The following is a 57,671-nucleotide window of genomic DNA, read 5'->3' on the forward strand; positions in this document are numbered from 1 at the left end:
ATTTGCCGATGCCTGCCGCAAAGAGGGGCTGATGATCGAAGGCCTGCCAAGCATGGACGGAAAATGGCACCGCGTTGCCGTTGCTGGCGATGCGAAGGGTCAAACCAGCGGCAGTTATCGCGGCTTTATTGAGGGTATTCCGGCCGGCCAGATCATGAATTTCAAAAAAGCATCCGAGCCGGTTAAGTGGGTGGCGACGGGCACCAGGATCGATCCGGAAGAACTGGAACGCATCAAAGCCCAATCGGCGGCAAGAAAAGCCGAACAGGCCCAGGAACTGAAGTTCCAGTATCAGCAGGTTGCCAAACGTGCCTACGGAACCTTCATGAACGCCATCGAGGCGACCAGCGATCATCCTTATCTCAGGAAAAAACAGGTATCCGGGGAAACTCTTCGTGTTGACCGATCTGGCAATCTGATCGTGCCTATGACCAACGAGAAGGGTTTCATCGAGAACATTCAGACCATTGCTCCGGACGGAACAAAACGTTACCTGAAGGATGGCCGTAAATCTGGCCTGATGCATATCATTCCGGGCAAAAAAGACACTCCGCTGATTATCGCAGAAGGCTATGCGACGGCAAAAAGCCTGCATACAGCAACCGGGTTTACCACTGTTGTCGCCTTTGATGGCGGCAATCTTCCGGTCATCGCCGAAACCATGCGCAATCAAAATCCTGACCGGTCAATCGTTATTGCAGCCGATGACGACCCCCTGAAAGTTGAGAAAGTCGGCCACAATCCGGGACTGGAAGCGGCCAAACGGGCTGCCGAGCGATCAAACGCGCAGATCCTCAAACCTTCCCTTACTGCAGATGAACAACTGCAGGGATTAACCGACCATAACGATGTGCATGTTGCCCGCGGCTTCGATTTGTTCCGTCGCGAGATCCGGCAACAGCTTTCCGATCTGGGTATTTCAACCAGTCGTAGTCGATCAATGCAGATCTCGCCAAAAAAGCAAAAGAACCAGTCAAACCAGATGTCTGTTTGATAATCCTTGTGTCGGCGGCCTTCCGGTCGCCGACAGTATTCTTCTGTCATTCATGTTTGCGGATACTGGATTTTGGCTACCGACCGGATCAAGGTGGAAACCTATTTAAACGAAACGGAATTCTCCCGTTTGAAGGAACTCTCGGCACAACTTAAATTGAGCCGATCGGAACTGTTTCGACGGCTTCTTATGAATTCACCTCTCCCCAATGCCCGGGATTTTGAAGCCGCCCAAGCGATCCTTGATATGCTTCAGATCAATGCTGACCTCGCCCGTCTCGGGAACCTTCTGAAGCTGGCACTTGATGAACCGTTAAGCGCCGATCTCTTGCGCAAATACGATGACTTGGCCGCCACCATCAAATCCACCCAGGACGAGTTGAAGGATGTGGTGCGCAAGATCGATCGCACGATCGCACGCGGTGCGAAATGATCGCCAAGAAAATCCCTAAAAGACCCGATATTCCCGATAACTACAAAGAACTGGCCGAATACATCGCGGCAGCCAAGGAACCCGGGGAAAAACTGGACAAGTTCTGGATTGAGAACTGTGGCGCCGGCGAGACGCTGGACGATCTTGAACTGGCCTTGCGCGAAGTCTATGCCGTCCGCTTGATGAAACCCGAAGTCACGGACAAATCGTATCACATGATGGTTTCTTTCCGGCCGGGCGAGAAAGATCGGCTTTCCGAACAGTATCTGAAGGATATTGCTTCTGCTTATGCCGATGGCCTCGGCTTTGCTGAACATCAATATGTGGCCGGTACGCATATCAATACCGACAATTTCCACATGCATATTGCCTTTAACAAGATCCATCCCCGCACGCTTCAGGTCATCAATCCGTTTCGGGATTTCAAAATCCTTGATCGGGTCTCCCGAAAACTGGAAAAGCAATATGGCCTCTTTATCGACCGGGGCATGGCCCAGAGAGAAAAACAGGGTCCAAAACTGTCGCCTTCAGCTCGCGATTACGAGGCGCAAACATGGCAGGAAAGCTTCCAGAACCATGTTCTTCAACATCGCGAGGATCTGCTTGAAAAAATCAACGGCGCTGAAGCCTGGCAGGATCTGCACAGAATTCTTGCCGAACACGACATCGAGCTAAAAAAGCGCGGTAACGGTTTCGTTCTGGTCGGTCCAGATGGTCAGGGCATGAAGGCCTCGGCGCTCGATCGTGACATGAGCAAATCCGCCTTGGAAAAGAAGCTCGGCGATTTTGTTCCCCCGGTCAAAGAAACAGATAATAAACCCGCCCTCCCTACGCACCCAAAACGACGCTACAAGCGTCGGCCGACAATGCGGCATCCGCGCATGTCGCCTCTTTGGCGGCGATATCTGAATATTCAGCAACCTCTTCATCGTCGCAGTACGCTTCTGTCTCGCACGATTTCAAACTGGAAGCTGTTTCTGCTCAGTGAAGCCTATCGCGATCCGCTCGCGATGGTGTTCCTCATCGCCCAACAGGAATTCATACATTTGGTATTTGGCGATGATCGACCGATACCGGTTTCCAAACTCGCAGCCCCTGCCCTTGCCGCGTGGCGTGAAGCTGGAAAGTGGGCCGATGCAAAATCCTTAAACTGGCTGGCAGATACTCGCTCAACTGGTCGGGGATGCCGACTGGATGATGCCGGCAACCTTCTTGTACCCTTCAAGGACGAGAACGGTTTTATGCTGGCTGTCCGCATATATGCCCCGGGCCAGAAAAGGATGTCGATCGGCAATATCAAGGCACGCGGGCTGACACACATCATCGACACCAGAAAACAGATCAATTCCGGGCCGGTGATCTTCACGGCCGATTATGCCGATGCGGTAAAGATTCATGATGCAACCCGACGCCCCGTCGTGATTGTCGCAGATCCTCGCGAGCTGCAGTCGGTGATAAAACGCTATCGCAAATCCAGTCCATTGATCAAACCGGTTGTCGCAGGAAAGTCCGAAGCAAAGTTACCTGGTACCGGTTATGTGCAGATGCCGAGCCAGGACGATCAAACGGAAATTCGCCGTGCCTTTTCCCGTGCCACAGGGGACGAGGCATTTCTCGTCTGGGATGCCTGCCCGGAATGGGCGACCCCCGGCAATTCATCCTGGCTTAAATCTGCCGGCATTCGAGGCTACGGCGTTAAAGTTACGCCTGATGGTGAGGTCGCCGTCCCCCTCAAAGACCGTTCCGGCCGTTTGGAAAACGTCATTCTGATCGATCAAAAAGGAAAGCAAAGAACCCTCATTGATCCGGTTGACAATATTGCGCTCTCTCATGTGATCGATCCTGCATGGCGAGATGAAAAGGATACCGTCATCATTCCACGGGACTATGCCGATGCAGCGGCCATCCATCGAGCAACACGTTGCCCTGTTGTCGTGCCTGAAACACCTGACGACTGGCATGCTGCCCTTGAACAGGTCCGCATACGGTACAGTGAAGCAAATATCGTTCTTGCCCTGGGTAAAGAGGAATTGCCCGGGGAGATGGTAGCGGCCGACAAATTTACCGCTCAGATCGTTCGGCCGGCACGTGCGGAAACGTTCAAGGAATATGCGTTGCATGAACCGTCCCGATCTGCTGCCCGTCTGATGGATACGGGTCGTGCACATTTCAACTTTGACCCTGACAAATCGGAATCCGAATTTGTAAAGCTGCAGGATCAGGACGGAACTGAACGTTACGTTTGGGGCGTTGATATTGCCGTTGCTGTCAATAGCTCCGGTGCAAGAACGGGCGACTGGATCACGCTTGATATCGCCGAAAAGAAGAAAGTCGAGGTCGTTGAAAAATATCGCGATGATCAGGGCAACCTTCAGAGCCGCACGGTTACAACTCACCGGAATATCTGGAAAGCGGAAGTTCGACCAGATCCTGAAACAGTGCCATCAATGACCGCTTTGCGTAATGAAATGGCCGTCCTGGTTGGCGATGATGGGTGGCTTGCATGGCAGCAAGCGTCCCGCCCAGACAAGAGGGTTGTTTCTGCCCGGAGCGATATGGGCACAGAGAAGGCGTGGGCTGGTTTTCGAGTGGATGATGCAGGAAATGTCCTTATCCCTCTCAGAGACGGCGGAAACCGCCTTGCAGCCGTTTATCGCGTCAATGAAAGCGGATCCGTTGAAACTTTGGTCGGCACGGGTAGCGATAAAGGTCTGCATCATGTTATCGGGGAACGGATATCAAAAGATCCTGACGACCCCATTCTGATAGCAGATGACCTGATCAGCGCCATTGAGCTAAACCGTCTGACGAACAAGCCAGTTGTCTGGTCAGTGAAATCGGAAAATCTTGCAGCCGTCGGAAAAACTCTACGCAGATTTAATCCCGATCGGAAGATTGTCATTGCCGCTATGGATGCGCACATGGCCGTCGAAAACAAGCCAATGGTACATGCGAAGAAAGCAGCAATCGCCATCGACGCCGATTTGCTCTCCCCTCCTCTGTCTGATCAGGACAAAAAACGCAATAAGATGTCCTTCGGGGATATATTGAAAACCGGAAAGATAGACGCAGTTAAAAACGCTCTTAAGACTGCTGGAGTTGATGGTGATGACACAACTCGGAAGCGGCAAAAAGATCATACGAGAGGGATCTAATGAAACCGCATGTTCGCCTATACATCCTTCAAACTGGACAATCTTTCACTCACCATCAAAAGCTGCTGCTCAGATAATCGAGCAATGTCTTCAATGAAGGCTGATTCAATTACTTCTGTATTTTTTATTTCTGATTTTTGGACCGCGGTTGAATTGAGTTTGTCACGTTCCGAACGCGACATTTTTTCTATGTCTTCGGGAATGCCTTCAAAAAAGAAGTCAATTTCAACACCAAACATTTGCGACAACATCTGAAGATGTCCGGCTTTGTAACGGTCCCGCCCAGCTTCAAATTTCTGGATTTGCTGGGGAGAAATTCCAAACAGGCCCGCCAATTGTTGCTGTTTGACACCCAAAATCTTGCGCAGCATCTTGATGCGTTCTGCAACATGGACATCGATTACGTGCGGGCCGTCAAACCTTCCAAGCCTTCGTTTCATGGTTTCATTGATATGGAGGTTACAAACCGAGAGTGAATTTTGCTGCACTCATATTTGGCACATATTTAAGGTTGATATTGCTAAACTCCGCTGCGATCCCAGTCCTTAAAATATTATTTTCTGTCAGATACTCTTTGGTGTTCGAAGATAGGAACACTATTGGCTTAACCACTCCAGCGTTTCGCAGAGATGTTACGGCTTCAAGGTAAGTCTCGTAGACTAAACAATCTTTTGAGGAATCTTTACCGCGCCTTGCTGGAGCGATACACGCATTCATCCGTGCGAATGCTTTGGTCGGGATTCCGTTTCCAGGCGTTATCTTTTGGAGCTCGGTGAGCCATCTTTCTACAACACCACGCGTGCGCCCAACATGACCGTCGAGATGGGCAAGATCAATGGTCCCCGGAGCACCAAAGACGGTGGAGAGCTTGTTGATACGATCTATCTGTTCCTGCAGTTTTTTTAGGTTACGTTCCGCCTCCTCTTGGACGGGTTGATCGTGAACGGCGAACTCGATCGCAACCTGTTCTGCCATAAGGCATATGAGATTTCCAGCTTCCGCCGCAACCACAAGGTCTATGGCGGCTTGCCGATCATGGGGCTTAACTGTTTCACGCGTTGGGTCACGCATGATATCTAGAATAGAGCATGTGTCGATGCACAACACTGGTACATCCTTAGATGCAATCGCATGCGCGTCCATCACCTTTCAATGCTCTTCGTAATATGCAAGAAGAGCGACAGCGGTCTCGAAGTCGGCCGCTAGAGTATGCGCGGAATCCTGATCCCAACCATCCACCTCATGGAGCCAACGAGCCAGTTTATCTGCATCAGGTTTGTCATCAGCACGATGAACGGCGACAAGAAAGTCGAACCAGCGACGTTGATCTGATGGGTGACTTGCTCTTGTCGACTTGTTGGCTGCACCCGAAAAATGTTTCAACTTTATAGCCGCTTCCAGAGACAACCAATCTTCAAGCGTTTGCTGGTCTTGGGTTGTCGAGATAGTGAAGCCGAATTGGGTAGCAACTGGCTCAGCAATTTGTGCGATAAAATCCTTAAGCAAAGCGTTGTATTGGGCGAAGCTGAGGCTGCCCTTCTCCAAGGGAACGATGTTAGGCACATAATAGCCGTCTTCGGTTCCCCATAGAGTCAATCCGACAGCGGGATGGTCGTTGTCGGCATCTCGTTGAAAAAGGACTACATCCTCGAGAGGGACGGTGTTGTGCGCCACCTCTTCCGTCCGTTTCAAATCCACTCGCCAAGAACCGACTGCCGCTGCTATCAACCCTTCGCGTAGTTCGGGCCGTTTGTCTATTGGCCCGTGAATGGCCATGTCTTGAAAGACTTCAAGTTTTTCTGCCACATCTACCTCTTCGAAATATCTCAGTTGCCTACAGATCACAGCGGAAAGCGGTTCAGAACCCTCGCTCAAGATGGCAAGATACCGCTGGCAACAAAACAAACGGCCACATTTGCTCCGAATGATTTCCTCGACGATCCCAGATCGCTCCAGATCAACATATTACTCATACAATATTTAATCGGTAGGTATGTCATATACAGCAAAATATGACATTCAGACTGTCACATCTTCCGAGCCTACGTTTCATGTATTTCGGTGCATCTAGCCATATTTATTATAAACTCTCTTATCTGGAATTGATCCTTTCGGTGGTTAAACTCGCCGCCGTTTTATCGATACCCTGTTTTCTCTCCATTTTATAGCGGATGAAGAGTACGGCTGAAAAGATCAGGCTAAAAGCCACGAACGGTAACATTGCCATTTCGTTTAGTAGAGAATATCCCGATGCGGCTAAACACATCCCTGCAACAGTCCAGAGCTTTCTCTCTGGTGCCAGTTGCAATGTTAGCCAAATCCCCAGTGCTGCATTGACTAAGATCCAAACCGGTGAAGCTGGCCCCAGTGACATCTTAAATGGCCACGGTGTCCAGATCATCCCGAATCCAACAGTCGCGGACAAACAATCCGCCGCCAAGTGAATAGAAATACCTACATACAATCCAGCAATGCCATAAAGAGGTACTCGGTTCTTAAAAAATAAAAAAAGCAGCCACGGGATGAGAACTGAATGGGTGATAATTGATCGATGATGCAGAATTGGCAGTAACAACAAATCTATATCTGGAAGCCATAAGCCCCCCCAAATTCCCAAAGCATAGGGAACGGGTTTAGCTAACATGTGTTTAATTGGATCCATTTTTCGGCTTAATCCAGTATTTCTTAATTGGAAATCTTTCAGTCAATTGCACTCAGGACAGTTTCCTCATTCTAAGCACCGGACCAACTCCAATAGGTTTCAATTCCTGCTCCCCATCCGCCGATTGCATATCGCTAGGGTGTGGCCCCAGACCGCACTTCAGTTATACCCTAGGGACAGAAGACGTTGTATGCTTCTGTTTGTCTGGGATAGATGGTAAGCAATTAAGTAATGGTAACAAAGAAAAATAGAGCGCAGTCGACCGGCGAAACTACAGCTATTACCGGGTATTGGAAACAGTACGAATATTCTGCATGCGTCCTCTACAAACTTATGCAGGACGGTTTGCTCAATGCCATATCGATCGCAGAACCAGCTGCCTGTATTTTCGACGATTTGGTGCTCCACACCAATGGGGGCATCCTTGCCACTCAGGTTAAGAGTGAAAAGAGCGCGACATATGTTTCCCTCCGCACAGAGCTAAAAGACTCACTCATTGCAGAAATGGCCACTTCTTGGCTGAGCCTCAAGGAGCGTGTTGAAACAGGGGAAGTAAACTTACGCTACATATTTGCTGGTCTCTTTAGTACTTCTGACACTGCTCTTGCGAACTCCAACGCTCAGGGAGCTCGTCACAGTGCAGCGTTTGCAGATTTCATCTCCCGTACAGAACTTTGCGACGATGTTATCGCGAGTTCAGTCTGGAGCGACACGCTCACGGATCTCCGAATTAGATCTGGCCTAGATCAGTTGGATTTTTTAGAGTTTTTGAACCATCTTGATCTGAAGGATGAAAGAGAACTACAGGCAAATGCCCTATCCAATTTTGGTCCTATAGACCGTTCCAAAGCTGCAGAGGTATTAAGCCTGATTCCGAGACTTGTTCGAGCCTCAACCCCAGGTCAAAGATATACTGAGCAAGATCTGATAAACAAGTTGGGGTGGCGCTCGAGGCTCAGCCAGCATAACCTTCACGTCTTTCCAGTTCCACCGGACTACCAAGAAAATGAAGCTACAGAGAGAAAACTCATTGATCTCATTGAGCGGACGACGCAGGGGTATATCGCGCTTATTGGGCCTCCGGGAACCGGCAAGTCCACACTTTTGCAACGTGGTTTATTTTCTAACCAGAGCTACAGTATATCGAGGTATTTAGCTTTTCTTCCCGGCCAGCGGCAAGGCCTTGGCCGAGCAGAAGCAAGCGAATTCTTAAACGATATAATTGCCGAGCTTCGTAGCCAGGGGTTCTACGCCTCAAAGTTTACCAACGACAACCTATCCGGGTTGAGGAACGAATTCGTAGGACAGCTCGAAGCGGCAGGTTCCAGGTATAGCACCTCAGGTAGAAAAACACTCATTGTAATCGACGGGCTCGACCATGTACCTCGTGAGGAAAACCCAGTAGCAAGTTTTCTAGCTGAGTTGCCGGCTGCTGCTGCTGTTCCTGAAGGCGTCATTTTTATCCTCGGCACTCAGCGTATCGAACTCCCGGGGTTACAAACAACGATTATTCAACAAACCAAAGAGGCTGGCAGAAGTGTCGCGATTGAGCCACTGAGCAAAGCATCTATATTTGCATTAGCAGATGCCGCCAACCTTCCTTCTTTCGTTGACAGGGAGGTTCTCTTTGAAATTACTAGTGGTCATCCTTTGACTGCACGCTATTTCATTGAAGCACTTCGTTCAGTCACTGAAGCGGAAGTTGCACTGAAGATTCTGTCCGATATCGATGGTTTGGGACGGTCTCTACAACAAATATATGAGCGTGTTTGGCAAAAACTCGACACAGCACCATCATCTCGCTCCGCTCTAGCTCTTCTCGCGCGTGCGGAAGGAACGCTCTCATGCGAACAACTTGCTGATGTATGTAGCGAAGAGGTGGTCGATGACGTCATTACGACCGCTGGTTTTTTGCTTTTGACGGATCAGCAAGATCGTCTTTCCATTTTTCACAACAGCTTCCGGCTATTTATAGTACAGGAAACCGGACGGAAGTTTGGCAAGCCCAGTATTAACACAGAGAAAGATATTCACTCAAAGCTTGCATTGATAGCCGGCAAAGCGCAGCCCAGCGACCCACAATATTGGTATCAGCTTCGATATCTTTCACGCGCTGGAAATTTAGATGGAGTCCTCGCGCTTGGAACAGCTGACTACTTCCGAAGATCACTTCGATCATTCCGGCCTTCCGGCGAAGTCTACACAGATTTACGACTTACCTATGCTGCGGTGAATCCTACGCGTGACCCTGTCCTTCTTTTAAATCGACTGCTACTTGAGAAAGAAATTGATTATCGGCTTGATGCAGTCAGCAGCCTAGATTTTATTGAGCTTCTTTTGAAACTTGGCGATGTTGAACTTGCGACCCGTCACGCTCTTGAAGACAGAGAAAATGGCGAAGGATGGCTCAAACTCGTCGACCACTTCTGGTTAATGGGAGACATTGAGCGCGCTCGGCAAGTGTTTCTCGCAAATGAGCCCCTTGAAGTTCTTTTCTCTGGAGAAGGTTTCGATCCACATAGCGCAATGAACCTTGCGCGCGGATGGATCGAGAGAGCGCAGCGGTTCCGCCCACTTGCCAAGCTCGGTGAATTGATAGACTCCCTTGTCATTCAAACTCATAGCATAGACGACGACAAAGGCTCTCAGACGCGCCGCGAACTCAAGTTCAGCTTAGCCTTAGGAACTGTGTGCGATCAACGCATTACCGACTTTTCAGAAATCAAGACACTTCTGAAGCTAACTGATCACGAAATAGCCTGCTTGGCTGTACAAGCGGCAGAATTCGCATTTCAAGAAAAGAGACAAGAGGACGCCCGTGAATGCCTCGTACTCGCCTCCAGTAAGCTTGGCACTACCCACCAATTTTGGAGACGCGCTGCAGCCTTGATTGCTTGGAAACTCGGCGATCTAACCCTCGCAGTAAAACTGGCCTCTGCGCTAACGGTTCCCCGGCTCACTCGTCATAACGCAATACAAAATAACTTAGGAGACTTCTCACAAGCGATAATTGAGACTGCCTTCCTTAGTAAAATTCTTGACGTTGCACTTCCGGAAGAGTCTAGAACACGTGACTCAGAAGACAGTACGCTTCTGGCAAACGCCCACACAAAATTATGTGAGATAGGAACTCTGAAGGCACTTGCCTCCCAGCAAGAAACCAGCCTGACGAAACGAGCGCTGAATTCCATTGTCATCTTTTTTGCTCAAGCCCAGCCAGATATCCACGATTACACCGCCTATCAGTTTTATGGCTCTCTTAAAGGCATTGCTCAGCATCTGGTGGACATAGCCGAAACTTGCGAGCAAACAGCGTTCAATGAATTTATTGCGAAAGTCGATGAAAAGCTCATGCTCGGCAACAATAACCTTGCGAACTCAGAGGGTTTTCAGGTCGAGTTTGCAAAAGCTGTTTTCGACGTCAATGGAGATGCTGATGCGGCGAAAACGCGTATTGATCGTGCACGGGCTAAGGTACGGGTCGACCGCACTCCCCATGAGGCAGTAGATACCCATGTATCACTCACTAACGCATACTGTCACATTGGCCTCATTGACGAAGCCCGTGCCACACTTGATGTTATGCACGAAGATACGTTCGGCTATTGGTTACGGGCTAAGAAGGAGCCACAGTACGTTTTTTGGGCTTGGTCGTTCCTGAAAGCCTGTGCGAGTTCTCCAGGCAATATGGAAGGCTCTTCCCTTGCCTTCGCGCAGTTAATTCTTGGTATGGACGAAACTGCGGGGGCTGATACGGCAGCCCGGTTGGTTCCTGATGTCTTGGAAGGTGCAGGGGTGAGTCCTTGCGTTCTTGCAGGTGTCACTAATAGGTTACTCCAGAGTGATCTGGCCTCTTGGGAGCGCATTGTGGAAGCTGCGCTTGCCTCGATCGCTAAGCATGACCGAACTCTGTCCGGTTTAACCATAATCGCGTGTGCTTACCTGATCGTGCCGTTCGCAGCAGGTGGGATTGAGCGATGCCTGAAGATAGCTCTTCCTGCGCTGACACCTGATGAAAGGGCGGGGCCAATCTCAATTCTTCTATCCTCGATCCAGCGCTGGTGTCCTCCCTCACAACGCGAGAGCATTCTTAAAATGATTCTGGAGTTCGCTCCAGAAGCCAAACCCTTGATCGAACCGATGATAGAGTGTGCTGCTGAAGTCGCAGAAACGCTTCGCACAGTTACACACGGCGAACCGAGAAGCCATAGCTCTGAAAGCAGCGTCTATGGTGAGATAAAGGCGGATTCCTTAGAAGCACTTCTTGCGGTCGGCGACGGAGAATCAACCTACGGTGATAAGATTGATTATTCATATGCCCGCGCTGCTGAAGCTCTCATCCAGAGTTCAAACAAGAAAGAAATTGAGGATTTCCTCTCCAAGCGCCCCCACATCATTGCAGACGCCAAAACCGCTTGTGCAATTTCACGCCGATACCTACAGTTCGGTCTCCGTAAGCAGGCAGAGAAATACTTTGAGATTGCCGAAAATGCTGCTTTGTCCGGGTACTGGTCATCATTCATGGGCGGTCAGAAACTTGCGGTGCAGCAGCTTCGGCTGGAACTAGAAGGAAAAGCCGCGATAGACAAAGGCTTTGATTCCTTAGTCAATGAGCTCTCTGCAGGCCAGACATACGGCAGTTCGCTTTTCTTAAATCTCAATGAAGTACTTGAACTGATTGCAGATCCCATTCCTTATCGGGAGCTATGGAATGAGACGGAAGAGCACCTAAAGGCATATCGCGAGTTTCGGTTCGCCAGACCGGTCGAGATAATCGAAAGCGTTCATACATACTCCGACGTCCTCGCCTTCATAGTTGCCTATGCTTTCAAGCTGTGCTGTCCAGAAGTCACCATTCATGCGCGACGAGCTGCACGCCTGATTTCAGATAGAAGTTCAGGCGAAGACTTCGTTTCTAAGCTGGCACTTTATTTGAGAGACTGCCCTGATGGATTGCGCGAGTATGCGGCCATACTGGACAGTCTGCGAGCGACGCCATCTTTGCGTTCATTCGTCGTCAAAGAGGCACAAATGCTCACTGGGGATGACGACTTTATCGTCTCGACAATAGGGAGAAAGGTGCTGAATGATTTAGAGGAGGAAATAGAAGAACTCCCGGCAACTGAATTACCTGCCTTCTATACCCTTTTTCCGTCTAACTCCGACCAGGCAGACAATTTCGATCCCCCCCCTGGACTACTCTCTGGAAACCGACCTATTTGGTCAGATGACCCGTGGACTTGGACATCGATGCTAAGAGGTCCACTTCGTCTCCTTACGAATGCTAGTGATGTACCTTTAGAGATGCTGCGCAGGCGATGCGCAAGCTTTATGAGCAAAGAAGGCGGGAAAGCCGCCTTCGGGCCAGAAATTGAGGACAAGATTTTAGAACAACTCCGCAGATTGAATCTGCAATTTGCTTATCGGAGACCGATGGCATCGTCATGTCTCCGCGCATTTGGAAAAGTTGTACGAGAACTGGAACGTGCCGATGCCGTAGATCAGAGAGTTTTTCGAGCTCTTTGGGATGAAATTGGTGGACCGTCTCTTTTTAGCTTCCCTCCTGAGAATACTCCTAGGCCAGACTGGCTGGAATGGCCAACTGTACCCACGCAGAAGTATGGCGGAATCGACGACAATCAATGGCTCGAGCTGTGCGATTATATGCTTCAGTCAACGTTATTGTCGGATGAATTTATTCTGGCTGAAGATTCCTATTTCGAGGTATATGCCGCTCGTGCATCAGCCGACATTCATCGAACGATCTTGCCTAGCAATGTTAATGTGACAGAAGGTATCATAGGATTACCACGGCTTTTCTCATACGACTACCTTCGGCCAATGTACAAGCGAGAGGAAAGTCCCCTCGTTTGCCGCCTTCCTGGAAATCTCTTTGAAGACTTCGGCAACGACACCATCACGGTTTGCCCCTTTGTTGCGCAAAAACTCGGTTGGCAACGAAGTGATACCAATCCGCTTGAGTTGCATGACTCTTTGGGAAACCTTGCTGCTAGAACCATCCGATGGGTGGAAGGTACCAAGCTTAAAACTCTATATGACGCAGAGAGATATGGCACGGGACAGCTACTAATTCTGTCGTCTGCCGGAAGGACTCAACTTGAGGCAACAGTGGGTCCGTTAAACTTAGCAGCAAGGGTCATCGCAACTTTTTCAGGAGAACAGGAGAAAAACTTCCGTCGTGAGGTCGTTGCGGCTGATTAGCGCTCGGAAAAAAAGCTGCCCTGATGTGACTTTTCTGTCATGATGAGCAAACTATGTGACCATCTTTCTGATGATGGGCCTTATGCTCCGTCCAGCTGGTTTAGGTGGGGGTTTATTGAGTAGCGATCGCGAGCACCATTACATGTCGAGCTTTGGTCCGGTTTGCTTTTTGATTACATTATCTATTCTTTGTTTTGGCTTACTCAACGGCGAGACAGCGCTTTCGTGACCAGATTGCGCCATGAGTAATAGCGCCTCTTCGTGAGCCTGTTCTCTGATTTCAGCAGAGTGCGCCCCTGGTACATCAAGCCTTCCACTATTATAAAACTCTTCGGCTATAGCGAGCTTGCACTGAGCAACAAGCACTTCATGCCTAGGCGCAGAAATAATCTCAAGCTTTTTTAATGCCTGATGATAGGAGGCCAATGGTCGGGGAATTTCGGGTGTTACGCGCTCTGTCTGCTCGGGGTCGAGCTGGCTTCTTTCTGCACTGCTCTTTCTTGCATGCGCTTGAGAGAAGACTGCATATCTTGCTTCAATGATTCGAGTTCGGATGGCGTCAACCGAAGGGGATTTTCGGAGGTGGCCGGCTTCGCCTTGAGTGAGCTGGTCGATGCCATATCCAAATGTCTCCTTCCAAAAATCATTCATGGCAGAGCCATGTTTCTGATCAATAGCCTCTAACATACTTGGTTTCACGGCGATGTTCAATGCACCTAGATGCGCCGTCATTACAGCCGCAGCAATCACATTGCCGCCCCTGTTCTCCAGAAAGCCACGTAATGATGCAATAGTACCGCCCATTGTCAGCGTATCGTCGAAAACCAGATATTTGCCTCCCTTCTTAACGGGACCATCGAATGACGGATTGAATGCAAGGCGGTAATCGGCACCTTCGCCGGTTCTGGCGACACGCTCCGTTTGGAATATAGAAACATCAACGTCCAGCCCCAACCTCTTGCCGACTTCAAACGCCATTGCCAACGGTATTTTATTATGTCCGGAAGCCTCCTCAGCAAGCACAGGTACTATTCGCGGCTGATCGTTTCCTATTATGTTTCGGATCTGATCAATCGTTCCGTTGCGCAGGAGACGTTCCGCCAAGTCATGGGCAGCATCCGTATCACCAGCTTTGGCGAGTGTATATTCCGGCTGCTGTTGCAGCTCTCCCAGATCGCCATTTCGGATAACAGCTGGGAAATTGCCCCATGGTGAACGTTCGGCCATTTGTCTATTTAACCCCAGAGTCTAAATGCCTTCAAAACCTACTCTGTAACATCCGGCTCAGGATAAGCGATCTCCCAACACTTATTGAAAGACATGTTGTCGATGTGTTGTTGTGGATCAAAAAAAGTTCCAGCAAGACTGCTTTCTAGGTCTTCACGTGATAATTCTGTGTAACTTAGTCGAGTTAGTCCAGCTAAGTTCGGCGACACCACGCAAAGCGATATAGAACCTCGGTCTTCAACATTGTTCGGATATAGGAAGGCTTTAATGCCTTTAGCCAAAAAGGCATCCCTAACGCCATCCAGATTGAAGTGGAGTTCGTGATCGATCTCATTTTTTTCCTTGCCCTTCATAATTTGATGATGGTGTTCATAAAACTGAATGAAGTAACCATTGTTGCGCGAGTATCCGCAAATATCGTCAAGCGCTTTGGCAAGAGCCAATTTCGTCGTACTGCCGAAATCCTTTGAGGCTTTCGGCCATTTTTTTTCAGTAAATTCAACAGCATGCAGCCTAGGTGCAGTAACGGTTAGGTTGGAATGGCGAAACCCACCATTCCGATCTCGTGGATGACGTCGCAATTGTTTACCAATCGCGTCCATCCCTGCCTTCTCCGTACCGAAATGTGTAAAGATTGGAAACGTATCGAACTTATAGATGCTGCCGTGATACCAAACGTCCATACCAGCCACCTTCTTTATCAAAATGCACCAACGGCTGATGTTATCGACAGTAACATCTTGTGTCAGTTTCCTTTTTACCCGTTGAGCACGACTTGTCGTGCGAATAAGGCAGGATGAGTATGAAATGCTCGTTCAGTACCGGTACTGAACCTATCCTGCCTAAGAAACGACAGGGTAAAGTTGTGCGAAGTTCTGCAAACATCTGCAATCTCTTGCAAACTCCTGCAATGTGGCCGAAACCCTCCAAACTGTTGCAGTCCGCGAGATTTTGGGCGAAAACCCTGCGCTTACATATCGCTTGCACACCTGTTTCTGCGCCGTGTAATCAAAAAAGAGAAACGCAGGGGACCTCACGTGAGAGTTGCGATTTACGCACGCCATTCGACAGACCGCCAGACCACCAGCAGCCAAGACCAGATACTGAGGTGTGAGGGCTATTGTGAAGCCAAACAATATACGATCGAAGACGTGTATTATGATGAAGCGTTCTCGGGTGCCCATATGGAAAATCGTTCAGGTATAAACAACCTTCTCATGGGAGCCTTTGACGGTCGTTTCGACAGAGTGGTTACAGAAGATCTGTCACGCATTAGCCGCGATCAGGCCGATACAGCGAACTTCTTTAAAAAGATGGTCTTCCTTGGCATTGATGTCGAAACGATTTCTGAAGGTGTCATTGGCGAGCTGCATATCGGCCTGAAAAGCACGATGAATGCTCTTTACCTGAAGGATCTCTCAGACAAGACGCATCGAGGCATGATTGCTTCAGTATTAAGAGGTGGTGTTCCCGGTGGACGAACCTTTGGATATGAAATTGTTCGAGCACTCGACAGCAACGGAGAACTGATCCGAGGTAAGCGTCGCATTGTCGAGGAAGAAGCCGAAGTTATCCGGGAAATTTTCAGACTGTATTCAACCGGCAGCAAGCTTCAGCATATCTGCACTATTCTCGACCGGAAAGGGATCGCGGCACCTTCTGGTGGCAAGTGGGCACCAACGACATTGGTAGGATCGCGCATTCGCAAAACCGGCCTGCTCCGCAACACGCTTTACAAGGGCGTGGTGACGTTTAACAGGATGCAATATCGCAAGCACCCCGAGACGGGCAAGAAGCTCGCGGTTCTCCGTCCGGAAAGCGAATGGATACAAGTCCCCGTCCCCGAGCTGAAAATCATCGAAGAACAGGAATTTGATGCGATTCAGGCGCAACTGGATGAAAGGTCATCCAAGGTGGCGGAATATCGAAAAACCGCCAGCATGCGATCACCTGAAGAAACAGACCAGATATCAAAAACACGGATCAGGCACTGGCGACAAAGACAGATCAAGTCGACAGGAAAGGTTGTTGCGGTTTTTGCCGGGCGTCTCAGATGTGCCGAACATGACACCACAATCACAGCGGCTTGGGCGGATCGTTATTCCTGCAAGAAAAAAGGCTGCCCGAACCGTGCGATCCGTTACGAAGAGCTGTGCGATGTTATCATTCGTGAGGCCCTGCGCCTGACTTGTGCGGACATCGAGGCACATTATAGTCATGAAGCCATAGCGGAAAGACGGAACAGGCTGGAAAAGCAAATCAGCGAAGCCGAACAAAAATTGCAAGGAATGCGAGATCGCGCCGCCCATGCACTGAACACGTTCAAGGTGAATAGCGACAGTGCCGAGTTAAAAGCTTGGTTTGACGACAACACCGAACAGATGCGCCTCGCAAAGCTTGAAATTGCGCGATTAAAGCGGTCTCTTGAAGAGATAAAGGCACCGGCAAATATCGCCGATATCCATAAACGATTTAACGCTTTGATATCCAGACTGCAGGTCTGGTCGCGTGAACCCGAGACAGTTTCGCAGCTCCGGCACATGATGAAGAGATACACCATAACAGCAAAATGGGATCATGCGGGCCTCCGCTGGTATAGAACCTGTGAAATTGAATATGACTTTGAGGCCATGGCGCGGGTACTTGGCAAAAAGAAATGAAACCGGCAAAATTCTGCCGGTTTCCGTCTATGTCGTTTGGATCATAATATCCCTTCCCGCCCTAACCGGGCTGTTCATCGTCACCAAACTCTCCACTCGGATCAGCCCGATCCAATAGCATCGGACATTCCTGCCCCGGCCGGTTTGGCATATAGCCGATATCAGTCATGTCACCTTCATGTTCGATCCGACCATTCCAGCGAATGTCATAATGAACGGCTATTTGTTCAGCCAATTGCTCTTGCAACCGGTTTATAGCGTCCAGCGTAGAACCGATTGCCGGGCTTTCAATATGCTGTCGATTGGCGGTGATAAATGCGATGGATATGTATTTGGTCATGTCTTTTTCCTGTCGTCTTTATCCGGCAGATCAAAACTGAAAACCGATTTGGCCTTTGTTGTCGGTCTGCGTTGGGATGCCCTGAAATGCTGTCCATGAGGGCTTTGCGAAATCAGGCAGCGAATTGCTTCGTCCCTGCCGGTATTCGATTTCAATATTTGCCATCTTCTCGGCTTCTGCGTATTCGCAAAAGATTGCGGCAGCTGCTTCCTTAACGCTGAGTGGCGGCCATTCCATATAGAAATGCGAGCGATATCCTGTCTCGGAAATAAAGGGCAGGCCAAGATCGATGGCCGTAAACCCAAAGCTGCTGCATATATCCAGCGGACAGGTGAAATCGACCAATGCCCGACCATGTCTGGTTTCCAGAACAAACAACCCGTTCTGCCCCCAATGCGGCTCTTGACCGGCTTTGGCCGCAAGTGCTGCTGTGATGGCTGTTCCTGCCCCATCGTCGGCAAAACTGCCAAAGCTGCCATTTTCCCCATTGGTCTTCGTAATAAGAGCGCGGAAAGACCTCGAAGCCTCATTTGCGGCATCACCATCATTCGCCCTGACTGCAGCATGAAATTCAAGGGCGATACGCTTGGCGGTATCAATATCTCTGTCCGTTACCTTATGCATTGTTCTGATCCCCATAGAGACAACTGGCTGGCCGATCTGGCCGGTTCAACTTCTTCCCGTCGTCTCAAAAGGGTGAATGCCGTCAAGCTGAATATGGGATGTTCGCGACCGTTAAGGCGCGAACAGGGACCCTGATTCTGCTTTACGGCAGAGGGCGAAGCCCTTCCTTCGACCGATCCTGAAGATCAATGCCTCAAGGGTACCTGGTACGTGCCTGAAAGGATGTTGTCCGCGATGCTATCGGCAGGGCCAACCGTTACCCGTAAGGGCCGTATTCCGGTATACATGCTTGCGAGTGAGGTTGGCCGGTGTCGCGCCTGGCGCGGCACCGGTCTATCGAACCAAAGTGCAGCCGAAAGAAAGAGCGTGCTTGATCTGGCCTGCTTCAATCCATAGAGCCGTGACCTGTTCCGGTCCTATGATGCTTGAGACACCTGCCAAAATTCAAGCCGTCAATCTGGATTGCACAATCCATAGTCGATTAGGTTATGGAAAATGCTGGGAACATTTGTTGCGCAAAGCATTCTTCAGAACAATTTGTAGATCACGGTAAGAAACGCAGCACACAAAAAACCAAATTCAAGCAATCTTCCCATGTATCCTCCTTTTCAACACGGGGTGTATCCATCGGCATCACCGATGCCAAATTCAGAATACCCTTGTTGAAACGGTTGATTTTCACGTCTAGAGGCGAATTTCGCATGCTAACTGGGCAGACCTCGCCCTTACGAAAGCAAAAAATGAACAAAGTATATTTAATCAGTACCAAATATATATTGAATGAATACTAGTTTGAGTTTTACAACTTGTGGATTGCGCAATCCACTTAATGCAAACAACCGCGTTTGGCTGCTGTATGAAATAATCCGCGCAAGATATGGACCAACAACGAAAAATCCATTCATCATTGCACATTAGGATTGCTGGGTCCGACCCGGGGAGAAGGTCGACATACTTTCTTGGGGATAGTTTCAATCACATCCTTGGAGGCAAACATGGTTGTAAATCACAACGACCTGACCCAGCGCATTGATACCCTTCTGTCGGATCTCCGCAAGGCAGAATCCAGTAACGCGGTATATCGCGAGCCAGCGCTTTATCTGCACACGGCACGTAAAGCACTCGGCTCGATTGCCGATGAACAATCAAATAGCAAAAATCTGACTTCATTCTAAAAAATGAAATTATGTTGGGCCATGAGATACTTACCAATGAGGGGGAACCCGGCAAGTTCCCCCTCTTCTGATCGATAATCAAATCTGTCAGTAGATCGATATTGACAACAGGAACATCTAGGACAATGTTCCTGATATGTTCTCATTCATCGCCAGATTTGCCCCCATAAGATTTTTACCCAGACCGCTCGCCCTGGCGCGTGTACCGGCAGGTTTTCCGTCGCCGGCAGAGGACTATATTGATCGCCAACTGGATCTGAACGAGTTCATAGAGCATCCGGCCGCAACCTTCTTCTTCAGGCTCGAAGGCGACAGCATGGAACCCCTTATGCGCGACGGCGATCTTCTGGTGGTTGATCGCGCAAAGACTGCTCGCAGCGGCCATGTGGTTGTTGCCGTACATAATGGCGAGCTGACGGTAAAGCGATTACGTCAATCCGGTAAAGACGCTTGGCTAGAACCCGAAAATCCAAACTATCCCCACCTGCCCTGCTCAGGCGACACAGAGATATGGGGTGTCGTTCTGATAAATCTGCACTGGCCGTCCCAATGATTGGTTTGGTCGACTGCAATAATTTTTATTGCTCATGCGAGCGTCTTTTTGATCCAAGTCTGCGCGGTCGACCAATGATCGTTCTGAGCAATAATGTTATATGACATTACTAACATTGTTCACATACACAAACTTCCTTGCTAACATGGCTGTTTAGCTGCCACTGTGCCTACAGACCTTACCTGCACCGCCAGCATGCTGGCGGTGCAGGTAAGGTCTGATATCACAGCCTCAAGATGACAAACAAAACCCGGTGCCCGACATTTGGAATGAGGGAAGCATGCTGACAGTTCCCTACTACACGGTTGCCAAAACAGCGGATGTCGTTCGACCTGCAACGATCATCCGCGATACCGAGTGGGATCAAGTGAAGAGCCACAGTCTCCCTACCGGTTTCCACTATCTTGTCTATGACGGATGCAGAATTGTTGAGCCGGTCTTATTCTATCTCCATGACAAATGCGTCCGGTCCTCGAGAATTCCCTCGGTAGGAAACACACAAACAGCTTTAACCTATGACCTGTATGAGTGGTTCACATATCTAGGCTTGATTCATAGGGATTGGGACGCTGCTTGTTTCGATGACATCGAACTATATCGCGACAAGCTTTTATGCAGCAAATCACCTAAAACCGGTAAACGATATGCTGTTGCAACAGTACGCCGCAGGCTTGGCACCATCGTTGACTTCTATGAATGGGCGTCCAGACAAGGCTTGATTGAATTTGATGCGAAAGAGTTTTACGAAGAACGTATCAAACCCCGAAATTATGCAATTACCCGGATGGCGCATGTTCAATCCGGCGACAATACGGTCAAAACGAGTAAACTGCTTCCGAGAACCTATAACAGTGAAACGGCTGAGGCATTTTCTCCCGAAGCTCTTCAACGAGTGCTCGCCGAACTTGGTTCGATCCCCGGAGACAAAGCTGATCGTCGTCCATGCAGAGACCGGCTCATTGCCAGCCTTGCTGTCGCCACAGGAATGCGACTTGACGAATGCGCCAACCTCACTCTGTCGCAATACAAGAATCTCAAGAAAGATGGTAGCTACAGCAACGTCGCATTGCCTCTTTACAAAACCAAAGGCCTGAAGCCGCGCACAGTTGTCGTACCGGGCATAATCCATGATGATCTGCGACATTACGTAAAAACAGAACGGGCCCGTGCGGTTCGACGCGCGAAAACATCTGTCGAGGCTCTTTTTGTCAATCACGCCCATGCCAAAAGAAATCCGGGTGAAGCAATGACAGCTCATTCCATCTGGCGCCACTTTCAGCGCGCGGTTCTGAAAGCCGGTCTTGTATGCCCTTCCCATAAAAACGGCACAACCAGCCCCTTAGACAGACCTGAAGCCCTGCACAGCTTTCATCACCTCCGTCATACCTTTGCGGTTACCATGTATTTTGAACTGGTTCGCGCGGGCAAAGCAGAACCCTGGCTCAGCCTGCGAACATTGCTTGGCCATAGTCACATAACGACAACAATCAATACATATTTGCGGAGTGTACAAATTCGGGAAGCACTCATGACAGATACCCTGAATACGTATCTCAAGGCCCTACGCGATGGCTAGAAAGCGCATGGACAGATCTTTTCTCACGTATCGCCCGGGTGCGGCACCTGCCTTCGACAGGAACAACCTGGCCCGTCCGGAAAAGGAAGAGAGAGAATACGGGGTTATCCAAAAGCTGTCACCTGACGGAAAACTGTGTCAACTCACGCTAAACTGTCCCCGTACCGCAAAATCCAACCGCGGCAGTGCCCAGATCAATGTCAGCGACGATTGGCTGAAAGCCGAACATCTGTCTGTTCCGTTTGCTACGGCCATTTTCTCGCATATTCGCAAGTTTGGTCCCTCTACCCAGGTCAACAAGGTTCAAGCTCTCAATCGCTTCTTTGCTTTTATGTGCGAACAGGGAAAAGCACATTTTAAACTGTCGGATCTGACCACAACTCTTTTTAATGAGTACATTTTCTGGCTCGACACCCAACAGCTTACAAGCAAAACGAAAGCCGGGTTAATCTCCCCACTCCGTGTTGTATTGCACTATCTTAAACAAAATCCACAATATACAAGCGAAGTCCCTGGGGATGCTTATATCCAGCCAAATCCCTGGCCTGGAATAAACGAGCAAATTGCTCATCGACCAATTTTGGCTATCACCGATCTTGTAACGATTGAGCGCGCCTGCATCAAAGAAATGCAGACATGGATGCGCAAATGGGAAGAAGGAAACGACTTTATTAAATCAGGTAGAGAACGCCTGCAGGCGGGTGCTTCACCCACCGAGCATAGACTTGAAACATTGCTGGCAATCATTGAAGACCGCTATGGTGGCTATGTGACGAACAGCAAACAATTCTTTGCTGACGGCGATGGCCGGCGACGACAAATCGAGTTTTTCGGAGGGATCAAGGGTATTGCTCCGTGGCTGTATGCAACAAAGCGCTCTCTGGTCCCGTTTGTCGTGATGATGGCAATCAGGACGGCCTTCAATCCGGAAACCATACTGGCTTTACGAAAATCCGCCCTTCGGGAGAGCTCGTTACTTAAAGGAAGTGCCGAACTGGCGCCGAGATATCGGGTGGTCGGCGGGAAGAAACGCGCGCGAGGCGATCAGGTTCGAACCTATCCTCAGGATAGCACAGAGATTGATAGCCCGATTTCCATTTTCAACAATGTCGGAAAGCTGACCCGTCGCCTCCCAAATGCCGAGCACGATCCCGACCATGATATGCTCTTCATATTTCAGGGCAGAAATTACGGAAGGGCTCATCATTATCTCAATGCAACCTGCACCTTCCCTAACGCACTTTCTGCTTTCAGAAAAGATAATCAACTCCCTGATTTCAGCTTGTCGAACATTCGCCCCACCATCTCGGAGATTGTCAATCAACTGAGTAACGGGGATATCAAGGCACAACAGGCAATTCTCAATCATTGGCACACAGAGACAACGGAAACGCATTATGTGTCGGAAGCGGCCCGGCACCGCAGACGGGAAACATTGGGCAATCTTTTGAACCGACGGGAACGATATATCCGGACATCTGGAAAGTCCGATGACCGTATCAATCTTCCAAACAATACAGGTCGCGCCGCAACGCCGGGGTTTGAATGCACCGACCCCTATGATTCTCCTCTCGCATCCCAGTCCACAGGACAACTCTGCACCGCCTGGGGAGAGTGTCCGCTATGTCCTCGCGCCGCCGTGATCCCCGACAATTCACACGCTTTGGCACAACTGCTTCATCTCCACAATGCCATTGAGAAAGCACGTCACGATTTACCGCCAGGTCGCTGGCTATATTGGTCAACGGTACAAAAGGGCCTGGACAATTGGCTCAGCAAGTTCCCGGCCAGGAGTGTTTGGCATGAGGCCAAAAACATTCAAAGAACCCACGCCATTCTGATCGAATGACATGAACCCTATACAAACCGCTACAGCATATCATCTCATGGCAGCGGAAGATCTGCGGGAAACGAGGATCAACCGCCATTCCCGCTGGTATGATGACAGATGGTTCTTCGATAATCTGACGCCAGGTCACGACGCTGCAGCCAGCACCATACGCTGGGATTTCATCATGCCGGACGGCAGTAAATTCGTAGACCCGAAATGGGCGATATTGCTCGACGCACATCGTCGACTGGTCTGGTCACTGATTGTCGACCCAAGACAGCGGCATAGATACAAGCCGGGCTCAATGGGCAAACTCTCCCGACGGGTTCTTTATCTTGCTCGCTGGATGGGCAAATCCGGCTACGCTCATTTCGGCGCGCTTGATACCTGTGCTTTTGACCAGTATCTCGACAACCTGCTCATCGACAAGCAGAATAAAGCCAATCTCAACGCCGTGTATCTTATGGAACATCTCGCATTGCCTGTTTCTCTGGGATATCAGGCCCCTGTTCTGGCAAAGGCGGGAATTCCTGTACCGGGCAGCGCCCCCTGGCATGGCATGACAGCGTTCGAGGTCGCGAAACAGCTGGCAGGCAGGGAACAGGGATACGTCCCGCCAGTCCCCGACCCCATATTTTTGCACATAATGACCAGCGCCTTGTGCATGCTTGACGCGGCAGAGGATATTATTTTACAGGCTCGGCATTTCGCGGACACCAAAGACCTGCAGGTTGCCGAAAAACATGCACCAGACAGGAAGCATTTACGCGATCGCATGAACTCTCTGACTGACGCGTGCCTGATCCTCATCCAGGGATTGTCGGGTATCAGAGTGAGTGAATTGCTGGGACTGCAAGCCTCTGATACGCCACTGGCACAAAATGCCTTGCCCGATTGCATAAAAATTGAACCGTCGGCCAGCGGTCTTCATGAGATATTTTATCTTTCCGGTCATATCTACAAGACGACGAAAACGCCTCGCCCGGCCACCTGGGTCACCGGACTGCGCCCGGTCGGGAGTGATCACCTTCCTGTTCCGGTCAAGGCAATATCTGTCATCGAAAGGTTGTACGCCCCCTGGCGCACTCGAAGAAACATCAACGAACTGATTGTCGGTTTTAGCCGAACAAAAAGCCTGACCAAAGATGTGAAAGCCCATACTTTAAGTTGGGTCAATCGCTGCCAGAGAAGGTTCTTTGTCAGAAGCGGTGTTAAGGATTGGACTGTTACTTCTCATCAATGGCGCAAATCCTTCGCCCAATATGTCATCCGAAGCGACAGCTGCATGCTCCCGGTGCTTCGGGAGCATTTCAAACACATCAGTATGGCGATGACGGAACAGGGATATATAAATGCGGATCCAGAACTGAAACAGATCCTTGATGATGCTGCGGTTCAGTCAACGGTCTCTCTCATTGGCGAAATGATTGCCGGCAGAAAAAACGTCTCGGGGGCCCTCAGTGGAAAACTGAAAGAGACTGCGAATCAACTCGGAAAATCTCTGGACAACCGTCCCGAAGATGACCGCCCACGCGATATTGAAGAACTGGTTCGTACCTCGGGTATACGGGCACATGATATTCGCTGGGGAAAGACATCCCTCGGAACCTGCCTGTTTCGACAGGGAACCGGGAATTGTACCATCGGTTGCTCTGCCCGATGGGTGATCAGTGCGCCGCTATGGTCGGCCGCACGCCCGGATTTATGTTGGGAATGTCAAAACCTTGTCCTTGACGAGACTCATTTGCCCTTCTGGAAAGACCGCCGGGCCAAATTGCAAGATGATCTGAAAACGGCAACAACCAATGATGACTTTGCTCTCGCACAACTCTGCAAACAACGCCTCGAACAATGTATTATGGTGCTAAACAAGCTTGAAACCACCGAAGCTGCAGCTGCAGAAAACAACAATCCCGGGTAATGAAACCATGTCACCCACATCTGTTGAAGCCGCATTCATGATGGCGATTGATCGGCTCCTCGCGCGTCATGCTCTGAAAGCCAATTCCAGCAATACACCCAAAATCAACAAAAGTATGGTTGCGCGCGAAGCCGGGCATAGCCGGACAACACTGTACAAATATCCCAAAGTGCTTGAGAGACTGAAATCATTTGAGGCAACAGCAAAATCATCAAAACAAAATGAGATCATGAGTCTGCGTCAGGAAATCGCCAAATTAAAACAGGAAACCGGGACGGCGAGAGACCTGATGGCAGCAATGCTGCTTCAAATGCGCGAGATGGAACGACAAACGGCTTCAAGAATTCGCCAGGCAGTACGTATGACACAAGCAGAAGGTTCTGATACGTAATGGGCCTTCCACGACACAGGAAGACTCTTAACAAGCCTTTTACATCAATCGTGGTGTCTACGCCAAGCCTCTCCTAATGCACATGTCTCCCATCTTCCATAAATCATCCCACTTACGACAGATCACTTCCGCAGATCAGCAGAGAGGCGCCTCCCCAAGTTCATGCCTTTGCCCAGTCTGCCAGATTGACAAATAGCCCGAACCAGATTGACCATAGGCCAAGGGCGACGAAAACAAAGCCGGTCAACCAGCGGCGCGGACGCATCCAGTCTGCAAGTCCGACAAGAAGCGAAGTAAGTTGCGGCACGACCGAAAACGGTACCAATGGAAGTGACAACGACAGCGCAAAGACCGCCATCAGAATGAAACCCTTTGCGGCGGAGCCTGTTGCGGTTGCGGCCCCCATCAGGCCGAAAAGGATCGGCGCGGCGCAGGCGGGAATATTCAGGCCAAACGCAACGCCCTGAACCCATGGGTTTTTCGTGATCCGCCATCCGACTGGCGCAATCCGGATACGCCGCCGAAACCGTCCCCCTGCACCGAACAGGAAGACAATTCCGATGACCATATAGAGTGCCCCAAAGATCAGCCATGCCCCGGTCTGAACCCCGATCATGCGTTGTCCCAGCATGACGATCACGCCGCCGAAACCGCCCATGACCAGAAGGCGTGCGAGCATGAATGCAGCTAGAGCCCCAACCCGCATGCGCAGTGAACGGTCACACTGGCTGTTGAGAAACAGCATATGCGCGCCAATCGTGCAGGGCTCGATAAATCCCAAAAATCCCAAGCCCAGCGCAAGAAAGATCAGGTTGAACAGGTCCGGTGTCACGTTTGTAAATTCCTTATCATCGTCGCATGGTGTTACCCGGCACAACAGGACAGTCTGGCGACATCTCTCGCAAAGCCCTGAGCGGCAAGTTTCAGGCCCTCGACTGTGGTCAGATAGGGAAAAATCGTGTCGCCAAGTTCTTGGGCGGTCATCCCAAACCGTATGGCCAGCGCCATTGTCTGAATGCTGTCACAGCCCTCGGGTGCCAGTATCTGAGCGCCCAGCAAGCGGTCAGTTGCTTCATCTGCAATGAGTTTTATCAAACCGCGTGTATCACGGGCGGCAAGTGATCTGGGCACCAGATCAAGCGGCACGACAGATGTCTTGACCACAAAGCCCCGTTTCTGTGCCTGAACCTCGGAGAGACCTACGCCAGCAACTTGTGGATCAGTGAAGACAACCCAGGGCATCGTTGTGTTGTCATATGTCTGTTCGTCACGGTTATAGGCATTTATTGCCGCAAGTTTGGCGCCATAAGCTGCCATATAAACGAACTGGTCGCGCCCGGTCACATCGCCCGCAGCATATACATCAGGACGCGTCGTCCGCATGTACGCGTCCACAACAATTCCGCCATTCGAATTTACTTCAATTCCGGCCGTTTCGAGGCCTAATCCGTTTGTATTCGGCTTACGGCCTGTCGTTACCAGGATATGTTCAGCAAAAAGAACCTCGGCCTGGCCATCAACGTTAATGGTCAGTTCCGTTTTATCATTCTTCCGTTCAACCCTCTCGTAGGTGAGGCCCGTGCGAACGGATACCCCTTCATTCCTTAACTCCTGAGTGAGCGATGCAGCAATTTCCGGTTCTGCTTCGGGAAGAAGCCGTGACCGTGTCACCAGCGTAACCGAGCTGCCGAGCCGTGCAAACATCTGAGCCAGTTCACAACCGATATATCCGCCGCCAATCACGAGAAGTGATCGTGGCTGCTGATCAAGTTCAAGTGCCGTTGTACTGGTCAGACAGGGGACATTCTCAATGCCTGGAATATCGGGAAATGACGGGGATGTGCCGGTTGCAATGATTGTCTTTCTTGCAACAAGCTTTTTGCCGTCAAGCAGAAGACCGGTGTCATTAAATATAACGTCCCCTTCGAGATAATCGATACCATCATATTCGGGCAGCAGATCGATATATTTCTTCTGACGCAAACCGGAAACCAGATCCTCTTTAGCCTTGATCAGGGACTGCCAGTCAGCGACATGAGCGTTTCCGGAGAGGCCGGGAAAACGCGCAGCGGCCCCCGCACCATGCACGGCCTCTGCGGCACGGATCATGGTTTTGGAGGGAACACACCCGACATTGACGCATGTGCCGCCAATCATTCCCTTGCCGATAAGTGCGACCCTTGCGCCCTGTTCAGCGGCCGTAATCGCCGCCGAAAAACCGGCCGAACCCGCGCCGATGACAGCAAGGTCATATTCCTGTTTGTCGGTCGAACAACAATTGTTCATATTATTTTCCTTTCCGGGTGGTTGGTTGTGTATCGGTCTCGCAGCAAGCGCGCGCACGGGCTCGTTGTCGGTAGCCGTACAGTGCCAGGGCAATGAACAGGAGTAATCCGGGTATGAGGACATAGTCTATCCAGCCCAGCCATGCCGAGAGTCCAAGGGCCCCGAACGAGACAACAAGGATTGGTGTGAAACAGCAGATCACAGCAAAAATTGTTCCGACGATCCCGGTTTTGAAAATGGTGTTGCCACGCATTATTTAATCCCGCGCCTTGGCCGGATAACCGGCATTTGTCGAAGCGATCCCGATGGTTTCCACATTGGCGACTGACGGGTCGAAGGTGACAGTTGCGTTTTTTTTATCGAAGTTGACGTCTACGGCCTCTACGCCGGTGACGGCTTCCATCGCGGTTTTGACCGTCACCGGACACAGGGCGCAGGTCATGTTTTCGATGTCGAAAACGGTTGTTTGTTCATCCTGCGCTGTGGCGCTGGCAGCAAGCGCCGCAGTTGGGAGGTAGCCTCCCGGATATATGACAGCCAGTCCCAGGGCAAATGCCCCGGCCAGAATAATGCCTGTTCGTTTCATCTCGATTTCTCCTAATAGAACAGCGGTGCCCACCAGTTGATTGTCAGGGCCAATCCCACCAGCACGGTTGAGAACCACAGGGCGGCTTTGGTGATCAGTGCGGATTCCGGACGGGCGCAGTAAGACCCGTCGTCACAAGCTGGCTTGGTCTTGAAATAGACCTGCCAGAACCCCAGCCCGATAAATATCAGAGCCACCGTCGCGAAGAGTGGTTTGTAAGGTTCAAGAGCCGTCAGATTGCCGATCCAGGCCCCCGACACCCCCAGCATCAGAAGCAGGAGTGGTGCGACACAGCAGGCGGATGCAAGAATGGCTCCGACCACTCCACCAGTTGCAAGCAGACCTCTTTTTGTCTGCTTCCCGTCATCCGACAACAGGTCGTCCGATTTGATATCGTTCATGTGATTTACCTCGAATTCGATTCGCAGTTAAGATACAGTCTGTAGCTGCTACAGATTAAAGAAGGTTTTGATCACATGGACGATCACAATTCCGGGAGGCGACTAAAGCGAGCAGAATTGTCGAAGGTGACAGGCTGTCATCTTGAAACGATCCGCTATTATGAAAAGACCGGCATGATGCCCGATCCGCGGCGCAGCAAAACGGGTTACAGGCTGTATGACGAAACACATGTTTCCCGGTTGCGGTTTATCCTGCGCGCCCGTGATCTGGGTTTTTCGATTGAAGATATCCGGGGGTTGCTGACTCTTATAGATGGTCAGTTGCAAACATGTTCGGAGGTCAAACAGCGTACGGAAAGCCATCTTGCTGACGTGCGCACAAAAATTGATGACCTGAAACGGATCGAACAGGTTTTGGCGGAAACGGCAGCTCAATGTTCAGGAAAAGATGTGCCTGAGTGCCCTGTTCTGGAAGCCTTGTTCCACGTTTGAAGTAGTAGCTTGTGAGTTCGGCTTCATCAAAAGGACAAAGAGGCCAGTTATCAATTTTTACAACATTGTCAGCATGCCAACAAATGAAGTAAATTTCAATTATTCCCAAATCCTTGAGCTAAATATCAACAAAAACTTATGATGGAATGCCAGATTACAAAAAAGGATACGCCCCAAGTAATATATAAAATATGAAGTATTTAGCAAGATAAACCAAAAAAGTTTCTGTTTATATAATTAAATCGGCAAGAGTAAAATATTGGTTTTTCGGTTTGTTCCACAGTAAAACCCCTCTACCTCTTATGCGTCTCTTTATCATTGATCCCAGAAAGAACGCCACATTCCTCTACATCCCGTCCATCTTTGCAACTTTCTCTTAGTGAAACGAGTTGTATTTCTAGCGCTTGTAGAGTGGCAATCTGTGATTGCACATGAGATATGTGATCATCAAGTAAAACGTTGACCGCATTACAAGGCTGATGAGGCTCATCCTGATGCTGCTGTAGTTCGGAAATCTCCGCCAGAGATAGACCCAGAATTCTGCAGCGACGGATAAATCTCAACCGTTGACCATGCTTTTTGGTATAGACGCGGTAGCCGTTTTCTCTCCGCCCTACCGACGGCAATAGGCCCTGCTGTTCATAGAAGCGGATTGTTTGTGTGTCGATCTCTACTAACCGTGCCAACTGACCAATGCGCATTTGTCCTCTCCACCCTATTGACCTTATAGTTACTATATAGTTTTGAATGGTAACACTGTAATTTAAAGTGGAACCATGTCATGAGTATATTCTGTGATAGCCTTTCTGGTAGTGATGCACCTCCGCCATCGAATACCGATGAACCGAACGCCTTCGAAGCATCAGAGCAATGGATCAGTATTTATGCAGTGCCAAAAATGGACTGCCCGTCAGAAGAACGAATAATCCGCCTCGCCCTGAATGGCCTTAAGGAGATTCAGACCTTGTCCTTCGACTTGTCGAACCACCAGTTGGAGGTCGTACACAATGGCGAAGTTGCCGCTATCACTACAAAGTTGGAGACCTTGGGGCTAGGCGCTACGCTTCAGGAAAGCACCGCAGCCGATCCAGAGACCATCAAGACCGCCGAAGCCTCAACTACCTCTATCAAACAAGAAGCAGGCACCCTGCGCTGGTTGCTTGGCATCAATGCACTCCTATTTCTAATAGAAATGATTTCCGGCCTGGCAGCCCAGTCCACTGGCCTAATTAGTGAGTCTCTTGATAATTTCGCAGATGCGGCGGTATACGGGCTCGCCCTTTATGCTGTTGGGCATAGCATAAGAATGCAGGTGCGTGCCGCGCATCTTGCTGGTGTTCTGCAGCTAATTCTGGCTGTTGGAGCACTAGCGGAGGTGGTGAGACGCTTTGTATTTGGCAGTGAGCCTGAATCGTTGGTGATGATGGCTATCGCATTCGTCGCATTGATTGCCAATGCCAGTTGTCTGCTGCTCATATCCAAACATCGGGAGGGCGGGGCGCACATGAAGGCAAGCTGGATATTCTCGGCCAATGACGTGGTGATCAATCTGGGGGTCATCACCGCCGGCGTTTTGGTCGCGTGGACCGGGTCCAATTATCCGGACCTGATCATCGGCACCATCGCCGGGGTCATTGTACTGAACGGCGCCAAACGCATTCTGGCTATCAAGGGTTAAGAGCAGTGTCCGTTGCGGGCAAAAATCGCTCACGGCATGACCTATTGCCCATTTCTGGCGTACTTCCTGCGTCGGATCAGGCGATAAAATGTCTGGGGCAACAATCAATGGCCTATGGCGAGTCTGTTTCTGTACCCCGTTCTTTAATTGGGTGCAGACATGGAACACCTGTGCTGCATTCAGTTGCCAATTGAGAAAACCACCAACTCTTCTTCACACGAATCAAGCCGTGCCATGTGAAACTCGGTTTGCTGAAAGATGAAGGATACTTTGAAATGTTAATTCAAGTGTTCCAATTGACCTTACCACCCCAGCTATCAATTATTGTGATGCTGTGAGCTTGCCGTCAAATCACGATACGCATCCATCAATGGACGATCCACGGTGTCATGTTCCGTTCGCTCCTGATCAAGCTTTTCAAGGGCTCTTAGCATAAATTCGGCAATATCAAGCCTTTCGCAGCTGCAGGCATGTTTGAAAGCATGCAAAACTACATACTCCAATTGTTCATCACTTGAGGTCGTCATTTAATCGCTCCTTAATCCGGTATTGGGTAAGAGAGGTTCTTGCCGAGAAGAACTTCTCCTACCGGTACTTTGACGCACTCACGATCTAATAGAACTTTTCAGTTCTTTCTCAATCCAATCACGCGATCACAACATACGCATTACCGGCACAATTTTACGGAGCCGCAATGCATTTGTTAAAACAAAGACCGAAGACAACGCCATTGCGCCTGCTGCGAGAACAGGAGTGAGCAGAATTCCAGAGAAAGGATAAAGCAGACCTGCAGCAACAGGGATAAGTGCGGTGTTATAGCCAAAAGCCCAAAACAGATTTTGCTGAATGTTTCGCATCGTCCGGTTGGATACTTCAAAGGCATTGATGACGCCGCCAAGATCGCCAGACATCAGAACAATATCTGCCGACTCAATTGCCACGTCAGTGCCTGTGCCTATCGCGATCCCAACATCGGCATGAGCGAGAGCAGGTGCGTCATTAATACCGTCACCAACAAATGCAATCTTCCGCCCCTCTCCACGAAGATCATTCAAGGCCGCAACCTTGCCGTCTGGCAACACTCCAGCAACTACATGATCAATTCCAGTTTCCTCTGCAATTACCTGTGCAGTCTCAAGACTGTCACCTGTTATCATTGCGACTTTCAGGTCAAGGCTGTGAAGCGCTTTTATCACGTCCCTGCTTGAAGGCTTTACAGGATCTGACACTCCGATAACAGCAGCAACCTGTCCGTCAATTGCTGCGTACAATGCTGTTCGCCCGTTTCGTGAGAGCTTTTGAACAACTGCAGGAAAATCTTTGAGATCAATCTGTTCTCGTCGCATCAGGCGTTCAGTTCCAACTAGGACAGTTGCATCATCAACCTTTGCTCGGACGCCGTAACCAGTGAATGAGGTGAAATCTGTAACTGGTTGGTCTGCGTCAATATTCTCACGGCGCGCCGTAGATACGATTGCGTTGGCAATCGGGTGTTCCGATCTGGCTTCAACAGCAGCTACATACCTTAAAACTTCAAGTTTTGTGAAGCCTTGAGCAACCACAAAATCGGTTACCTCTGGCCGCCCTTCCGTCAAAGTACCAGTCTTGTCGAGCGCAACGATCTGAACGGAACGAAGTTCCTGAAGTGCGTCTCCCTTGCGAAACAAAATACCCATTTCAGCTGCACGACCTGTTCCAACCATGATGGAGGTTGGTGTGGCTAACCCCATTGCGCAAGGACAGGCTATTATTAGAACAGAAACACCTGCCACCAACGCCATTGTAACGGCTGGCTCAGGACCGAACAAAAACCATGCCAAGACACTTAGTGCAGAAAAAAACATGACTGCAGGTACAAACCATTGAGTTACGCGATCAACCAGACTCTGAATGGGAAGTTTGGTGGATTGGGCTTCTTCAACCATCCGAATTATTTGCGATAATGTTGTGTCTTCACCAACACGAGTTGCGCGAAAACTGAAGCCTCCTGCACCATTCACGGTTCCTCCTGTGACTTTTGAATCAGCTTGTTTGGCAACAGGAATTGGCTCGCCCGTTATCATGCTCTCGTCAATATGACTGTTTCCCTCAACAATTACACCATCAACCGGGATTCGTTCACCCGGGCGCACTATAATAACATCGCCAACTTGAAGGTCATCAACAGGAACAATGACGCTTTCGCCATCGCGTTGTACTCGTGCTTCTATAACTTGAAGTCCCAGAAGTTTTTGGATCGCCGCTCCAGTCCTCCCCTTTGCACGGGCTTCCAGAAAACGGCCAAGCAGGATGAGAACAATGATGACTGCTGCGGCTTCGAAATATACTGCGCGAACTTCCACAGGTATAAGTTCAGGAAGAAATGTGGAAACGGTAGAGAATATATAAGCCGCTCCCGTTCCGAGTGCGACCAGACTGTTCATATCTGGAGAACCTTTCAGAAGAGAAGGGACACCTCTGATGAAGAAGTATCTGCCCGGCCCGGCAAGAATTGCTGTTGTTAAGATAAATTGCAGCGTCCAGTAAGTTTGCTGCCCGATCGTGCTTTCGATAACATTAGCAAGTTCCGGGATGATATGACCGCCCATTTCGGTCAGAAAAATAGGCAGAGTTAGCAAAGCAGCCCAAAGCGTACGGTAGGCTATTTCACGCGCAACCTGTTTATTCTTGATAGAACTGTCCGTTGTTTCTTTGATCTCAGATGGATAACCGGAAGCAGTCAGTTGGGAGGACAATTCAGTCGGAGAGACAACATTCTGTAGGAATTTCACCGCTACAGTCTCAGCTGGAAGGTTGACGGCTACGTCTATTACGCCGGTGACTTGGCCAAGCGACTTTGAGATGCGATTAACACAAGAGGCGCATGACATTGAATTCACACTTAGAGTTACGTTGCCATATTGGGGGGCATAACCAAGTTTCTGAAGCGCTTGAGCAATCTCGACAAGCCTTTGCGCCTTGTCGACCTTCATTCGGGCTGTCTCATTCGCCTGATTGACCGATACTTCTCCGACACCTTTCATCGCGGATAGAGTTTGCTCGATTCTTGCTACGCAAGAGGAGCAGGTTATGCCATCAAGTTTTATTTGCACGTGATTATGGTTTTGCATCTGAACCTCTGATTGTCTGCTGTTTAAGCAAGTATCAAGGCTCCAGTCACTGGAAGGTCAAGTATTTTGTTCGAAGTGTCTCACACGACGTGTACTTTGCTGTTTTCTTCCAATTTTTCGGCAAAAAATAGCGCGCACAAGTCACTGCTAAGAAAGCCATTAAGTGTTGGAAGGTTCTTCCTGGCCCGTCAACCAATGCGCCCCAAAAGCGGGAATGTTTCCAGCAGCCAGAACGCAAAGGCGGACATATAACCGGTCATCATCGCCGTCCCCATAGCAATCATGATCAAGGCCGCCGCTGCACGGAGATAACGCCCAAAGCGTCCTATGGATTTCAATCTGACAGACAGACTCTCGGTAAGCAGTGCTGCCAAGAGAAACGGCACACCAAGCCCCACGGAATATACGATCAGCAAAGCAATACCATCGCTGACAGTTGCCGACGCGGCGCTGACAGTCAGAATGGCACCGAGAATAGGGCCAATGCAGGGCGTCCACCCGAACGCAAAAGCAAGCCCAAGCACATATGCCGAAGTCACACGCCCACCAGGCAGATCAAGATGAAAGCGTGCTTCTCGCATCATCCACGCCGGACGGAGCGTTCCCAGCATGAACAGCCCGAACAGAATGACAATGCCGCCACCAATCAGATTCATCTCGAACCGGTACCCGAGCAGGACCTGACCAAGTGCTGTTGCACTGGCCCCCAGAAGGACGAAAACCGTGGTGAAGCCCAAAACGAAACACAGGCTGAAACCAAGAGATGACAATCGACCAACTCGGATTGCCTCCGTTCTGGTCGAAAGAGAGGCACCACCCGCGATATAGGAGATATATCCGGGAACCAGAGGCAGCACGCATGGCGAGAGAAACGATATGAGGCCTGCGGCGAACGCGCTTATTATGCCGATATTGGAAAGTTCAGGCATTAATCTGTATTCCGTAAAATCAGGAACCAAGTATTCAGAGAACAGGAAGGTCAGCTAACCAAACAGTGCTAAGCCTATCTTTGTTCAGGGCTCTTTTCCTACTTTTGAGAACCAGTCTGTTAACTGATCGAGCCACCCCTTTTCAACAGGCGGCTTTGGGGGGTGGACAGCGTTTGTCAATCCGTTCACGTAAAGGATCAGATTCATCTGATTGAAACTCGTGCCGTGAAAAATACCGGCATGGCGGGTATTCCGATCGATAATATGAATCATCGGCGCAGACCCGTCACGCTGGCTCAATTTGGCGAATTTATCGGCAACAGTTACAGCACTGATATCCGAAGACGGCATAACAGGCCGCCAGTTCACCAGATCCCAAGAAGGAGTATCTGAAAAATCTTCGGAATGAACGGTAATGAACGTGACCATTTCCCGCATCGGGCTAATATTCAGCCTCGCCTGAGAGGACGCCAGTAGGGTTTGCTGTTCTGCACAGGCTGCACCACAATCCCTTGGCACAAAACTTAAAATAAGTATCTGATCATCAAGGTCGCTCAAATTAAAGCGACCTTGATTTTGGTTAAAAAGTTCTATCTCTGGAACCTTTCCGGTGTTTGTCACCTCAAAATATGGCTCTTTATCCGCCATCACCTCGTCAAGGTGTTCACCGGGATGATTCGCAAAAGCTGGTGAGGCCGTCAACGCCAGGATCAAAAACAACCACCGGATCATTCTGTTTCCCCCTGCGGCCCGGCGGCAGCTATGCCAAGAATGGCGACGTCAATGCTAATCTCGCCTGCGTTTTCAAAGCGCAATGTCATGGGAAACTTCTCACCTTCACGGAGTTTTTCATGCAATCCCGTCAACATGAGATGCATTGCCCCCGGCGCCAGAGTGACCGGGCGGTTGGCCGGAACATCCAGAGCCATGACATGTCGCATCCGGCGAACATCATCGACCGTGACGACATCATGTATCATCACATGGTCGGCCACAGCTGTGGTGATTTCCAGAAGGCGGTCGGTCGCAGCGCTTGTGATCGTAAGATATGCCACACCCGGACGGGATGTCAGAATCGTGGCACGTGCCCAGGCGTCAGATATTTCGACAAGGTTTCCGGCAGAAACCGGTAGTGCTGATAGCAAGGTCATGACGAGGGCGATGGCTGTTCTTTTCATATTGTACTCCCATTCATGATCGCGAGAATCCGGATTGCCATGTCTTCTGCCGGCTGATCTCCTTCACGAAAGACAGTCAGGTAACGCCCATCCGGTGCCATCAGATAAAGATGCCCGGAATGGGCCATCAAATAGCCGTCCGGTGCTGTATCGTCGTCCAACTTTTCGTAATAGACCCGAAAAGCCTCGGCGGCTGCAGCGACATCCTCCTTACTACCGGTCAATCCGATCAGCGCCGGATGAAAGGCCTCGACATATTCAGCCATGACATCAGGTGTATCGCGTACCGGATCAATTGTAATGAATATCGGTGCCACACGGTCGGCTTCGGATTCCATTCGGTCAAGCGCATCCGCCATATAGGCAAGTGTGGTCGGACAAACATCAGGGCAGTGTGTGAAACCAAAAAAGACAAGTTGCCAACGCCCCGGAAAGCTTGCTTCGGTCACACGGTTTCCCTGATGATCGGTCAAGGAAAAATCAGAGTGAATGGCGGCTTCTCCCGTCCCTTCGGCCCCCGACGACATTTGCTTGCGGTCGGAAGCCTGGAAGATATATGCGCCGCCAAAGAGCAGGGCAGCAAGAACAACCATCCCCCATAATATAGAACGGATGAAACGTAACCGGTTGAAATTATGCGATGTCATGAAACGATCCCGTAGAAAATCCCGCCCGGGTATTTGTCCCGGGCGGGTGTCATGTCACGATGTTATTTGTCGGAAGGCTTCGGCATTTGATCGGTCATTGCAGCCATCATTTCAGTACACTGCTCCATCATCGGACCCATCTGGCTCATCATCTTCATCATACCCATCATGCCCTGCATATCCCCCATGCCGGAATTGCCGTCATGCTCCATCATCGGGGATTGCATGTCCGGAGTTTGGGCTTCCTGGGCATAAAGGGCTGTTGTCGCCAGTCCCGCGACCATCATTGTGGCAATAGCGGTGAGTTTGATTGACTTACGCATCTTTAACATTCCTTTCGGTTGTGGACTCATGTCCCGACTGCGGAGTTAAAGACGCTATATTTGCGCCTGATGCAGCCGGGGACCTTCCGGCCTCATTGCCGGGAAGACTGTTTTTCGGGATTTCATCGGAGGAAGGGGCGATATCGCTGGCGCTCTTTTTCGACGAACAGGCCTTTTTGTTCATGCATAAACCCAGCGCACACATCGCTACGCACGGCAGAACGGAGAGGAGCAAAGGCGCGATGCCGGCGGCAACCAGCCAGCTCCAGTTAAATGCAAGTCCGGCGACAAGTGCGGTTCCTGCCAGCACGAGCAAACCGCGACGTCCCTTCAGGTAGTATCGAACGGCATGAACCACGTCATGTCCAAGCGAGGTATTGCCGGATTTGGTCCGTTGTATTTCAGTCATAGGGGATCCTTCCTCAATCGGTGTAGATGTGGGTTTCAAGAAATTTTATCATCTCTGCTGTCGCCCATTCGGTCGGTCCGACAAGTCGACCAAGCTCGCGGCCGTTCCTGTCAATCAGAAGCGTCGTCGGTAAACCGGGGATACCCAGAGCCGTCGTGGTTTTCATGGTTGGATCGATGAAGAAGTCCAGATTCCGGATACCGATTTCGGTATAGAAATCCTGCACGACATCCACTCCGGCCCGGTCGATCGACAAGGCAACGACTTTGAACTCCGAACTGCCGAGTTCGGCCTGCAGGGCATCCAGAGTCGGCATTTCCTCCCGGCATGGAACACACCAAGTAGCCCAGACATTCAGCAAGACGACCGTTCCCTCGAAATCACTCAATGTCATGGGTTGACCTTCGACGTTTTCGAACCCGAACTCGGGAAGAGGCCGGGGAGCATCATGCATGACAAACGAGCGCTGTTGACTCTGCCTTACATTGTCCGCTGCCTGATCGGTGACATTCTTCTCGTTGCGTAACGAAACTATGGTCAATGTGGTAACAACCACCAGTATGATGCCAGCGGCAAACCCCACTTTCAGGTTCATATGCACTAAGAGGCTCTTCATCGAGGTGCCTCCGCAGTTCCGGCACCTGAGGCCTCATTACGCAATTTTTCGACCCTTGGCAGAATGGTCTCGGCCATCACTTTTTCCGTCACCGGCCCGACATGCTTGTATGCAATGTTCCCTTTCGCATCGACAACGAAGGTCTCGGGGACGCCATAGACGCCCCAGTCGATCGCCACACGTCCATTAATATCCGCGCCGGTTCTCGTATAGGGATCACCAAGACTATCGAGCCATTCTGCAGCGTCGTCAGGTTGATCCTTATAGTTCAGGCCATGCAGTGGGACGGTGCCGTCGCGAGCCAGTTTCATAAACACGGGATGCTCTTCGCGACACGCAACACACCAGGAGGCAAAAACATTGACCAGCGACACCTCACCTCTGATATCTGTACTCGACAAACCTTGTGTTCGACCTTTTACCGGTGGAAGGTCAAATTCCGGGACCTGTCTACCCAACAGGGCAGAGGGGAGTGTGTTGGGATCAAGAGTTAATCCCTTCGCTAGGGCCACACCCAATATCAATGCTATGCCAAGCGGTAAGAAATAGATCAGCCGGTTGAACCGTTTCTGCGGGCGATGTTCTTTGGGGACTGCAATCATCTCGCCCTCCCGTCTTTAAGATTGAGATTGTGCTGGAATTCGCGTTCTTCGTCCGACCAGACACTCTTGATATAACCGAGTACCGCGATGATCTCCTCATCACTCAGCACATCCTCAAATGCAGGCATATCGCTCTCATACCCCGGCACGACAGCGCCAACCCCGAACTTGGTGATCGCAAACAGTTCCTGATCGCTATGGCGCCATGTGTGGCCACTGGCATCGTGTGGCGGCGCGGGCATCCGCCCGGTGTCAAGGCGGCGCTTCCAGTTTTTCTGCCCCTCAAGATTTGAGCCATGACACGATGCGCAAAATTCAACATAGTCATCCTTGCCCAGTGCTATCTGTTCCGGAGTGAGCGGCTTTTCGAGAAAAGTCAGATTCTCGGGCTTCGCGCTGGCATCCATCACGCCGAACAACAAAGCCATGCCGACGCCAGCCATTAATCCGGTGACCATTGATCCGGGCGATACCGCACTCATTTCCCGCCCCGAAGATATTTAAACAACGCGAGAACGCTCATGATCAGGATCGCAAGGATCAGAAGAAACACAAGACCGCCTCCTGCCATCATCAGCATCATCATCGGGCCACCCATCATCGAACCATCCATCATCTGTCCAAAACACTCATTCATTGGCGTAAACGGCAATGCCGTCCTCTCCGAACGCATAGGTTTTCAGCGTCCCGGTTTTTTCACGTGCCATGCCCGGCGCATTTGGTGGCATGCCGGGCAGCGTGATACCCGTTATATCCGGGCGTTCATCAAGCATCCGTTCAATGATCTCGGCGGGAACCAGCCCGCTTACGACATATCCGTCAATCTCGGCCAAATGGCAGCCCAGCCCTTGCTCCGGGACACCGGCGGCAACGGATCGCTTGTCGAAATCGCGATCATCGACACGGGTAACCTGATATCCATTGGTCTCAAGATATTCGCCATAGGCATCACAGCATCCGCAGTTCGGGTCCCGATAGATTGTGATCGATTTGCTTCTCTCACCAGCTACTGTCACGTTCGTTTGCGCCTCTCCTTTTCCCGGAGCAAACATTGTAAATGCAGCACTTCCGGCAACAGCCAGAATCGCAACACCTGTCACAATCACTAATTTTCTCATCTGTTTCTCCATCATCATATGTTCGCAATGGCGGTCCACGTCCTGCCACCGTCTGGGCTTTGTAAAACCCCGTCGTTATTCACAATTACGAGATCATCAGCGCGTAGCGGATGAACCGCGAGTGCTGTTGCGATAACTTCTGAACGCTTTAACCAGGTGACACCCGCATCCTGCGATTGCCAAATTCCGGATGGCAATCCGGCATAAAGTGTGGCCGGTCGCGATACCGCACTGACCAGCGCACTCACAGGTTCACCCTCAGGTAAGGGTACTTTGGGAGTTGCCTGCTTTCCGGACGCAAGAGCATCCATGGCATCGCCCGGCTGAACATCCTGCCAACGGCAGAAACAATCCGGCACACGCGTTACACCGGTATCGGTTCCGGCATATAGCCAGATCCCACCCATTCCGGTTGCCAGATCGACTGAAGACAGTGCTGTCAGATCTCGCTCGGCATTCGCTAACCATGGCCGGTCCATGACAAACACCCATGACTGACCAGCATCATCGCTCTGCCATAAGCCGTCACCGCGAATGGCGGCATATATGGTATCTGGGTTTGTCGCCGCAGTTGTGATGGCAGTGACTGCCGCTTTTGGCAGTCCTTGCCCACGTACGTCCCAACTTTTCCCGCCATCTACAGACAGAACAATCCTGCCGGTATCCAGACCACCAATAACTCGGCCCGGCCGTTCCGGATGTGTTGCAAGTGTGAGAATGGAACCTGCCGACATCTCCGGCAATGTTATCCAGTTTCGATCCCTATCGCGATACAGAAGCAATGACCCGCGTGCAATAATCAGCGCATTGCTATCAAAAGCAATTGCACTGTTTGAGCTTTCACTAACCGCGGCAAGGGTTGTTGCTGGCAACAGGTAGAGGCCAGCACATGTCACGAGACCGCGAAGCAGCGCACGTCTGGAAACAGAGCCCGCGACTATGGTATTTCTTTTCATATGCAAGTTTCTCAAGGAGTTGGAGCATCAGAACGTAATCCGAATCCCGCTCACAATGATCCTATAAGGTTTGATCTTCAGAGGCCGGGCACCAGTAAAAGCGGGACGCTCAAGGCCGGGGCGGATTGCCGCCTGCTCGTTGAGTGAAGCTGAAGCTATGCTTTGGTGCATGTCGCGACTGCGCCAAGAAATACCGACCAAAGCCGACATTTTGGCACCCGTAGATCGGAAAACATGATTTCCAACCTTGTCTGAAGAAGCTGTAAGGCCCACAACAAAAATTGCGGGCACGAAGCATGTCATGAGAAATCGCGGTGATGCCCCATGACACTGATATCCTCAAACCAAAACGGATTAAGGAGATATCAGTTCAGAGTGTTGGTTCTGGGAGGGAATGGATCGGGAGAGTTTGAGCGGCCGGTAAGGCTGCCTGTCGGCCCGAAATGCTCGACTGAGGCGAGTGCAGGTATTGCAACTTGTACAGGCGAAATTGCGATAGTTGATACCTGAGGGCACGCAATATCGCAGTCCGGCATGATGTCGCCGCTGCCAGAACAATCCTGACAATTGTCCATTGCCAATTCCGCCATCGGCATCCCGACCTCCATAACAGCAGCATTGACCGTCTGGAAACTTGTCCCGACGGCAAAAGCAGCTATCAAAAGTATGGTCAAAAACCTGATGCGATTGAGCATGGTTTACTTCTATCCCAAGGATGCGATGCTGTCTATATCGAACTACAGTAAATCCTATTGCTGCACCTCTGTGCCCATATCCAGAGACTAGGAGAATTGTTGGGTTACGCAGCATTTAATAGGATTTGATTGTGCTTCATCTATAAATTGATTGTTAGCAAGTCATACCCGCAGATTAGTGAATAACTCAGCACAACAGGTTGTTCATCTGTAGCGCATAACGTGATTTCATGGCGACGAATGCAGTAATCTATTGTTTTCACCTTGCTGATGGCTCAAGCAGCAGATGTAAATTCGTGAAATAGTCTGTCTTTGCCACAATATTGCCACTTGACGAAACCGGGGGAGCCCGATATTGCGTATGTTGCAATGCATCACTAAGGAACGTTCCGTGCGCATTCTTTCCTGCTTTCTTGCAATCGCGATAGCCATGACAGTTCTGCTGTCGGGGGTTGAGGGTGTGCAAGCAGGTTCGGGACATGGCCATGACAATCATCACGGCGTCATGATCGATGTTTCTGATAGCTCGCAACATGATCGACGTGACATGCATGCGGATCTTTGCGGTATGGCGGTTTGCGGCCCGTTCGTTAAAGAAGTAGAAGGTGTTCTGTCTTCCAGCCCAACGGTGCTTGCGGTAACATACTGGTATCAGGACCTGACTTTGACTTCCGCAGGTTTGGACGTTAGAGCCAAGCCTCCGCGTTCCTGAGATATTTCAGATTTTCCGAACATCCCTTTGCCTGGTTCAATCACTGTTCCTCGAATGAAACAGCGTTTTGCCTGAATTACAGCAGCGCAGACTGTTGTCGTGATTGAACATGGGACGAGGGCCTTCTTACTGAATATCTATTAGGAGCATATACATGCCCAACTTCAAGAATTCCCTTATGCGTCGCGTTAGCGTTTCAACCTTTATTCTTGGCGCGCTTGTCGGTCTTCAGTCACCTGCCTTTGCGGGTGCGGGTCATAGTGGCGGTCATAATGACGGTGCATCGGAAATCGGGGCACCAGGCGAGATATCTGATGTGCGGCGCACCATCAGAATCACGATGGAAGACAATTTTTACGACAAAGAGAAAATTATCGTCCGAGGTGGCGAAACAGTTCGTTTTCTGATCGAAAACAAGGGTGAATTCGTTCATGAATTCAACATTGGAACTGCAGCAATGCATGCAGATCATCAGGAAGAAATGATGATGATGATGGAACACGGAGCCCTTGAAGTAGACAAAATCAACATGGACATGATGGAAATGGACATGGGGAACGGTAAAACCATGAAGCACAACGACCCGAATAGTGTGCTTTTGGAGCCGGGTGATTCTGCAGAGGTGATCTGGACTTTCCCCAAAGATGCGGAACTTGAGTACGCATGCAACGTGCCAGGCCATTATGAAAGTGGCATGGTTGGGAAAGTACGCCTGCAGTAATCACTGCTTTTGGGGCTTGTGCCAGAGGGAAACCCTACCTATCCCCTCGGGCGCACCCGGCTCAAAGGATATCAAAAAATGAACAAGTTTCTTGGTAGTGCCCTTCTCGGTGCGCTAAGCGTTATTGCTGTGTCATCAGTAGCGAACGCAGCAACATATGACCTGTCAGTCGACTACGTAACAATCGACACAGGGGAAATGAAAACAAAAGCAATTGGCTATAACGGATCTTCGCCCGGCCCGACCTTGCGCCTGAGAGAAGGTGAAGAGGCCGTTATCAATGTGACTAATAATCTTGATGAAAGCACGTCCATTCACTGGCATGGTTTGATCCTCCCCTATCAGATGGATGGCGTACCTGAGATCAGTTTTCCGGGAATTGCTCCTGGTGAAACATTCACATATCGCATTCCAGTCTCGCAAAGCGGTACCTACTGGTTCCACAGCCATTCCGGTTTTCAGGAGCCGGACGGAGCGTATGGTTCGATCATTATCGAACCCAAAAAGCGAGAACCGTTCAAGTTCGACCGGGAGTATGTGGTTGTCCTGAAAGACAAGCACCCGCATTCCGGCGCACGTATTTTGCGCAACCTCAAAATGATGCCCGATTATTATAATCGCAACCAACGCACCCTTGGCGATTTCATCAGTGATGTCTCTGAAAATGGCTTCGGTGCGACGTTGTCGGAACGTGGTGACTGGGGCAGCATGCGCATGATGCCGACCGACATCGAAGATGTTCAGGGATTTGTCGGTCTGATCAACGGAAAGTCACCAGAGCAGAACTGGACAGGCCTGTTCAAGGCCAATGAACGTGTGCGCCTGCGCTTCATCAATGCATCTGCCATGACTTACTTCGACGTCCGCATTCCGGGACTTGAAATGACTGTTGTGCAGGCCGACGGCAACAACGTTCAACCGGTCAAGGTTGATGAATTCCGCATTTCGGTTGCAGAAACATACGACGTGATTGTTCAGCCGACAGCTGAAAAGCCGTATGCAATCATGGCCGAATCAATGGGACGCTCGGGTTATGCATTCGGATCGTTGTCGCCGCAAGAAGGGTTGAAAGCTGAAATGCCAGCCAGACGCATGGACGCTCCGTTGCTGACAATGGCGGACATGGGAATGGATCACGGTAGCATGGCCGGAATGGATCATTCTTCGATGGGCAGTGGTAACGAGAACGGTATGGCTGGAATGGACCATTCGAATATGGCCGGAATGGATCATTCTCAGATGGGAATGTCCAAAGATGATCCCTTCTATGCCGCTGGAAGTGGTTTGACACCAAAAGCAGCCAATGGCGGAAAGTTCCTCTCCTATGCCGACCTGAAGGCACAGAAGCCTTTGTACCCTGAACGGCCTGCAACGCGTGAAATTGAACTGCGCCTTACCGGAAACATGGAACGCTATACGTGGTCAATCAATGGCGTCAAATATGAAGATGCAGAACCTATCCGCTTGAAATATGGCGAACGGGTGCGCTTCAAGTTCGTCAATGAGACCATGATGTCACACCCGATGCATTTGCACGGGATGTGGTCAATCCTCGATACTGGCAACGGTAAATGGGATCCGGTTAAACACACCATCAATATCAACCCTGGCATGACCGTTTATTCGGAAACCGAAGTTGATGCACCTGGGCAATGGGCTTTCCACTGTCACCTTAGCTATCACATGGCTTCTGGCATGTTCCGAAAAGTGGTTGTAGAGGGCGGTCCAGCCGTCGCGGCACTTGAGAATGGAGTTCAATAACAATGAAAACACTAACTTTGGCCGCGATTGGTGGTGGTGTTCTTTCCACGATCCTGTCCTTCTCGTTCACTGCCAAAGCAGACAATCACATCTTTTATGGCATTCAAATGGAGCAGTTTGAATACCGCTCTGGTGACGAAGGGGAAAATCTTTTCGTTTGGGATGGTGATGCATTTGTTGGCACCGATGAACTGAAGTTACGTTGGCAAGGCGAAGGCGAGCGTGATCTCAAAAACGACCTTTACGAAAACTTCGAGAACAGACTGGTCCTGCAAACACCAATCAGCGACTTTTTCGATGCCAAAGCCGGTATTCGTCTGGATACGCCAAGCACAACAGATCGTTGGTATGGAACCGTTGGAATCATGGGGCTTGCTCCTCAATGGTTTGAAGTCGACGCTGATCTGTTTGTCAGCGAGACCGGAGACGGCAGTGCGCGGCTTGATGTTGAGTATGAAGGCTTGCTGACCAATCGTTTAATCCTCACACCTTCGCTTGAGCTGAATGCTGCGTTCTCTGACGATCGCGAGATTGAGGTCGGACGCGGGTTTTCAAGCGCAGAGATCGGACTGCGGCTTAGCTATGACCTCATCGACCGTGCCGTTGCACCGTATATCGGGGTTGCCTATGAGCGGAAACTCGGCAAAACCGCAGACTTTGCAAAAGATGACGGCGAAGATTACGAGGCAACTTACCTCGTAACCGGTCTCCGCCTTCTTTTCTAAGCATCACACGACAGGGAGGACTTTCCTCCCTGTCTGTTTTGCCGAACCTTCTCAAGGAACCTAACTACAATGATGGAAATCGTCCACGATATGGGGCATCGCTTGACGCACTACATATCAAGCGATGCACACTGGTGGGTTCATCTTGTATTCCATTTGGTGGTGTTTGGGGTGCCGGTTGCGCTAATTATTATTCTCAGCGCGACGGGATACAGGGCTTTAAGACGCCGCAGATCTGTTCTTGCGCAACAGGCTCAAAAGCCCTCGGCAAAGAGCGGAACAGCGCTCCTGCAGTACATATTCAGAGCTTCATGGAAGCGGCAGATAAAACTGGGGCTACTGGCGACGGCCTCTTTGCCGGCTCTTTACATGAGCCTCGAGCTTCCGAAGTTGATCATCAACAACGCCATTGAGTCAGGACATTTTCCAGTTACCTATTTAGGAATGGAGTTCTCTCAAACGATGGCTTTACTTACTCTCTGTCTGCTTTTTTTATTGGCGATTGGCGTGCATGGCTGGCTGAAATATCAGGTTAATTTGCAATCCGGTGCGCTGGCAGAACACATGTCACGCCGCCTACGGCTTGATATTTCAAAATTCAGCTTTCGAAAGCCATCCCCCAAAGGAGGGGAATTGATTCCGGTTATTGTGCAGGAGGTAGAGCCCGTAGCTGGATATGCTGCAGAGTCGATTGTGCTGCCTTTGTTACAAGGCGGTACATTCCTGACGATTCTGACTTTCATGCTCGTGCAAGATTTGGTTTTGGGCATCGCCGCAACCGCACTGTTGCCGCTTCAGATTTTTGTCATCCCCAGATTCCAGAAGAAAATTAATGCTTTGTCTCGAACGCGGCTGAAGGAAGTCAGAGTTCTCGGCGAGAAGATAGGGAACATCTCAAACGATAACCAGCCAGGTGCCCGGGATATTTACGGGTCATACAAGCGACTTCACGACCTTCGTCTCTCTATCCACAAGAACAAGTTCGTCATGAAGTCTTTAAACAATTTCATATCACAGATGACGCCCTTCTTCTTTTACACAATTGGAGGGTATCTGGTGATAAAAGGCGATCTCACGCTCGGGGCTCTAATCGCAGTATTAACTGCATACAAAGACATGGGCGCTCCGCTAAAAGAGCTCTTTCGCTACTATCAGGCGCAAGCCGATGCTCACGTCAGATACTCCGAAATCAAACCTTACATCTCAAAGGAAATCAACAGTACGGACAACCGGCTTGCAGATGTAACGGTTCTGTCTGAAGTCGGTTAAAAAAAACGTCCCCTTAATTGAGGTAGGTCAACGTAACTCGATATTTAAGGGCATAAGTGTTACGTTACTGCCCAAAGGAAGTTTGATCAATGAATGCACAGCAAGCACTAATACGCGCCGTACTGATCCTGCTCGTCGGGATTAGCGCTATAATGCTTGCTCCCCATATTGCAGTCGCGTCGACTGGATCTTTTCCTGCGCATTCTGCAGAACTCAATGGTTTTGACGTTGAACACCAGCATGACCTGGCTTCGTGCTGCCCTCAGGTTTCTTGTCACTCCACATCAGCGGTCCTTACCGAGATTATCCTACCGGTTTCCGAGTTTTCTCCTGTACAGAACGGGATAGAAGAAGTGTCCCTTCAGCCGGTATCTCGGTCATGGATTTTCCAGCCTCCCATATCCTGATCCTCCCGAACAAATAGCGAATAACTGTTCTGGGTTCTGCACCTGCCGATGGCATGCGTACAGATCGAGCCTTGGTGTTCTGCACCATGCTGCTTTCAGACGGAACAGTCATACCTAAAGGTATTTATGGGATGGCGAAGAGAAATGGAAAATATTCTCAGTTGGTTGCTTTGGGGAGCCTTCATCATATTGATGATGCGCTTTGGTTGCGGTGCTCACATGTTTGGGCACAAAAAGCACACCCACAATAAGAAACAAGCGGACGGTCAGGCTGAGGCAATCCGATGGGAGCACCCTCAGTCCGCCGTTGACCCGGTTTGTCATAAAACTGTCGATCCGCGCATCGCCAAAACAGCCATTTATGGCGGTGAAGTATTCTACTTCTGTTCAGACACCTGTCGTTCGAAATTTGAAGTGTCGCCAGATACCTATGTCGATGGCAGCGCAATTAGCCGACAAACTCACGTATCGCCAAGCTAGTTCAGCGAAATCAATAGGCGGCAGCAACAGGACCAGGGTTGACTAGTTCCCTTGGTCTCACGTGTCTTCGAATATTTGATACATACGCATAAAACAAAGGCCCGAAGAAAATGAAAAAACAAATCAATTGGCCAAAGTATTTGGTTATCGGTTTTTTCGCAGTAGGGATCATCGCCATGACCCTGAATTCGTTTCTGCCCGGGAAAGATGACATCAAAGATCTTGAACTGACCGATAGCGGAATTGCGCTCCCCAGTTTCAGCAAGGAAGCCATGGTAGGAAACCAGCTTTTCGATATGAACTGTGTTGCTTGTCACGGAGGCAATGCAACAGGCACAGAGCAAGGCCCGCCGCTGATGCACAGAATCTACAATCCGGGACATCATTCAGATCGCGCATTCTATCTAGCTGTTCAAAACGGGGCAAAACAACATCACTGGCCCTTTGGCGATATGCCAGCCCAACCTCAGGTAAGTTCGGAACAGGTATCGCGGATCATTCGTTATATACGCGAGCTGCAGGAAGCAAACGGCATTATGTACCAACAACATCAAATGTGAGGCAGGGATGGATCATCAATCAGAATACAAGAAAAACAGTATCTCGCTCGTTGGCGCGATATCCATGGGCACCGGTGTTATGATCGGGGCAGGAATTTTTGCTTTAACGGGACAAATTGCCGAACTTGCAGGAAAGTGGTTCCCGTTGTCGTTCCTATTTGGCGCACTTGTCACTGCTTTTAGCGCATATACATATATAAAGATGTCAAATGCTTTCCCGTCCGCGGGTGGGATCGGAATGATCCTTCAAAAAGCATACGGGTCAGGAGCCATAGCAGGTGGCGCAGCATTACTGATGGCCTTTTCGATGGTTATCAACGAGAGTTTGGTGGCAAGAACATTCGGAACCTATGTCTTGCGCGCATTTGACTTGACAGAGCTTGAAGTTCTTATACCGGTCTTGGGTGTCTGCCTGATCATTTTTGCATACGCTGTCAACAGAGCTGGGAACAAATCGGTTGGTGTGTTTTCAATGGTCATGGCCACACTGAAGATCGGTGGAATTGCTTTGTTTGCAATTGCAGCTCTGTGGGCTGGTGGATATTCGTTCGAGCCGTCATCAACTGACGGCGCGAGTTTTCCTCTAGCCGGTTTTGTAGCATCAATTGCTCTTTCAATTCTAGCCTTCAAAGGATTCACTACGATCACGAATAGCGGCGCTGAAATCGTGAACCCTCACAAGAATGTTGGCCGTGCGATCACGTTCTCAATCCTGATTTGCGTTGTCGTATATATTCTCGTGGCGCTCGCTGTTGGCTCAAGTCTTGGCTTGGATGAACTGATAAAAGCCAAAGACTATGCCCTTGCCGAAGCCGCAGCGCCTGCATTGGGCCCTACCGGATTTTATCTGACTGTGCTGCTCGCAGTCGTTGCGACGGCCTCCGGTTTACTTGCAAGCGTGTTTGCTGTCTCAAGAATGCTCGCGATGCTGACTGATATGGAGATGATCCCACACAGTCATTTTGGAATGTCCGGTTCAATCAAAGACCACACGCTTGTTTACACGGTTGTCGTGGCAGCGCTGTTGACAATCTTTTTTGATTTAAGCCGGATCGCTTCACTTGGAGTGTTTTTCTATCTCGTCATGGATGTGCTCATCCACTGGGGATGTTTTAAGTATCTACGGCAGGAAATAGGTGCACGCGGCTTTGTTATGATTACAGCGATTGTCTTTGACATCATCGTATTGCTCGTTTTCGCCGGCATGAAATTGCAAAGCGACCCATCCATTGTTCTCATTGCAACCTTGATGATTGTTGCTGTGTTCATTTTTGAACGTTGGTTCCTGTCAAACCGGATAAACCAATCGGCCAAGGCGCACAGTCACGATCACTCAGGACATTGATAAACCGCAGTGACATTGAGGCATAACAGCAGGAAGCAGACCATGTCTGAGCATCATCATAAAAAGCACCAGCATAATCACAGAACGTCGGATCAAGCAGAACATGCAACCGATCCTGTTTGCAGCATGTCGGTCACGCTGGATTCCGATACACCACGCTCACCGTACGGCGATGAGACATATTACTTCTGTTCCCAGAAATGTAAGAGCAAGTTCGATAGCTCTCCTGAAAGCGTATTATCCGCAAAGGAAGAGACATCTGCTGCAAACAGCGCTTCGTCATCCGCTTCTCGCCGCTACACCTGCCCGATGCATCCGGAGATCATACGATCCGAACCTGGTTCCTGTCCGATCTGCGGAATGGCACTGGAACCGATGGATATACCAACAGAAAATGAGGAACCAAACCCCGAGATTCAAGACTTCAAAAAGAGATTCTGGTTAGGCGCAGCTCTTACGGTGCCGCTGATTGTCCTAACGATGGGGCCCTTTGTTGGTTTGGGTTTCATCCGAGAAATGATTGGAGAACGCGTTACTCTTTGGGTTGAGTTAATTCTTGGAACGCCTGTCGTCCTGTGGTCTGGCTTCCCATTCATGGTTCGTGGATGGAATTCTGTGGTGAACCGTTCTCTCAACATGTTCACATTGATCGGGATGGGTGTTAGCGCAGCTTATATATTTAGCGTCGTCGCAGTGATTTCTCCTGACATTTTTCCTGATGGATTCAGAGATGCACAGGGACATGTCGGTGTGTACTTCGAAGCTGCAGCTGTCATCGTTGTACTTGTGCTTCTTGGCCAACTGTTGGAATTGGGGGCTCGGGAACGAACCGGTTCGGCAATCAAGGCGTTATTGGGTCTTGCTGCAAAAACAGCCCGCATTATTGAAGATGATGGTTCTGAACGGGAAGTTCCTCTTGAAGATGTGACCGTCGGAATGAGCTTGAGAGTTCGTCCAGGTGACAAGATACCTGTCGATGGCGTTGTCGTTGAAGGACGATCGTCAGTTGATGAATCCATGATCTCGGGTGAACCCGTTCCAATTGAAAAGAATCCAGATGATGATGTAACCGGAGCAACAATCAACGGGAATGGCAGCCTGATTATCCAAGCCAAACGGGTTGGCAAAGATACTGTCTTGAGCCAAATCGTTGATATGGTCTCTAATGCTCAGCGAAGCAAAGCGCCAATCCAAAAGGTTGCAGACACGGTTGCAGGCAAGTTTGTGCCTGCTGTTATCCTGGTTGCTTTAGTTGCCTTCGTCGCTTGGGCCATCTGGGGACCAGATCCGTCATTGTCATACGGGCTTGTCGCAGCAGTCGCTGTTCTGATCATTGCGTGTCCTTGCGCTCTTGGTTTGGCAACACCAATGTCAATCATGACCGCTACCGGTCGTGGTGCGCAAATTGGTGTGCTCATTAAAAATGCAGAGGCCCTGGAGCGATTAGCGAAGGTCGATGTGCTCATCGTCGATAAAACCGGGACTTTGACAGAGGGTAAACCGAAACTAGCAGGTGTAATCGCTCAATCAGACTATCAGGAGGAGGAAGTTCTCTCTGTCGCTGCGGCGCTCGAAAAAGGATCCGAACATCCATTGGCTGACGCCATTGTTAGTGCTGCTCAGGAGCGCGGCTTGTCCCTTGATAAGGCAGAGGACTTTGAAGCTGTAACCGGTCAGGGCGTCACCGGAAAGGTGGATGGCAAGTCGGTTGCCCTAGGTAATAGTAAACTCCTTCAGACTCTCAATATCGATCATTCTGCTGTTGATAAAACAGCAAATGATCGGCGAGATATGGGGGAGACGGTAATGCATGTCGTTATTGATGGAAGAATTGCCGGGCTCATTTCCGTAGCCGATCCGATCAAGGACACGACGTTGGAGGCTTTAAAGGCGCTCAAGAAGCAAGGCTTCAGAATCGTCATGGCAACCGGTGACAACCAACGAACAGCAAAATCCGTTGGCAATAAACTTTCCATTGACGAGATTCGGGCCGATGTCTCCCCAGAAGACAAAGCCAATTTAATTATGGAACTCAAGGCTGAAGGCCATCAGGTAGCCATGGCAGGTGATGGCGTCAACGACGCCCCTGCTCTTGCTCAGGCTGATGTCGGAATTGCGATGGGTACGGGCGCTGATGTTGCAATTGAAAGTGCTGGTTTCACCCTCGTCAAAGGTGACTTGAGCGGGATTGTTAGAGCCCGAGAACTCTCGGAAGCAACGATGCGCAATATCCGGCAAAACCTCTTCTTTGCGATGGTCTATAACGCAGCCGGTGTGCCTGTTGCTGCGGGTCTGCTCTATCCGTTCTTTGGCATTCTCATCTCACCAATGTTTGCAGCTGCAGCCATGAGCTTATCCTCGGTATCAGTCATTGCGAATGCACTGAGGTTACGTCGAGCAAGTTACTAGCATCCCAATATTGACTGATTGGGCGAGGGGTGAACCAGACAAGGCTGACTTTAATACAGGACAGTTCACCCCTCGCCCATTTTAAATGACATACCATCCAGCACTCAGAACTTTAAATCTCTTCTGATCCGTTCCCAAAATTCATCTGTCGACTTTTTACACTTGGTAGCCAGAAATCTATTTTCATCGAATTAGTGTTGATGCACTTATCTTCTAACCACCTATATAATTTGACTGAACAGTTTTTGTGTGAACAAAAATAATAATATATTTGTATTTACTCTTTTAAATCAAAGCTCTGAATAATAACAAACTATATTAAATGTAATATAAACAATGACGGATGCGCGATCGCGCGTAGCGACGAGGCGAAAGCGCTGGGAATCAAAATGGGCCAACCTTTGTTCGAGATCCGCGACCTGGTACGTCGGCATAATGTGATCGTCAAATCGAGCAACTATGCATTGTACGGCGATATCAGCCGTAGAGTGATGACACTGGTTGCGAGTGAGGTGCCTGACAGCGCGATTTACTCGATTGATGAAATATTCATCGACCTCGACAATATGTCGATTAATCACGATCAATGGGCGCGTGATTTAAAGGCGAAGATCCTGCGTGAAACAGGCATACCGGTAGGTATTGGCATATCCACGACAAAAACGCTGGCGAAGATCGCGAACCGCTTGGCAAAGAAATCATTCAAAGCTGATGGCGTACTGATGCTGAAGGATCAGAAGTGGATTGATCTCGCCCTCGAACGAACCGAAGCAGGCGATGTCTGGGGCGTGGGCCGAAAATTCGCCCAAAAGCTCGCCAGCATCGGAATTACCACTGCCCTTCAGCTCCGCGACATACCGGATCAGGCAGCACGACAAATGATGACAGTGGGTGGCTTGAAAACCGTGCGGGAGTTGCGCGGCATATGCTGCTCGGATCTCGATGACAGCCCGGCACAGCGGGAAACTGTGTGCGTGTCCCGATCATTTAGCAAAGAAATTGACGACAGGGAAATGTTGAAAGAGGCGCTTTTGTCTTTTGCCGGTCGGGCCTGCGCAAAACTGCGTCGTCTGGAACTGGTGGCGTGCCGGCTTCAGCTTTTTATTCTGAGCAACCGCTTCAGAAGTGATCGACCACAATTCTCGAAAGGGTGCGAGTTGACATTAACCCCCGCAAGCAACGACACCCGGCAGATCTGCAAGCATGTCGGCGAGAATATTGGTCGGATATGGCAAAACGGCCTTCAGATAAAAAAGGCGGGGATTTTGCTGCTGGATCTGTGTCGGCCGGAAGATGCGCCCAGAGATTTGTTTTCAGGTTCATGCAGAACGGAAAACCCTCTCATGCAGGCACTCGACCAGTTGGAAGTCCGGTTTGGCAAGGAAACAGTCATGACCGGGCGATTAGCCAGGAGAAGCGGCCCGGACTGGTTCATGACGACAGATAACAGATCCCCGAACTATACGACGCGATGGCAGGACATTCCGACAGTTCGATAGCCTTCAAGAAAAGGGGCACCTAATGTAAACCCCTTTTCTATCTTACCATAGCCAAGATTAAAATGATTAGGGAGTGCTTCGAAAATAACCGAAAGATCTAGGCTCCCTCCTGCCCCCCCATCTTCTTCTTCAGCTCATCAACAAATCGCTTTGCCCAAGGCGCACCACTCATCACGACATCCGGATCTAGTGCTCCAAGCAATTTAAAGGAATGCTGCCCCTTGCCATATTGAGACTTAGTTCTGCAATCTTTAGTAGCCTCAGAGAGAGATTGGAACACCTGCGCCTTCCTCACTTTTTCCGATGGATTCTGAACTGAGGGCAGCTTGCCTGCCTTGAAATCCTGACCGAAGAAGTCCTTCAAGCATTTTCGATCCACCAAAAACCAGCTTTCCATACATTGGGTCATCAAGTGGCAATCAGTGTCCTTCACACCGTCTGGCTTGTCCCATCCGTCCCCTTCGCGAAGCTTCAAATGTTTCCAAGGCTGCCAAGTATCCGGATTCCCTGCCTCATGTTGAGGTGATACTTCAGTTTCACTGTCTACAAGCAGAACGGCATCTTCACCGTTTGAGACCGCCGTACAGTAGGACTCATAAGCATTCTGACGACCACCACAGGCAACTATGCGAGGTTTTTTTCCATCAAAACCTGCTTTACTAAGAAAGTTTGAGAAACTTTGGCGACATTCGGCTTTTAGCGCTGAGACGTCGCCTCCCCCCTCTACATATAACTTTACAGTTACCACCGTGTTCCCCCAATTTCACCACGCGTCCAAAGCTGGCCTAATCTGTACTTTTCTAACCAAGGCTTCAGTTTTTCGGCATTAAGACGCGTTAAAGAGGTTCCACTGTCGGTTTTCTCCGCAACAAGAACTGACTCCGGAGTATCTGACATGGCATCAACCAATACATCGGAGTGAGTCGTAACAATAAGCTGCGTACGGTTCGATGCCTCTTTAAGAAGCTCCGCCAACTTAGGTAAAACATCTGGATGTAACCCGAGCTCCGGCTCCTCAATACATATTAACGGAGGAGGATTTGGATGACACAAGATAGCTAACATGCAGAGATATCGAAGTGTTCCGTCGGAAAGCCTCGTTGCCGGAATTGTAAAACGTCCCTCATGAAAGAATACCTGTACCGTCCCGCCCTCAATCTGCACATCGAAGTCATCAATTCCGTCATAAAGGACACGCAAAGCATCAAGGAGTTTCCTTTTCATCTCCGGCTCCCTGCGAAGGCGATTCAGAACCAATCCAAGATTACTACAATCAGCCTCTAATAAATCATTTGGCAAATCAGCCTTCTGCGCTAAACGAGGAGGGGTGTAACGGCCAAAACTCCACTCTCTATAAAGACGCATCTTGGCGAAGTTATTGCCCAGAAAAGTGAGTTCAGGGTATTGGTCAGGGTCTTTACGTTGTGAGAGAATTGAAGCCGTTGGATCAATCTCCTCGTACTGCAAACGTCGCTCATTCCCCTTCACGTTGAGGACCCCATGACCGTTCTCAAAGTGGTAATAAAAATAAGGCTTCTCGTGACCCGCATCAGGCTTCTCGTTCTCAATTCTCTCATCAAGAATTTCGAACCGCTGTCCGACCTCAGTAAAGCTTAAAACATATCGTAGATTTGTCGGTCCTTTGGGATATTCAAAAACTGCATCAATTGTTGCAACGGGAAGTTTCTTTATAGCCCCTTTCCAGAGCCAATCACGCACACCTCCACCATCGCGAATTGGTGTAAGCAGTTCCTTTGGCGCAGATCGAATTAACTCAATCGCTTCGATCAGATTAGACTTTCCAGAACCATTTGGACCGACTACGACGTTTAACGGCCGGAGTTGGATCGCTTCGCTTGAAGTTCCATAGCTTAAGAACCCGGTCAAATTAATGGATTTGAGCAAATTAATTTCCTCCAATCAGTGCAATGCCGTTAAGTTCGGTCATATGCGGATTCCCTCTTATTAAAAAAGCACTCAAAGCAAACCGCCAGAACAAAAGTATTCGGACATTTTGCGGGCTCGAGTTCAAATGACTGGAAAATGTCTCGACACGATCGCCGTCGACAGAAAGCAGCATTCATCGTCTTACAGACTATTGTTCAGAGCTCCTCGGAGCCCATCCCTGATATTCAGTGTGTCGCTTTTTAATGCCAGCATAAACTGCAAAAATCAGCAGGAGAAGCAAGAGCATCGCGGGAGAGTCGAAAAGGATTGCAATGGTAACGACAAAAATGCCTAGAAAAATCATCGGGGCAAGTACCGAGCCTTTCAGATAAACCTTGTAAGCCCCACACATATGGCAAGTTGTAGCACCGGGGTTCAGTTCGGATTTGCAGTGAGGACAAAGTTCTTCCCGGCCGATAATCGGCTTCACCTCTGAACCAGCCATAGAATAGCCACGAGCCCTATTGTGCAACTGGTCCAGCTTTAGCTCGTTTATCAAACGATCCTTGTCAAAGGAGCAACCATATTGCTCTGCAAGAGCAACCAGTTCGGCCGGATCAATACATGCGTTATGGGTTGTACCTTCCTCAATCAATGGCGTAGCAGCCCCGCGCTCGAAAACCTGCAGAAAAAAGGTTTGGAGTGGATTGTCCCACCCGATCGCGACTTCGTATTTTCCTGAGTCCAGGGTGCAGCGGCTCATTTCGTATTACTCATTACAGGATGTTCTATCGATAGAATTTGGCGTACATCGCATCTATAACAGCGTCGGTTCTGCCAATCTTGCGCATGTGCTCCACTATCCACATGGGAACAACACTTTCCCGCTTAACCCCTCGCAGCTGAATGTGTAGTTCCTTCCATTTTTCCGGGACAGGAGCATCACTTCCCTTCGTCACCCAACTCTCAAACTCTTTACGGTCATCTCCCTGCAGCGCATTCCATAGAATTGTTCTCGCCGGGGTCCAAGCAGTAGGAGCAAAGGCTCCATTATCGGTGTCAGACATAATTCGCCCTCTGGCTTAATACTAGAATTATGCAAAGCATGAAATCGTGGCGTCTCATACTGCAAAGTGGGTACAGCTTTAGTTTCCCACTGACCTCAAGTTATCTTTTTTCGTTTAGCCAAGCCTTAAACTACAAACGGAGTTAACAACATTCCCAAAGCAGTCAGCCATATATTACACGGCTATTGACACGGAAATTGGTCCCGAAGTCCGATATAAAGCACCATTGGAACAAACGCCGAATCAATTTCAGGATTACTAGGCCTCTTCGCCGTGACCGCGTTGTAAATTATCGAATAAAGACCGTTATGGTCCAAATATAGTTCATCTGGAATGCAGAATTTTGGATCCCCAGAGTATTTATTAGCAATAAACACCCCCTCAAATACACCTTGCAAGTAATCTATAATTTGTGCCTTTTGGGGTGTCATTTGAGAATCTGAATAAATCGAGAAAAATTGACCCACACGAATTGAAGCATCGGCATTTCTTGATATTCCAACAACAAACAACGACACGATAAAAATCGCTTTTATCAACTGAAAAGTAGCCTTAACTATCGACTTTTCTATATAATATTTTCTCATCACATCTTTCTCAGCAGAGGAAAACGGCTGGCAGCACTCAGGGGTTAATTAAGCGGAAAAAATGTTCCCTGAAGAGGCAGCACCAATCTGTCGGTGATTTCAATTCTAGACCCAATCCTCTTTGATGTGCCTTTCTTCGATATAACCTCAACCTCTCTGGATAGAGCCAATTCCTTAATTGCGGAGAACAGATCTTCGTTGGTTGCGGCAGTCCGATTGCCGATCATTCTTAAAAAATGCTCCACGGGTAACTGGCGTTCTTTCATATGTATGCTGATCTCTCGGGGTACCTCCCCCAATAATTCTTGGATCATTTTTTGTTTATCGTGTGCGGCAAAGTTAAACAGAGCATCCTTTGCCTCCAACAATCGAGTATCAAACCCCAATGAAAACAAGCTTCCTCTTCCTAAATGCCTGAAACTGTTTTGTGCCTGCCAATGTACTCCGAGCATT

At 49.8% G+C, this 57,671-nt stretch carries 58 protein-coding genes and 1 pseudogene (2 of these 59 cut by a window edge); 24 read left to right on the top strand and 35 right to left on the bottom strand.

What is annotated here, in order from left to right:
* The 3 genes from IT971_RS15075 to traI form a co-directional block, all read left to right on the top strand.
* Positions 1–994 carry the 3' end of a zincin-like metallopeptidase domain-containing protein gene (locus tag IT971_RS15075; RefSeq protein WP_065702093.1) on the top strand. 2,102 nt of this gene lie to the left of the window's left edge, so only the last 994 of its 3,096 coding nucleotides appear in the window; the start codon falls outside the window, past its left edge; its stop codon occupies positions 992–994.
* Between the two features lie 72 nt (positions 995–1,066).
* Positions 1,067–1,426 (top strand): hypothetical protein, encoded by a 360-nt coding sequence (locus IT971_RS15080; protein ID WP_063095912.1) that lies wholly within the window; start codon positions 1,067–1,069, stop codon positions 1,424–1,426.
* Entirely contained in the window at positions 1,423–4,581 is a 3,159-nt protein-coding gene (gene traI, locus IT971_RS15085) for a TraI/MobA(P) family conjugative relaxase (protein WP_063095910.1), read from the top strand. Before IT971_RS15080 ends, traI begins: the two co-directional genes overlap by 4 nt.
* Before the next feature lie 17 nt (positions 4,582–4,598).
* Here the strand turns inward: traI and IT971_RS15090 are convergent, their stop codons facing one another.
* The 4 genes from IT971_RS15090 to IT971_RS15105 all read right to left on the bottom strand — a co-directional run bounded on the left by IT971_RS15090 (position 4,599) and on the right by IT971_RS15105 (position 7,243).
* Positions 4,599–4,952 (bottom strand): helix-turn-helix domain-containing protein, encoded by a 354-nt coding sequence (locus IT971_RS15090; protein ID WP_175484456.1) that lies wholly within the window; start codon positions 4,950–4,952, stop codon positions 4,599–4,601.
* 88 nt (positions 4,953–5,040) lie between these two features.
* Entirely contained in the window at positions 5,041–5,724 is a 684-nt protein-coding gene (locus IT971_RS15095; RefSeq protein ID WP_063095906.1) for a PIN domain-containing protein, read from the bottom strand.
* A gap of 6 nt (positions 5,725–5,730) precedes the next feature.
* Positions 5,731–6,387 carry a hypothetical protein gene (locus IT971_RS15100; RefSeq protein WP_139190037.1) on the bottom strand — a complete coding sequence of 219 codons (657 nt, stop codon included), beginning with the start codon at positions 6,385–6,387 and terminating at the stop codon, positions 5,731–5,733.
* A gap of 286 nt (positions 6,388–6,673) precedes the next feature.
* Positions 6,674–7,243: a hypothetical protein gene (locus IT971_RS15105; RefSeq protein WP_063095902.1), complete on the bottom strand. Its 570-nt coding sequence runs from the start codon at positions 7,241–7,243 to the stop codon at positions 6,674–6,676.
* 231 nt (positions 7,244–7,474) lie between these two features.
* On the opposite strand from IT971_RS15105, the gene IT971_RS15110 reads away from it, so the two are divergent.
* On the top strand, positions 7,475–13,465 hold the full coding sequence (locus tag IT971_RS15110) for an ATP-binding protein (RefSeq protein ID WP_063095900.1): 5,991 nt from the start codon (positions 7,475–7,477) through the stop codon (positions 13,463–13,465).
* Positions 13,466–13,603: 138 nt separating this feature from the next.
* On the opposite strand, the gene IT971_RS15115 is transcribed toward IT971_RS15110, so the two are convergent.
* Together IT971_RS15115 and IT971_RS15120 are read right to left on the bottom strand one after the other, a co-directional pair.
* Positions 13,604–14,692 (bottom strand): phosphoribosyltransferase, encoded by a 1,089-nt coding sequence (locus IT971_RS15115; protein WP_063095898.1) that lies wholly within the window; start codon positions 14,690–14,692, stop codon positions 13,604–13,606.
* A gap of 38 nt (positions 14,693–14,730) precedes the next feature.
* Positions 14,731–15,294, bottom strand: coding sequence for a hypothetical protein (locus IT971_RS15120; RefSeq protein ID WP_139190038.1), 564 nt, complete (start codon positions 15,292–15,294; stop codon positions 14,731–14,733).
* Between the two features lie 435 nt (positions 15,295–15,729).
* Between IT971_RS15120 and IT971_RS15125 the strand changes: the two genes are divergently transcribed.
* Complete coding sequence (locus IT971_RS15125) at positions 15,730–17,352, top strand: recombinase family protein (protein WP_071239502.1); 1,623 nt, start codon at positions 15,730–15,732, stop codon at positions 17,350–17,352.
* 61 nt (positions 17,353–17,413) lie between these two features.
* On the opposite strand, the gene IT971_RS15130 is transcribed toward IT971_RS15125, so the two are convergent.
* Both IT971_RS15130 and IT971_RS15135 read right to left on the bottom strand, forming a co-directional pair.
* On the bottom strand, positions 17,414–17,692 hold the full coding sequence (locus IT971_RS15130) for a hypothetical protein (protein WP_063093903.1): 279 nt from the start codon (positions 17,690–17,692) through the stop codon (positions 17,414–17,416).
* Between the two features lie 30 nt (positions 17,693–17,722).
* The gene (locus IT971_RS15135) at positions 17,723–18,316 is read right to left on the bottom strand and encodes a hypothetical protein (RefSeq protein ID WP_063093905.1); all 594 of its coding nucleotides are present in this window, start codon (positions 18,314–18,316) and stop codon (positions 17,723–17,725) included.
* A gap of 995 nt (positions 18,317–19,311) precedes the next feature.
* Here IT971_RS15135 and IT971_RS15140 point away from each other — a divergent pair.
* The 7 genes and pseudogenes from IT971_RS15140 to IT971_RS15170 all read left to right on the top strand — a co-directional run bounded on the left by IT971_RS15140 (position 19,312) and on the right by IT971_RS15170 (position 25,763).
* Positions 19,312–19,491: a hypothetical protein gene (locus tag IT971_RS15140; RefSeq protein ID WP_063093906.1), complete on the top strand. Its 180-nt coding sequence runs from the start codon at positions 19,312–19,314 to the stop codon at positions 19,489–19,491.
* A gap of 136 nt (positions 19,492–19,627) precedes the next feature.
* Positions 19,628–20,044 carry a LexA family transcriptional regulator gene (locus IT971_RS15145; protein WP_063093907.1) on the top strand — a complete coding sequence of 139 codons (417 nt, stop codon included), beginning with the start codon at positions 19,628–19,630 and terminating at the stop codon, positions 20,042–20,044.
* Positions 20,041–20,139, top strand: a pseudogene (locus IT971_RS22590) (hypothetical protein); the annotation flags it as partial. The gene IT971_RS15145 and the pseudogene IT971_RS22590, both read left to right, overlap by 4 nt.
* A gap of 185 nt (positions 20,140–20,324) precedes the next feature.
* Entirely contained in the window at positions 20,325–21,620 is a 1,296-nt protein-coding gene (locus IT971_RS15155; protein ID WP_063093908.1) for a tyrosine-type recombinase/integrase, read from the top strand.
* Between the two features lie 7 nt (positions 21,621–21,627).
* The gene (locus IT971_RS15160; RefSeq protein WP_129542743.1) at positions 21,628–23,469 is read left to right on the top strand and encodes a phage integrase SAM-like domain-containing protein; all 1,842 of its coding nucleotides are present in this window, start codon (positions 21,628–21,630) and stop codon (positions 23,467–23,469) included.
* Positions 23,470–23,506: 37 nt separating this feature from the next.
* Entirely contained in the window at positions 23,507–25,372 is a 1,866-nt protein-coding gene (locus IT971_RS15165) for a hypothetical protein (protein ID WP_139190039.1), read from the top strand.
* Between the two features lie 7 nt (positions 25,373–25,379).
* Positions 25,380–25,763, top strand: a complete 384-nt coding sequence (locus IT971_RS15170) for a hypothetical protein (protein WP_063093914.1) — start codon at positions 25,380–25,382, stop codon at positions 25,761–25,763.
* Positions 25,764–25,923: 160 nt separating this feature from the next.
* Here IT971_RS15170 and IT971_RS15175 read toward each other — a convergent pair whose 3' ends face one another.
* The 5 genes from IT971_RS15175 to IT971_RS15195 are packed head-to-tail and all read right to left on the bottom strand — an operon-like array spanning position 25,924 to position 29,036.
* Complete coding sequence (locus IT971_RS15175) at positions 25,924–26,595, bottom strand: cytochrome c biogenesis protein CcdA (protein WP_063093916.1); 672 nt, start codon at positions 26,593–26,595, stop codon at positions 25,924–25,926.
* 32 nt (positions 26,596–26,627) lie between these two features.
* Positions 26,628–28,049 (bottom strand): mercury(II) reductase, encoded by a 1,422-nt coding sequence (gene merA / locus IT971_RS15180; protein ID WP_063093918.1) that lies wholly within the window; start codon positions 28,047–28,049, stop codon positions 26,628–26,630.
* A 1-nt stretch (position 28,050) separates the two neighbouring features.
* Complete coding sequence (gene merF, locus IT971_RS15185) at positions 28,051–28,302, bottom strand: mercury resistance system transport protein MerF (protein ID WP_063093920.1); 252 nt, start codon at positions 28,300–28,302, stop codon at positions 28,051–28,053.
* Between the two features lie 3 nt (positions 28,303–28,305).
* Positions 28,306–28,668, bottom strand: a complete 363-nt coding sequence (locus tag IT971_RS15190) for a heavy-metal-associated domain-containing protein (RefSeq protein ID WP_223305183.1) — start codon at positions 28,666–28,668, stop codon at positions 28,306–28,308.
* Complete coding sequence (locus IT971_RS15195; RefSeq protein WP_062956566.1) at positions 28,647–29,036, bottom strand: mercuric transporter MerT family protein; 390 nt, start codon at positions 29,034–29,036, stop codon at positions 28,647–28,649. The genes IT971_RS15190 and IT971_RS15195 overlap by 22 nt, the downstream gene beginning before the upstream one ends.
* Before the next feature lie 75 nt (positions 29,037–29,111).
* Here IT971_RS15195 and IT971_RS15200 point away from each other — a divergent pair, with 75 nt between their 5' ends.
* Complete coding sequence (locus IT971_RS15200) at positions 29,112–29,528, top strand: helix-turn-helix domain-containing protein (protein WP_062956567.1); 417 nt, start codon at positions 29,112–29,114, stop codon at positions 29,526–29,528.
* 293 nt (positions 29,529–29,821) lie between these two features.
* On the opposite strand, the gene cadR is transcribed toward IT971_RS15200, so the two are convergent.
* Complete coding sequence (cadR, locus tag IT971_RS15205; RefSeq protein WP_063093925.1) at positions 29,822–30,229, bottom strand: Cd(II)/Pb(II)-responsive transcriptional regulator; 408 nt, start codon at positions 30,227–30,229, stop codon at positions 29,822–29,824.
* A gap of 80 nt (positions 30,230–30,309) precedes the next feature.
* Here cadR and IT971_RS15210 point away from each other — a divergent pair, with 80 nt between their 5' ends.
* Positions 30,310–31,206, top strand: a complete 897-nt coding sequence (locus IT971_RS15210; protein ID WP_062956568.1) for a cation transporter — start codon at positions 30,310–30,312, stop codon at positions 31,204–31,206.
* A 317-nt stretch (positions 31,207–31,523) separates the two neighbouring features.
* On the opposite strand, the gene IT971_RS15215 is transcribed toward IT971_RS15210, so the two are convergent.
* The 15 genes from IT971_RS15215 to IT971_RS15285 form a co-directional block, all read right to left on the bottom strand.
* A complete protein-coding gene (locus IT971_RS15215; RefSeq protein WP_062956569.1) occupies positions 31,524–31,733 on the bottom strand; it encodes a hypothetical protein in 210 nt (69 codons plus the stop codon).
* Positions 31,734–31,859: 126 nt separating this feature from the next.
* Complete coding sequence (locus IT971_RS15220) at positions 31,860–34,316, bottom strand: heavy metal translocating P-type ATPase (protein ID WP_063093927.1); 2,457 nt, start codon at positions 34,314–34,316, stop codon at positions 31,860–31,862.
* Positions 34,317–34,504: 188 nt separating this feature from the next.
* The gene (locus IT971_RS15225) at positions 34,505–35,245 is read right to left on the bottom strand and encodes a cytochrome c biogenesis CcdA family protein (protein WP_063093929.1); all 741 of its coding nucleotides are present in this window, start codon (positions 35,243–35,245) and stop codon (positions 34,505–34,507) included.
* A gap of 84 nt (positions 35,246–35,329) precedes the next feature.
* Complete coding sequence (locus tag IT971_RS15230; protein WP_062956572.1) at positions 35,330–35,977, bottom strand: hypothetical protein; 648 nt, start codon at positions 35,975–35,977, stop codon at positions 35,330–35,332.
* Positions 35,974–36,423, bottom strand: a complete 450-nt coding sequence (locus tag IT971_RS15235) for a copper chaperone PCu(A)C (protein ID WP_062956573.1) — start codon at positions 36,421–36,423, stop codon at positions 35,974–35,976. Before IT971_RS15235 ends, IT971_RS15230 begins: the two co-directional genes overlap by 4 nt.
* Positions 36,420–37,070 (bottom strand): SCO family protein, encoded by a 651-nt coding sequence (locus IT971_RS15240; protein ID WP_063093931.1) that lies wholly within the window; start codon positions 37,068–37,070, stop codon positions 36,420–36,422. Before IT971_RS15240 ends, IT971_RS15235 begins: the two co-directional genes overlap by 4 nt.
* Before the next feature lie 62 nt (positions 37,071–37,132).
* Positions 37,133–37,393: a hypothetical protein gene (locus tag IT971_RS15245; RefSeq protein WP_063093933.1), complete on the bottom strand. Its 261-nt coding sequence runs from the start codon at positions 37,391–37,393 to the stop codon at positions 37,133–37,135.
* Positions 37,386–37,841, bottom strand: a complete 456-nt coding sequence (locus IT971_RS15250; protein ID WP_196871076.1) for a hypothetical protein — start codon at positions 37,839–37,841, stop codon at positions 37,386–37,388. The genes IT971_RS15245 and IT971_RS15250 overlap by 8 nt, the downstream gene beginning before the upstream one ends.
* The gene (locus IT971_RS15255) at positions 37,816–38,418 is read right to left on the bottom strand and encodes a TlpA disulfide reductase family protein (protein WP_223305185.1); all 603 of its coding nucleotides are present in this window, start codon (positions 38,416–38,418) and stop codon (positions 37,816–37,818) included. Before IT971_RS15255 ends, IT971_RS15250 begins: the two co-directional genes overlap by 26 nt.
* On the bottom strand, positions 38,415–39,020 hold the full coding sequence (locus IT971_RS15260; RefSeq protein ID WP_063093935.1) for a DsbE family thiol:disulfide interchange protein: 606 nt from the start codon (positions 39,018–39,020) through the stop codon (positions 38,415–38,417). The genes IT971_RS15255 and IT971_RS15260 overlap by 4 nt, the downstream gene beginning before the upstream one ends.
* A complete protein-coding gene (locus IT971_RS15265; RefSeq protein ID WP_063089329.1) occupies positions 39,017–39,502 on the bottom strand; it encodes a cytochrome c in 486 nt (161 codons plus the stop codon). Before IT971_RS15265 ends, IT971_RS15260 begins: the two co-directional genes overlap by 4 nt.
* The gene (locus tag IT971_RS15270) at positions 39,499–39,636 is read right to left on the bottom strand and encodes a hypothetical protein (RefSeq protein WP_155988749.1); all 138 of its coding nucleotides are present in this window, start codon (positions 39,634–39,636) and stop codon (positions 39,499–39,501) included. Before IT971_RS15270 ends, IT971_RS15265 begins: the two co-directional genes overlap by 4 nt.
* Positions 39,637–39,649: 13 nt before the next feature.
* Positions 39,650–40,138, bottom strand: a complete 489-nt coding sequence (locus IT971_RS15275; protein WP_196871077.1) for a DUF411 domain-containing protein — start codon at positions 40,136–40,138, stop codon at positions 39,650–39,652.
* 14 nt (positions 40,139–40,152) lie between these two features.
* Complete coding sequence (locus tag IT971_RS15280) at positions 40,153–41,094, bottom strand: hypothetical protein (RefSeq protein WP_196871078.1); 942 nt, start codon at positions 41,092–41,094, stop codon at positions 40,153–40,155.
* Positions 41,095–41,459: 365 nt separating this feature from the next.
* A complete protein-coding gene (locus tag IT971_RS15285) occupies positions 41,460–41,789 on the bottom strand; it encodes a hypothetical protein (RefSeq protein ID WP_063089330.1) in 330 nt (109 codons plus the stop codon).
* 391 nt (positions 41,790–42,180) lie between these two features.
* Here IT971_RS15285 and IT971_RS15290 point away from each other — a divergent pair, with 391 nt between their 5' ends.
* The 10 genes from IT971_RS15290 to IT971_RS15335 all read left to right on the top strand — a co-directional run bounded on the left by IT971_RS15290 (position 42,181) and on the right by IT971_RS15335 (position 53,677).
* Positions 42,181–42,501, top strand: a complete 321-nt coding sequence (locus IT971_RS15290) for a hypothetical protein (protein WP_063093938.1) — start codon at positions 42,181–42,183, stop codon at positions 42,499–42,501.
* A gap of 154 nt (positions 42,502–42,655) precedes the next feature.
* Positions 42,656–43,222 carry a plastocyanin/azurin family copper-binding protein gene (locus tag IT971_RS15295; protein WP_082822664.1) on the top strand — a complete coding sequence of 189 codons (567 nt, stop codon included), beginning with the start codon at positions 42,656–42,658 and terminating at the stop codon, positions 43,220–43,222.
* A gap of 78 nt (positions 43,223–43,300) precedes the next feature.
* Positions 43,301–44,983 (top strand): copper resistance system multicopper oxidase, encoded by a 1,683-nt coding sequence (locus IT971_RS15300; RefSeq protein ID WP_063093942.1) that lies wholly within the window; start codon positions 43,301–43,303, stop codon positions 44,981–44,983.
* A 2-nt stretch (positions 44,984–44,985) separates the two neighbouring features.
* Positions 44,986–45,708: a copper resistance protein B gene (locus tag IT971_RS15305; protein WP_063093944.1), complete on the top strand. Its 723-nt coding sequence runs from the start codon at positions 44,986–44,988 to the stop codon at positions 45,706–45,708.
* 69 nt (positions 45,709–45,777) lie between these two features.
* Positions 45,778–46,977 (top strand): ABC transporter ATP-binding protein, encoded by a 1,200-nt coding sequence (locus IT971_RS15310; protein ID WP_063093946.1) that lies wholly within the window; start codon positions 45,778–45,780, stop codon positions 46,975–46,977.
* Positions 46,978–47,528: 551 nt separating this feature from the next.
* Positions 47,529–47,864 carry a YHS domain-containing protein gene (locus IT971_RS15315; RefSeq protein WP_064781637.1) on the top strand — a complete coding sequence of 112 codons (336 nt, stop codon included), beginning with the start codon at positions 47,529–47,531 and terminating at the stop codon, positions 47,862–47,864.
* A 110-nt stretch (positions 47,865–47,974) separates the two neighbouring features.
* The gene (locus tag IT971_RS15320) at positions 47,975–48,424 is read left to right on the top strand and encodes a cytochrome c (protein WP_063093950.1); all 450 of its coding nucleotides are present in this window, start codon (positions 47,975–47,977) and stop codon (positions 48,422–48,424) included.
* 7 nt (positions 48,425–48,431) lie between these two features.
* Positions 48,432–49,769 carry an APC family permease gene (locus IT971_RS15325; protein WP_063093952.1) on the top strand — a complete coding sequence of 446 codons (1,338 nt, stop codon included), beginning with the start codon at positions 48,432–48,434 and terminating at the stop codon, positions 49,767–49,769.
* A 42-nt stretch (positions 49,770–49,811) separates the two neighbouring features.
* Positions 49,812–52,178 carry a heavy metal translocating P-type ATPase gene (locus tag IT971_RS15330; RefSeq protein WP_074624822.1) on the top strand — a complete coding sequence of 789 codons (2,367 nt, stop codon included), beginning with the start codon at positions 49,812–49,814 and terminating at the stop codon, positions 52,176–52,178.
* A 329-nt stretch (positions 52,179–52,507) separates the two neighbouring features.
* Positions 52,508–53,677, top strand: coding sequence for a Y-family DNA polymerase (locus tag IT971_RS15335; RefSeq protein ID WP_331710489.1), 1,170 nt, complete (start codon positions 52,508–52,510; stop codon positions 53,675–53,677).
* Positions 53,678–53,774: 97 nt separating this feature from the next.
* On the opposite strand, the gene IT971_RS15340 is transcribed toward IT971_RS15335, so the two are convergent.
* The 6 genes from IT971_RS15340 to tcmP all read right to left on the bottom strand — a co-directional run.
* A complete protein-coding gene (locus IT971_RS15340) occupies positions 53,775–54,425 on the bottom strand; it encodes a DUF4276 family protein (RefSeq protein ID WP_063093956.1) in 651 nt (216 codons plus the stop codon).
* Positions 54,419–55,582, bottom strand: coding sequence for an AAA family ATPase (locus IT971_RS15345; RefSeq protein ID WP_063093970.1), 1,164 nt, complete (start codon positions 55,580–55,582; stop codon positions 54,419–54,421). Before IT971_RS15345 ends, IT971_RS15340 begins: the two co-directional genes overlap by 7 nt.
* 190 nt (positions 55,583–55,772) lie before the next feature.
* Positions 55,773–56,327, bottom strand: coding sequence for a hypothetical protein (locus IT971_RS15350; protein ID WP_063093958.1), 555 nt, complete (start codon positions 56,325–56,327; stop codon positions 55,773–55,775).
* Between the two features lie 25 nt (positions 56,328–56,352).
* Positions 56,353–56,631 carry a hypothetical protein gene (locus tag IT971_RS15355; protein WP_063093960.1) on the bottom strand — a complete coding sequence of 93 codons (279 nt, stop codon included), beginning with the start codon at positions 56,629–56,631 and terminating at the stop codon, positions 56,353–56,355.
* 182 nt (positions 56,632–56,813) lie between these two features.
* Positions 56,814–57,218, bottom strand: a complete 405-nt coding sequence (locus IT971_RS15360; protein WP_063093962.1) for a hypothetical protein — start codon at positions 57,216–57,218, stop codon at positions 56,814–56,816.
* Between the two features lie 44 nt (positions 57,219–57,262).
* Positions 57,263–57,671, bottom strand: the final stretch of a protein-coding gene (gene tcmP / locus IT971_RS15365; RefSeq protein WP_063093964.1) for a three-Cys-motif partner protein TcmP. It continues 842 nt past the right edge of the window; only the last 409 of its 1,251 coding nucleotides appear in the window; the start codon falls outside the window, past its right edge; it ends in the stop codon at positions 57,263–57,265.

It is taken from the genome of Thalassospira sp. B30-1 (assembly GCF_015767575.1).
Classification (GTDB): Bacteria; Pseudomonadota; Alphaproteobacteria; order Rhodospirillales; family Thalassospiraceae; genus Thalassospira; species Thalassospira xiamenensis.

What these genes read in the sequence shown, in the direction of transcription:
- IT971_RS15270 (WP_155988749.1), bottom strand. Translation starts at nt 39,636, where the DNA reads ATGATGGATGGTTCGATGATGGGTGGCCCGATGATGATGCTGATGATG.
- IT971_RS15160 (WP_129542743.1), top strand. Translation starts at nt 21,628, where the DNA reads ATGGACAGATCTTTTCTCACGTATCGCCCGGGTGCGGCACCTGCCTTC.
- IT971_RS15240 (WP_063093931.1), bottom strand. Translation starts at nt 37,070, where the DNA reads ATGACATCGCATAATTTCAACCGGTTACGTTTCATCCGTTCTATATTA.
- IT971_RS15155 (WP_063093908.1), top strand. Translation starts at nt 20,325, where the DNA reads ATGCTGACAGTTCCCTACTACACGGTTGCCAAAACAGCGGATGTCGTT.
- IT971_RS15105 (WP_063095902.1), bottom strand. Translation starts at nt 7,243, where the DNA reads ATGGATCCAATTAAACACATGTTAGCTAAACCCGTTCCCTATGCTTTG.
- IT971_RS15360 (WP_063093962.1), bottom strand. Translation starts at nt 57,218, where the DNA reads ATGAGAAAATATTATATAGAAAAGTCGATAGTTAAGGCTACTTTTCAG.
- IT971_RS15140 (WP_063093906.1), top strand. Translation starts at nt 19,312, where the DNA reads ATGGTTGTAAATCACAACGACCTGACCCAGCGCATTGATACCCTTCTG.
- IT971_RS15110 (WP_063095900.1), top strand. Translation starts at nt 7,475, where the DNA reads ATGGTAACAAAGAAAAATAGAGCGCAGTCGACCGGCGAAACTACAGCT.
- IT971_RS15090 (WP_175484456.1), bottom strand. Translation starts at nt 4,952, where the DNA reads ATGCTGCGCAAGATTTTGGGTGTCAAACAGCAACAATTGGCGGGCCTG.
- IT971_RS15115 (WP_063095898.1), bottom strand. Translation starts at nt 14,692, where the DNA reads ATGGCCGAACGTTCACCATGGGGCAATTTCCCAGCTGTTATCCGAAAT.
- IT971_RS15145 (WP_063093907.1), top strand. Translation starts at nt 19,628, where the DNA reads ATGTTCTCATTCATCGCCAGATTTGCCCCCATAAGATTTTTACCCAGA.
- IT971_RS15305 (WP_063093944.1), top strand. Translation starts at nt 44,986, where the DNA reads ATGAAAACACTAACTTTGGCCGCGATTGGTGGTGGTGTTCTTTCCACG.
- IT971_RS15170 (WP_063093914.1), top strand. Translation starts at nt 25,380, where the DNA reads ATGTCACCCACATCTGTTGAAGCCGCATTCATGATGGCGATTGATCGG.
- IT971_RS15245 (WP_063093933.1), bottom strand. Translation starts at nt 37,393, where the DNA reads ATGCGTAAGTCAATCAAACTCACCGCTATTGCCACAATGATGGTCGCG.
- IT971_RS15275 (WP_196871077.1), bottom strand. Translation starts at nt 40,138, where the DNA reads ATGAGAAAATTAGTGATTGTGACAGGTGTTGCGATTCTGGCTGTTGCC.
- IT971_RS15220 (WP_063093927.1), bottom strand. Translation starts at nt 34,316, where the DNA reads ATGCAAAACCATAATCACGTGCAAATAAAACTTGATGGCATAACCTGC.
- IT971_RS15120 (WP_139190038.1), bottom strand. Translation starts at nt 15,294, where the DNA reads ATGGACGCGATTGGTAAACAATTGCGACGTCATCCACGAGATCGGAAT.
- IT971_RS15260 (WP_063093935.1), bottom strand. Translation starts at nt 39,020, where the DNA reads ATGATTGCAGTCCCCAAAGAACATCGCCCGCAGAAACGGTTCAACCGG.
- IT971_RS15280 (WP_196871078.1), bottom strand. Translation starts at nt 41,094, where the DNA reads ATGAAAAGAAATACCATAGTCGCGGGCTCTGTTTCCAGACGTGCGCTG.
- IT971_RS15230 (WP_062956572.1), bottom strand. Translation starts at nt 35,977, where the DNA reads ATGATCCGGTGGTTGTTTTTGATCCTGGCGTTGACGGCCTCACCAGCT.
- IT971_RS15330 (WP_074624822.1), top strand. Translation starts at nt 49,812, where the DNA reads ATGTCTGAGCATCATCATAAAAAGCACCAGCATAATCACAGAACGTCG.
- IT971_RS15255 (WP_223305185.1), bottom strand. Translation starts at nt 38,418, where the DNA reads ATGAAGAGCCTCTTAGTGCATATGAACCTGAAAGTGGGGTTTGCCGCT.
- IT971_RS15135 (WP_063093905.1), bottom strand. Translation starts at nt 18,316, where the DNA reads ATGCATAAGGTAACGGACAGAGATATTGATACCGCCAAGCGTATCGCC.
- IT971_RS15325 (WP_063093952.1), top strand. Translation starts at nt 48,432, where the DNA reads ATGGATCATCAATCAGAATACAAGAAAAACAGTATCTCGCTCGTTGGC.
- IT971_RS15295 (WP_082822664.1), top strand. Translation starts at nt 42,656, where the DNA reads ATGCCCAACTTCAAGAATTCCCTTATGCGTCGCGTTAGCGTTTCAACC.
- merF (WP_063093920.1), bottom strand. Translation starts at nt 28,302, where the DNA reads ATGCGTGGCAACACCATTTTCAAAACCGGGATCGTCGGAACAATTTTT.
- merA (WP_063093918.1), bottom strand. Translation starts at nt 28,049, where the DNA reads ATGAACAATTGTTGTTCGACCGACAAACAGGAATATGACCTTGCTGTC.
- IT971_RS15210 (WP_062956568.1), top strand. Translation starts at nt 30,310, where the DNA reads ATGAGTATATTCTGTGATAGCCTTTCTGGTAGTGATGCACCTCCGCCA.
- IT971_RS15195 (WP_062956566.1), bottom strand. Translation starts at nt 29,036, where the DNA reads ATGAACGATATCAAATCGGACGACCTGTTGTCGGATGACGGGAAGCAG.
- IT971_RS15355 (WP_063093960.1), bottom strand. Translation starts at nt 56,631, where the DNA reads ATGTCTGACACCGATAATGGAGCCTTTGCTCCTACTGCTTGGACCCCG.
- IT971_RS15130 (WP_063093903.1), bottom strand. Translation starts at nt 17,692, where the DNA reads ATGACCAAATACATATCCATCGCATTTATCACCGCCAATCGACAGCAT.
- IT971_RS15095 (WP_063095906.1), bottom strand. Translation starts at nt 5,724, where the DNA reads ATGGACGCGCATGCGATTGCATCTAAGGATGTACCAGTGTTGTGCATC.
- IT971_RS15310 (WP_063093946.1), top strand. Translation starts at nt 45,778, where the DNA reads ATGATGGAAATCGTCCACGATATGGGGCATCGCTTGACGCACTACATA.
- IT971_RS15265 (WP_063089329.1), bottom strand. Translation starts at nt 39,502, where the DNA reads ATGAGTGCGGTATCGCCCGGATCAATGGTCACCGGATTAATGGCTGGC.
- IT971_RS15320 (WP_063093950.1), top strand. Translation starts at nt 47,975, where the DNA reads ATGAAAAAACAAATCAATTGGCCAAAGTATTTGGTTATCGGTTTTTTC.
- IT971_RS15315 (WP_064781637.1), top strand. Translation starts at nt 47,529, where the DNA reads ATGGAAAATATTCTCAGTTGGTTGCTTTGGGGAGCCTTCATCATATTG.
- IT971_RS15165 (WP_139190039.1), top strand. Translation starts at nt 23,507, where the DNA reads ATGGCAGCGGAAGATCTGCGGGAAACGAGGATCAACCGCCATTCCCGC.
- IT971_RS15235 (WP_062956573.1), bottom strand. Translation starts at nt 36,423, where the DNA reads ATGAAAAGAACAGCCATCGCCCTCGTCATGACCTTGCTATCAGCACTA.
- traI (WP_063095910.1), top strand. Translation starts at nt 1,423, where the DNA reads ATGATCGCCAAGAAAATCCCTAAAAGACCCGATATTCCCGATAACTAC.
- IT971_RS15225 (WP_063093929.1), bottom strand. Translation starts at nt 35,245, where the DNA reads ATGCCTGAACTTTCCAATATCGGCATAATAAGCGCGTTCGCCGCAGGC.
- IT971_RS15350 (WP_063093958.1), bottom strand. Translation starts at nt 56,327, where the DNA reads ATGAGCCGCTGCACCCTGGACTCAGGAAAATACGAAGTCGCGATCGGG.
- IT971_RS15300 (WP_063093942.1), top strand. Translation starts at nt 43,301, where the DNA reads ATGAACAAGTTTCTTGGTAGTGCCCTTCTCGGTGCGCTAAGCGTTATT.
- IT971_RS15200 (WP_062956567.1), top strand. Translation starts at nt 29,112, where the DNA reads ATGGACGATCACAATTCCGGGAGGCGACTAAAGCGAGCAGAATTGTCG.
- cadR (WP_063093925.1), bottom strand. Translation starts at nt 30,229, where the DNA reads ATGCGCATTGGTCAGTTGGCACGGTTAGTAGAGATCGACACACAAACA.
- IT971_RS15215 (WP_062956569.1), bottom strand. Translation starts at nt 31,733, where the DNA reads ATGACGACCTCAAGTGATGAACAATTGGAGTATGTAGTTTTGCATGCT.
- IT971_RS15285 (WP_063089330.1), bottom strand. Translation starts at nt 41,789, where the DNA reads ATGCTCAATCGCATCAGGTTTTTGACCATACTTTTGATAGCTGCTTTT.